The 56,145-nt window shown below is 60.1% G+C and carries 51 protein-coding genes, 2 tRNA genes, 1 other RNA gene and 2 pseudogenes (1 of these 56 only partly in view); 30 read left to right on the forward strand and 26 right to left on the reverse strand.

The genetic code is table 11. From position 1 onward, the window contains the following. Positions 1 to 378 precede the first annotated feature (378 nt). The 4 genes and pseudogenes from ACLD9W_RS02620 to ACLD9W_RS02635 form a co-directional block, all read right to left on the reverse strand. Positions 379 to 1,011: an NAD(P)-dependent oxidoreductase gene (locus tag ACLD9W_RS02620; protein WP_410840567.1), complete on the reverse strand. Its 633-nt coding sequence runs from the start codon at positions 1,009 to 1,011 to the stop codon at positions 379 to 381. Position 1,012: 1 nt separating this feature from the next. Further along, the gene (hutW, locus tag ACLD9W_RS02625) at positions 1,013 to 2,842 is read right to left on the reverse strand and encodes a heme anaerobic degradation radical SAM methyltransferase ChuW/HutW (RefSeq protein ID WP_410840568.1); all 1,830 of its coding nucleotides are present in this window, start codon (positions 2,840 to 2,842) and stop codon (positions 1,013 to 1,015) included. A gap of 216 nt (positions 2,843 to 3,058) precedes the next feature. Then, positions 3,059 to 3,857 (reverse strand): annotated as a pseudogene (gene ygiD / locus ACLD9W_RS02630) (4,5-DOPA dioxygenase extradiol). A 219-nt stretch (positions 3,858 to 4,076) separates the two neighbouring features. Continuing rightward, positions 4,077 to 5,666, reverse strand: coding sequence for a YdgA family protein (locus ACLD9W_RS02635; protein WP_410840569.1), 1,590 nt, complete (start codon positions 5,664 to 5,666; stop codon positions 4,077 to 4,079). Between the two features lie 148 nt (positions 5,667 to 5,814). On the opposite strand from ACLD9W_RS02635, the gene ACLD9W_RS02640 reads away from it, so the two are divergent. The 4 genes from ACLD9W_RS02640 (at position 5,815) to purE (ending at position 8,229) form a co-directional block, all read left to right on the forward strand. Then, entirely contained in the window at positions 5,815 to 6,003 is a 189-nt protein-coding gene (locus ACLD9W_RS02640) for a DUF3460 family protein (protein ID WP_410840570.1), read from the forward strand. Between the two features lie 9 nt (positions 6,004 to 6,012). Beyond that, positions 6,013 to 6,699 (forward strand): class I SAM-dependent methyltransferase, encoded by a 687-nt coding sequence (locus tag ACLD9W_RS02645; RefSeq protein ID WP_410840571.1) that lies wholly within the window; start codon positions 6,013 to 6,015, stop codon positions 6,697 to 6,699. 18 nt (positions 6,700 to 6,717) lie between these two features. Next, on the forward strand, positions 6,718 to 7,365 hold the full coding sequence (locus ACLD9W_RS02650) for a hypothetical protein (RefSeq protein ID WP_410840572.1): 648 nt from the start codon (positions 6,718 to 6,720) through the stop codon (positions 7,363 to 7,365). 375 nt (positions 7,366 to 7,740) lie between these two features. Further along, positions 7,741 to 8,229, forward strand: a complete 489-nt coding sequence (gene purE, locus ACLD9W_RS02655) for a 5-(carboxyamino)imidazole ribonucleotide mutase (RefSeq protein ID WP_410840573.1) — start codon at positions 7,741 to 7,743, stop codon at positions 8,227 to 8,229. Positions 8,230 to 8,428: 199 nt separating this feature from the next. Here the strand turns inward: purE and ACLD9W_RS02660 are convergent, their stop codons facing one another. The 3 genes from ACLD9W_RS02660 to ACLD9W_RS02670 form a co-directional block, all read right to left on the reverse strand. Next, positions 8,429 to 8,623: a YbdD/YjiX family protein gene (locus ACLD9W_RS02660; protein ID WP_410840574.1), complete on the reverse strand. Its 195-nt coding sequence runs from the start codon at positions 8,621 to 8,623 to the stop codon at positions 8,429 to 8,431. Continuing rightward, positions 8,613 to 10,697, reverse strand: a complete 2,085-nt coding sequence (locus tag ACLD9W_RS02665; protein ID WP_410840575.1) for a carbon starvation CstA family protein — start codon at positions 10,695 to 10,697, stop codon at positions 8,613 to 8,615. The genes ACLD9W_RS02660 and ACLD9W_RS02665 overlap by 11 nt, the downstream gene beginning before the upstream one ends. Before the next feature lie 351 nt (positions 10,698 to 11,048). Beyond that, on the reverse strand, positions 11,049 to 14,327 hold the full coding sequence (locus tag ACLD9W_RS02670) for a TonB-dependent receptor domain-containing protein (protein WP_410840576.1): 3,279 nt from the start codon (positions 14,325 to 14,327) through the stop codon (positions 11,049 to 11,051). Between the two features lie 548 nt (positions 14,328 to 14,875). Here ACLD9W_RS02670 and ACLD9W_RS02675 point away from each other — a divergent pair. Both ACLD9W_RS02675 and ACLD9W_RS02680 read left to right on the forward strand, forming a co-directional pair. Continuing rightward, positions 14,876 to 15,799, forward strand: a complete 924-nt coding sequence (locus tag ACLD9W_RS02675) for a Slam-dependent surface lipoprotein (protein WP_410840577.1) — start codon at positions 14,876 to 14,878, stop codon at positions 15,797 to 15,799. Positions 15,800 to 15,893: 94 nt separating this feature from the next. Beyond that, positions 15,894 to 17,357, forward strand: a complete 1,464-nt coding sequence (locus ACLD9W_RS02680) for a surface lipoprotein assembly modifier (RefSeq protein WP_410840578.1) — start codon at positions 15,894 to 15,896, stop codon at positions 17,355 to 17,357. Positions 17,358 to 17,576: 219 nt separating this feature from the next. Here the strand turns inward: ACLD9W_RS02680 and ffs are convergent. Next, positions 17,577 to 17,673, reverse strand: an RNA gene (gene ffs, locus ACLD9W_RS02685) — signal recognition particle sRNA small type. 389 nt (positions 17,674 to 18,062) lie between these two features. Between ffs and ACLD9W_RS02690 the strand changes: the two genes are divergently transcribed. The 14 genes and pseudogenes from ACLD9W_RS02690 to ACLD9W_RS02755 all read left to right on the forward strand — a co-directional run bounded on the left by ACLD9W_RS02690 (position 18,063) and on the right by ACLD9W_RS02755 (position 30,640). Continuing rightward, the gene (locus ACLD9W_RS02690; RefSeq protein WP_410840579.1) at positions 18,063 to 21,905 is read left to right on the forward strand and encodes a DUF3683 domain-containing protein; all 3,843 of its coding nucleotides are present in this window, start codon (positions 18,063 to 18,065) and stop codon (positions 21,903 to 21,905) included. A 337-nt stretch (positions 21,906 to 22,242) separates the two neighbouring features. Next, a complete protein-coding gene (locus tag ACLD9W_RS02695) occupies positions 22,243 to 22,773 on the forward strand; it encodes a membrane integrity-associated transporter subunit PqiC (protein WP_410840580.1) in 531 nt (176 codons plus the stop codon). Positions 22,774 to 22,832: 59 nt separating this feature from the next. Beyond that, entirely contained in the window at positions 22,833 to 23,123 is a 291-nt protein-coding gene (locus ACLD9W_RS02700; protein WP_009426645.1) for a hypothetical protein, read from the forward strand. 6 nt (positions 23,124 to 23,129) lie between these two features. Further along, positions 23,130 to 23,351: pseudogene (gene trpD, locus ACLD9W_RS02705) on the forward strand (anthranilate phosphoribosyltransferase); the annotation flags it as partial. A gap of 191 nt (positions 23,352 to 23,542) precedes the next feature. Beyond that, positions 23,543 to 24,274 carry an SDR family oxidoreductase gene (locus ACLD9W_RS02710; RefSeq protein WP_410840581.1) on the forward strand — a complete coding sequence of 244 codons (732 nt, stop codon included), beginning with the start codon at positions 23,543 to 23,545 and terminating at the stop codon, positions 24,272 to 24,274. A 300-nt stretch (positions 24,275 to 24,574) separates the two neighbouring features. Continuing rightward, positions 24,575 to 25,066: a hypothetical protein gene (locus ACLD9W_RS02715; RefSeq protein WP_410840582.1), complete on the forward strand. Its 492-nt coding sequence runs from the start codon at positions 24,575 to 24,577 to the stop codon at positions 25,064 to 25,066. A gap of 117 nt (positions 25,067 to 25,183) precedes the next feature. Next, positions 25,184 to 25,483, forward strand: a complete 300-nt coding sequence (locus ACLD9W_RS02720; protein ID WP_410840583.1) for a hypothetical protein — start codon at positions 25,184 to 25,186, stop codon at positions 25,481 to 25,483. A gap of 59 nt (positions 25,484 to 25,542) precedes the next feature. Further along, positions 25,543 to 26,052, forward strand: coding sequence for a C40 family peptidase (locus ACLD9W_RS02725; protein WP_410840584.1), 510 nt, complete (start codon positions 25,543 to 25,545; stop codon positions 26,050 to 26,052). A gap of 95 nt (positions 26,053 to 26,147) precedes the next feature. After that, positions 26,148 to 27,416: an RsmB/NOP family class I SAM-dependent RNA methyltransferase gene (locus tag ACLD9W_RS02730; protein WP_410840585.1), complete on the forward strand. Its 1,269-nt coding sequence runs from the start codon at positions 26,148 to 26,150 to the stop codon at positions 27,414 to 27,416. 23 nt (positions 27,417 to 27,439) lie between these two features. Next, entirely contained in the window at positions 27,440 to 28,090 is a 651-nt protein-coding gene (locus ACLD9W_RS02735) for a CDP-alcohol phosphatidyltransferase family protein (RefSeq protein WP_410840586.1), read from the forward strand. Beyond that, on the forward strand, positions 28,087 to 28,743 hold the full coding sequence (locus ACLD9W_RS02740) for a lysophospholipid acyltransferase family protein (RefSeq protein ID WP_410840587.1): 657 nt from the start codon (positions 28,087 to 28,089) through the stop codon (positions 28,741 to 28,743). The genes ACLD9W_RS02735 and ACLD9W_RS02740 overlap by 4 nt, the downstream gene beginning before the upstream one ends. Positions 28,744 to 28,846: 103 nt before the next feature. Beyond that, entirely contained in the window at positions 28,847 to 29,710 is an 864-nt protein-coding gene (locus ACLD9W_RS02745; RefSeq protein WP_410840588.1) for a hypothetical protein, read from the forward strand. A 105-nt stretch (positions 29,711 to 29,815) separates the two neighbouring features. Then, entirely contained in the window at positions 29,816 to 30,133 is a 318-nt protein-coding gene (locus ACLD9W_RS02750; RefSeq protein WP_009426638.1) for a YbjQ family protein, read from the forward strand. A gap of 9 nt (positions 30,134 to 30,142) precedes the next feature. Further along, positions 30,143 to 30,640, forward strand: coding sequence for a heavy metal-binding domain-containing protein (locus ACLD9W_RS02755; RefSeq protein ID WP_410840589.1), 498 nt, complete (start codon positions 30,143 to 30,145; stop codon positions 30,638 to 30,640). 90 nt (positions 30,641 to 30,730) lie between these two features. Here ACLD9W_RS02755 and ACLD9W_RS02760 read toward each other — a convergent pair whose 3' ends face one another. The 4 genes from ACLD9W_RS02760 to dsbD form a co-directional block, all read right to left on the reverse strand. Then, positions 30,731 to 31,357 (reverse strand): NAD(P)H-hydrate epimerase, encoded by a 627-nt coding sequence (locus tag ACLD9W_RS02760; RefSeq protein WP_410840590.1) that lies wholly within the window; start codon positions 31,355 to 31,357, stop codon positions 30,731 to 30,733. 67 nt (positions 31,358 to 31,424) lie between these two features. Further along, a complete protein-coding gene (locus ACLD9W_RS02765) occupies positions 31,425 to 31,772 on the reverse strand; it encodes a type II toxin-antitoxin system PemK/MazF family toxin (protein WP_410840591.1) in 348 nt (115 codons plus the stop codon). Beyond that, complete coding sequence (locus ACLD9W_RS02770) at positions 31,772 to 32,014, reverse strand: AbrB/MazE/SpoVT family DNA-binding domain-containing protein (protein WP_410840592.1); 243 nt, start codon at positions 32,012 to 32,014, stop codon at positions 31,772 to 31,774. Before ACLD9W_RS02770 ends, ACLD9W_RS02765 begins: the two co-directional genes overlap by 1 nt. 119 nt (positions 32,015 to 32,133) lie before the next feature. After that, on the reverse strand, positions 32,134 to 33,927 hold the full coding sequence (gene dsbD / locus ACLD9W_RS02775) for a protein-disulfide reductase DsbD (RefSeq protein WP_410840593.1): 1,794 nt from the start codon (positions 33,925 to 33,927) through the stop codon (positions 32,134 to 32,136). Positions 33,928 to 34,221: 294 nt separating this feature from the next. On the opposite strand from dsbD, the gene ACLD9W_RS02780 reads away from it, so the two are divergent. Both ACLD9W_RS02780 and dnaG read left to right on the forward strand, forming a co-directional pair. Continuing rightward, complete coding sequence (locus tag ACLD9W_RS02780) at positions 34,222 to 35,292, forward strand: serine endopeptidase (protein ID WP_410840594.1); 1,071 nt, start codon at positions 34,222 to 34,224, stop codon at positions 35,290 to 35,292. 156 nt (positions 35,293 to 35,448) lie between these two features. Further along, entirely contained in the window at positions 35,449 to 37,215 is a 1,767-nt protein-coding gene (dnaG, locus tag ACLD9W_RS02785; protein ID WP_410840595.1) for a DNA primase, read from the forward strand. 137 nt (positions 37,216 to 37,352) lie between these two features. Here the strand turns inward: dnaG and ACLD9W_RS02790 are convergent, their stop codons facing one another. Next, positions 37,353 to 38,567 carry a uracil-xanthine permease family protein gene (locus ACLD9W_RS02790; protein ID WP_410840596.1) on the reverse strand — a complete coding sequence of 405 codons (1,215 nt, stop codon included), beginning with the start codon at positions 38,565 to 38,567 and terminating at the stop codon, positions 37,353 to 37,355. Positions 38,568 to 38,770: 203 nt separating this feature from the next. Here ACLD9W_RS02790 and ACLD9W_RS02795 point away from each other — a divergent pair, with 203 nt between their 5' ends. Next, the gene (locus ACLD9W_RS02795) at positions 38,771 to 39,061 is read left to right on the forward strand and encodes a hypothetical protein (RefSeq protein ID WP_410840597.1); all 291 of its coding nucleotides are present in this window, start codon (positions 38,771 to 38,773) and stop codon (positions 39,059 to 39,061) included. A gap of 278 nt (positions 39,062 to 39,339) precedes the next feature. Here the strand turns inward: ACLD9W_RS02795 and ACLD9W_RS02800 are convergent, their stop codons facing one another. Further along, a complete protein-coding gene (locus ACLD9W_RS02800) occupies positions 39,340 to 39,786 on the reverse strand; it encodes a four-helix bundle copper-binding protein (protein ID WP_410840598.1) in 447 nt (148 codons plus the stop codon). Positions 39,787 to 39,989: 203 nt separating this feature from the next. On the opposite strand from ACLD9W_RS02800, the gene ACLD9W_RS02805 reads away from it, so the two are divergent. Then, a complete protein-coding gene (locus tag ACLD9W_RS02805; protein WP_410840599.1) occupies positions 39,990 to 41,783 on the forward strand; it encodes a Na/Pi cotransporter family protein in 1,794 nt (597 codons plus the stop codon). Positions 41,784 to 41,949: 166 nt separating this feature from the next. Beyond that, positions 41,950 to 42,198, forward strand: coding sequence for a CsbD family protein (locus ACLD9W_RS02810; RefSeq protein WP_410840600.1), 249 nt, complete (start codon positions 41,950 to 41,952; stop codon positions 42,196 to 42,198). Positions 42,199 to 42,549: 351 nt separating this feature from the next. Here the strand turns inward: ACLD9W_RS02810 and ACLD9W_RS02815 are convergent, their stop codons facing one another. From ACLD9W_RS02815 to ACLD9W_RS02835, 5 genes are all read right to left on the reverse strand, one after another. After that, positions 42,550 to 43,026, reverse strand: a complete 477-nt coding sequence (locus ACLD9W_RS02815) for a prokaryotic membrane lipolipid attachment site family protein (RefSeq protein ID WP_410840601.1) — start codon at positions 43,024 to 43,026, stop codon at positions 42,550 to 42,552. A 168-nt stretch (positions 43,027 to 43,194) separates the two neighbouring features. After that, positions 43,195 to 44,127 carry a cysteine synthase A gene (gene cysK / locus ACLD9W_RS02820; protein ID WP_410840602.1) on the reverse strand — a complete coding sequence of 311 codons (933 nt, stop codon included), beginning with the start codon at positions 44,125 to 44,127 and terminating at the stop codon, positions 43,195 to 43,197. Positions 44,128 to 44,250: 123 nt separating this feature from the next. Then, positions 44,251 to 44,841, reverse strand: a complete 591-nt coding sequence (locus ACLD9W_RS02825) for a hypothetical protein (protein ID WP_410840603.1) — start codon at positions 44,839 to 44,841, stop codon at positions 44,251 to 44,253. Positions 44,842 to 44,852: 11 nt separating this feature from the next. Further along, complete coding sequence (gene dapF, locus ACLD9W_RS02830) at positions 44,853 to 45,704, reverse strand: diaminopimelate epimerase (protein WP_410840604.1); 852 nt, start codon at positions 45,702 to 45,704, stop codon at positions 44,853 to 44,855. Positions 45,705 to 45,829: 125 nt separating this feature from the next. Then, a complete protein-coding gene (locus ACLD9W_RS02835; RefSeq protein ID WP_410840605.1) occupies positions 45,830 to 46,060 on the reverse strand; it encodes a YdcH family protein in 231 nt (76 codons plus the stop codon). A 234-nt stretch (positions 46,061 to 46,294) separates the two neighbouring features. On the opposite strand from ACLD9W_RS02835, the gene rfbD reads away from it, so the two are divergent. The 5 genes from rfbD to purN all read left to right on the forward strand — a co-directional run bounded on the left by rfbD (position 46,295) and on the right by purN (position 49,914). Then, positions 46,295 to 47,161 (forward strand): dTDP-4-dehydrorhamnose reductase, encoded by an 867-nt coding sequence (gene rfbD / locus ACLD9W_RS02840; protein ID WP_410840606.1) that lies wholly within the window; start codon positions 46,295 to 46,297, stop codon positions 47,159 to 47,161. A gap of 102 nt (positions 47,162 to 47,263) precedes the next feature. After that, a complete protein-coding gene (locus ACLD9W_RS02845) occupies positions 47,264 to 48,607 on the forward strand; it encodes a deoxyguanosinetriphosphate triphosphohydrolase (RefSeq protein WP_410840653.1) in 1,344 nt (447 codons plus the stop codon). Between the two features lie 168 nt (positions 48,608 to 48,775). Beyond that, positions 48,776 to 48,852, forward strand: a tRNA-Arg gene (locus ACLD9W_RS02850). 16 nt (positions 48,853 to 48,868) lie between these two features. Next, a tRNA-Glu gene (locus ACLD9W_RS02855) sits at positions 48,869 to 48,943 on the forward strand. A 344-nt stretch (positions 48,944 to 49,287) separates the two neighbouring features. Continuing rightward, positions 49,288 to 49,914, forward strand: a complete 627-nt coding sequence (gene purN, locus ACLD9W_RS02860; protein ID WP_410840607.1) for a phosphoribosylglycinamide formyltransferase — start codon at positions 49,288 to 49,290, stop codon at positions 49,912 to 49,914. 333 nt (positions 49,915 to 50,247) lie between these two features. On the opposite strand, the gene rplS is transcribed toward purN, so the two are convergent. From rplS to aroB, 7 genes are all read right to left on the reverse strand, one after another. Continuing rightward, positions 50,248 to 50,619 carry a 50S ribosomal protein L19 gene (rplS, locus tag ACLD9W_RS02865; protein ID WP_009425574.1) on the reverse strand — a complete coding sequence of 124 codons (372 nt, stop codon included), beginning with the start codon at positions 50,617 to 50,619 and terminating at the stop codon, positions 50,248 to 50,250. Positions 50,620 to 50,632: 13 nt separating this feature from the next. Further along, positions 50,633 to 51,385 carry a tRNA (guanosine(37)-N1)-methyltransferase TrmD gene (gene trmD / locus ACLD9W_RS02870; RefSeq protein ID WP_410840608.1) on the reverse strand — a complete coding sequence of 251 codons (753 nt, stop codon included), beginning with the start codon at positions 51,383 to 51,385 and terminating at the stop codon, positions 50,633 to 50,635. After that, positions 51,382 to 51,894 (reverse strand): ribosome maturation factor RimM, encoded by a 513-nt coding sequence (gene rimM, locus ACLD9W_RS02875; RefSeq protein WP_410840609.1) that lies wholly within the window; start codon positions 51,892 to 51,894, stop codon positions 51,382 to 51,384. The genes trmD and rimM overlap by 4 nt, the downstream gene beginning before the upstream one ends. A gap of 3 nt (positions 51,895 to 51,897) precedes the next feature. Next, positions 51,898 to 52,146 (reverse strand): 30S ribosomal protein S16, encoded by a 249-nt coding sequence (gene rpsP / locus ACLD9W_RS02880; protein ID WP_009425577.1) that lies wholly within the window; start codon positions 52,144 to 52,146, stop codon positions 51,898 to 51,900. Positions 52,147 to 52,226: 80 nt separating this feature from the next. Further along, positions 52,227 to 54,446 (reverse strand): GNAT family N-acetyltransferase, encoded by a 2,220-nt coding sequence (locus ACLD9W_RS02885; protein ID WP_410840610.1) that lies wholly within the window; start codon positions 54,444 to 54,446, stop codon positions 52,227 to 52,229. Between the two features lie 386 nt (positions 54,447 to 54,832). Continuing rightward, complete coding sequence (locus ACLD9W_RS02890; protein WP_410840611.1) at positions 54,833 to 55,276, reverse strand: SMI1/KNR4 family protein; 444 nt, start codon at positions 55,274 to 55,276, stop codon at positions 54,833 to 54,835. A 295-nt stretch (positions 55,277 to 55,571) separates the two neighbouring features. Then, positions 55,572 to 56,145: the 3' portion of a 3-dehydroquinate synthase gene (aroB, locus tag ACLD9W_RS02895; protein ID WP_410840612.1), read on the reverse strand. It continues 506 nt past the right edge of the window; the window shows 574 of its 1,080 coding nt (coding positions 507–1,080); its start codon lies beyond the right edge, outside the window — the gene reads right to left on this strand; it ends in the stop codon at positions 55,572 to 55,574.

Consider the following 56,145-nt stretch of genomic DNA (forward strand, 5'->3'; position numbering starts at 1 on the left):
CGCAAAAAGGGCATTTTTTGTGTTCAAAGGTTTTGACTCCGCTTAAAGTCTTGTAGCATAAGGCTTGCGGGGGTTTTGGGCAGTAAATTTGTTACTTACGCCGTATTACTCATACTGTCTGCGGCTTGCTGCCTTGTATCTTTTTTATTTTGGATCACTATACATTATGCAAGCTGTGCTCGCTGAAAGTCCGCATCAGGGTTTCAGACGGCCTTCAGTCGGGAACGGTATTGTTAGTTAAGGGTTCGGATTATCGGGCAGATTTTACGTTATGGAAACTGTCGGTAACGGGATTTGGCAGCAGGACGGGTGGCGGAAAGAGGCCGTCTGAAAAGCAGGTTTTCTGTTTTCAGACGGCCTTTTTTATGCCGCTGCGGTTTAAGCGGTGACGGAATAGACGGTTTCAGACGGCCACGGTTCTGCGGCGATGATGGAGGCGATGGCGGCGGCGAGGCCGTTTCTGTCCATGTAGTCGCGCGGGATTTCTGTGAGACCGGTGTGCAGGGTGTGGCTGCCGCCTTTGTCGTCGCCGAGGCCGCAGGGGCGGAGGATGACCCATTGCAGGGAGCTTTGGCGCAGGTGGTTTTCGGCTTCGGTTTTGGCGCGGACGGCTTCACCGAGGGCTTGTTTGAACATGTCACTCATGCCTTCGTATTGTTCGCCGCAGCCCATGCTGGTGACGAGCAGCAGGCGCGCCTGCGGGGCTTGGGCGGCAAGAGCGTCGATGATGTTGATGTTGCCTGTGGCGTCGCTGCGTACGCCCGCGCTGTTTTTGCCGCCGACGAAGCTGACGACGGTTGTCGGGCGGCTTTGGCGGACGGCGTCGGTGCAGGCTTGCAGGTCGAGGACGTCGGCGGTAAGGGTTTGCACTTTGTGTTCGGCGTAAAACGGGTCGTCTGCCTGTTCGCTGCTGCGCAAAACGGCGGTGAGGCCGTCTGAAAAGCCGTTTTGGCGCAAGTGGGCGATGAGGGCGCGGCCGCTTTTGCCGTTGGCGCCGAAGATGGTGATCATGTTATGCCTCCCCGACGCCGAAGAGGGCGCGCATGGCTTGGATTTGGCGTTCTATGAGTTCGCCGTTTTCGTCGCGGCCGACGTAGATTTTGAACATGGCGCCGCCTGCGCGGTTGATGAAGTTGAGGGAGACGGTGCGTTTGCCCATGAAGGGGCGTTCGACGAGGTAGATGGCGGCGCAGTTTTCGTAGTAGATGTGGCCGTGGATGCCGCCGGGTTCGGGGGCTTCTTTGAAGTTGTAGAAGCCGCGGCCGACGCTTCCGTCGGGCAGTTTGCCGGTGACTTCGGCGATGACGTCGGGGGTGTGGGCGATGAAGGTGACGGCTTCGTTCCAGGCGGCTATGGCCTGCATGATTTCGACGAAGCGGCCGCCGTCGGTTTGGTGCACGGTGCCGGCGGGCAGGCAGTTGATGATTTCCTCAAAAGTGCATTGGTGTTTGGCGGCCAGCATTTCGAGGATTTGGCCGGGGTTTTCGGCCAGGGTGTCGCGCAGGACGGTTTTTTGTTCTTCGGACAGGGGTTGCATGGATTGCTCCTTTTCTTCGGTTGCGGGAAGTGCAAGCATGAGCTTGCGGGTGAGGGTGGGCGACCAGTAGCGGCCGCTGGTGTTTAATTCGATGAGGCCGTCTGAATCGGGCGGGTTGGTGAGCCCCATTTCTTGCCATTGGCGCAGCAGGGCGGCGGCGCGGGGGTGGGCGGCGAACAGGCGGCTGTCGATGCGGCCGAGTTCGATGTCGTGCTGCAGGCGGCCGAGGAGGTATTTGTTGTCGCTGTGGCGGCTCATGTGGCTGATGTTTTTTTGCCCTGCGGGGGTGGCGAGGTAGTTTTCGAGATCGCTTTGCACCTGGTAGCTGTAGCCGCCGCCGTTGCCGCCCGCGCCCGAGCCGAAGGCGAGGCAGGGGATGTTGGATTTGACGAGGCTGTTGTACAGGTTGCGCTCGCCGCGCCCGGGGTAGGCGAAGTGGTTGTTGCTGATTTGTTCCCAGCCCTGATCTGCCATGTAGGCGACAGTGTGGGCGTATTGCACGGCCTGGGTGTCGAAACCGGCGGGGGCGGGAAACGCGCCCTTTTCTATCATGCGGTTGATGGGCAGGAAGGGGTAGCAGTTGAAGGCGTAGGTGTCGAGTCCGGCCAGCGGCAGGGCGGCGGCGGTGCGCAGGTCGTTTTGCCAGATTTCTTCGGTTTGGCCGGGCAGGCCGAAGATGAGGTCGGCCACCAATACGGTTTTCAGACGGCCTAAGCGTTCGAGATAGGCTGCCGCTTCTTCGCCGCTGTGTTTGCGGCCGAGGCGGCGGCGGATGTGGGTGTTGAAGGTTTGCACGCCGATGGAGATGCGGGTGACGCCGGCATCGATGGCGGCCTGCGCTTTGTCGAGGTCGAAATGGCTCATGCGGCCTTCGAGGGTGAATTCGCAGTCGTCGGCCAGCGGCAGGTATCGGTAACAGGCGCGGATAAGGCGGACGAGATCGTCGGTGAGCAGGGCGGTGGGCGTGCCGCCGCCGAAATAAACGGCACGGATTTTGCCGCCGCCTTGGCGGATTTCGGCTTCTTGGGCAAGCTCTTCAATGACTTTGTCGGTGTAGCGTTTGCTTTGGTCGTCTTTCCAGGCGTTGCGGTAGAAGCCGCAGAAAACGCAGTGGTTGGCGCAGAAGGGGATGTGCAAATAGGCCAGCGCGTCTTCGTGCAACACGGTTTGCGCCTGCTCGCGCCAAAGCTGCTGCCATTGGCCGTTCGGCACGGGCAGGCCGCCCCAAATCGGCATCAGGGCTTGGCGTTCGGGAAAGGCGTCGGGCACGGCTTGGTCGGATCGGATTTTTATTACTTGATTCATATTATCATGATATATAATCTAATAGTAACCATTATTGTATAAAATGATATTATGAATTTTGATTTATATCAATTTTTGTAAGCGTTTGCCGAAAAGACGCAAACCGCACTTTGCCTAAACACCGATTCATTCATAACTAATTATTTTATAAAATATAATACAAATTAGAGGCGGATGCTTAACCCATATGCTTTTTTTCAGACGGCCTTTGGCACATCAGCCCACTTTCACCGAAGTCATGCTTAAAGAGCCACCAACCAGCGTGTCGTTGAACAGCTCCACCGGTTCGCCCTCATCGCGCAATGCCGCAATATACAAGAGCGGCAGATAATGCTCGGGCGTGGGTACGGACAACGCGGCGGCATCGCCGAGACGCAGATAATTGGTCAGCGTATCGTTATCCCCCTGTACCAGAGCTTGGTTGATGCGGTAGGCAAACTCAAACGCCCACGCGTAGCCCGTGCCGATTTGGTCGGCGTGTTCGCGGCTCATCAGGCGCAGGTTGTGGACGATGTTGCCGCTGCCTGCCACCAACACGCCTTCGTCACGCAGCGGCCGCAATTTGCGCGCCAGTTCGAAATGCTGCCGCGCGTCGAGCCGGCTGTCGATGCTCAGTTGGACAACCGGAATGCCGGCATCGGGATACAGGTGCTTCATCACCGTCCACATCCCGTGATCAAAACCACGATCAGGGTTGCCGCGCACGCCTTCGTCCGACAGCAGCCCGCGCACGCGCGCCGCCAATTCGCGGCTGCCCCCGGGCGGGATAATCCACCTGATACAGATCGCGCGGAAAACCGTAAAAGTCGTATATCAGCTCCGGTTGCGCCGCCTCAGTCACTTCCTGCGACGCGCCGTACCAGTGCGCCGACACCATCAGCACGGCTTCGGGCTTGGCAAAGGTCTGCGCGATACGGGCAAAGCCTTGGTTAAAGGGATTACTTCGGTCGAGTACGTTTATAGGGTTGCCGTGGCCGAGAAACAGGGCGGGCATTTTGTCGGGTTTGCTGTTCATGATGCTTTCTTTATGTGTGTGCAAAGGCACGGATTGTAGGAGCGCGGCAGCGGCGGATAAAGACGGCTTTTGCAGAGGCTGCGTTAACCGGATGTTGACGATGCGTATTCGAAGGCCGTCTGAAAACACAAAAAGCGTTTTCAGACGGCCTTTTTGCCCGATTGCGGCAACAAAAAAGCAGGCTGCGCGGCCTGCTTTCCCGATGCCGGTATCGGCTGCTTATCCGCCGGACGCGGAGGGCTCGGATTCGGTCTGCGCTTCGGCATCGGCGCCGTCGGCCAAATCGTCGAACTCCGGTTCGGCTTCAAACACTTTGCCGTTGAGTTTCATGCGGCCTTGGGCGATGTCGATGTGGGTGGCGATGTTGCCGCTGTCGTCGAGCGTGAGGAATCCTTGTCCCGCCATGTTGCGTACGGTGCTCTGCACCATCAGGCGCAGAGTTTCGTCGATGTCGTCGACGGCTGCCGTGCCTTCCGCTTCGTCTTCGGGGTTGACGGTAAACAGGCTGCGCGCCTGGCTGACGGCCATGTTTTCCAAAAGCGGCTCGGGCACGTTGAAACGGAATTCGGCCTGCGTTTTTTTCAGCATGGCGGCAAAGTCGTCCAAATCGCCGCGCGTGAGGCCGTTGAAGGCGATTTGGCCGTCGGCGTGGATTTTGCCCTGCGGCAGGGCGAAGTCGAAGGTGCGGATTTTGATAACGGGGTTTCCTGTGAAGAGGCCGGAGGCTTCATTACGGGCGGTGTGCAGCAGGGCGGTGCGGATGTCGTCTTCGCTCATGTTTCTCGAGGCGATTTCGGCCAGCTTGCGTTTGACGGCCAGCAGCGAGGCGGCTTCGAGATGTTCGGCGGCAACGTTGATGTCGAGCGGGCCGTAGGTGTCGTTGCCGTAGGCGAGTTTGTCGAAGCGGAAGCGGCCTTCGCTGCTTGCCCAGCCGCCCTCTTCGTTCATGGTGGTGTCGAAGCGCAGGTTTTCTACGGTAATTTTGGACGGGGGGACGGTGCCGGTGGGGTTGATGAAAGCACCGATCTGCAAATCGGTAACGAGATTGACCAGCTCGTTGAGCTTGATGTTGTAGTCCAAGCCTTCCTGCCATTGCAAGGCTAGGCGGTTGAGTTTGAAACTGCTGCTGCCGACGGCGAGTTTGCTCGGGCTGTCGTAGGTGTCGCTGCCGATGTGCAGATTTTCCAGCACGATGTCGCCTTTGTCGGCCAGTTTGACGTGCAGGCCGGGGGCGGTGTAGCCGCTTTTGTAGCTCTGCCAGCCCGAGGTGTAGTCGGTCTGCCCTTCCAAGCCTTTCCAATTGAGGGCGATGCCGGAGAGTTCGTCGTAATCGAAAGCGGGGATGCTGAGGTTCAGACGGCCTGAGCCGCCAAAACCGATGGTGTTGGTTAAGGAAACGGGGGTTTTGTCGCCGAAAAAGCGTTTCAGCACTTTTTCCGATTCGGCGCGGTAGCGAAATTCGCTTTCCACTTTGGCGGCGGCAAAACCACCCGCAAACGGGCCGTGCTGAATACGGTTGACGACGGTAACCGGCTCGGAAAGCACGGTTTTCAGGTTGTCGGGCAGATAGGCGGCGGCATTGTTGAGCAGCGTCGGTTTGAGGCGCACCTGCATCGTTTCGGTGGAGGAAAACCAGCCGCGCTCGTATATGCGCGATTCAACGGTGACAAAACTGCTTTCCTGCAACAGACGGTATTGCCCGTCCAGCACCGTTTCCGCCTGTTTGCCGAAATAATAGGGCAGCCCGCCGACCACTGCGGCCGCCGCCGCGGCAAGCCCCGCCAAACCCGCAACCAGTTTTTTCTTCATCGTGACGCAATGCCTGAAATTTAAAGGCAGCAAGCATAGCACCATTTGCCCGCTTTGTCTTTTCAGACGGCCTTTCGCACTGGGAAAAAGCCCTTCGTCAGCCGCCGCTTTCCGCTATAATGCCGCCCTTTCCAACAGGAGAAAAACCATGTACGACTACCAATCCGACGCCACCAAATTCCTCAACGAATACATAGAAAAACACCCCGAAGAAGCCGAACGCCGTCTGAAAAACCGCAGCCTCTTATGGGATGTCGAACTCAATCCCGAGGAAGAAAAAGACTTTGCCGCCGCCAAAGTGGCGAAAAAACCCTACACCTATTATTCCTACGACTAATCCCGCCGCATGAGCATCCGCGCCACTGCCGCCACACCCGGGCTTCTCGCCTACCTGCGCGGCATCAACCCCGCCGAACACCCCGCCCTCGCCCGCTTGCGCGAACGCACCGCGCAACACCGTATGGGCAAAATGGCCGTCGCTCCCGAGCAGGCGGCCGTTTTGGCTTGGCTCGTTCGGCTCACAGACGCGGAAAACTATCTGGAAATCGGCGTTTTCACCGGTTACAGCAGCACCGCCGTCGCCCTCGCCCTGCCCGAACACGGCCGCGTCACCGCCTGCGACATCAACGCCGCCTACACCGAATACGCGCGAGAGGCTTGGCAGGAAGCGGGCGTAGCACACAAAATCAGCCTGCACCTGCAACCGGCAATCTTCACCCTCGACGAACTCCTCGCCGCCGGACGCGCCGACAGCTACGATCTTGCCTTTATCGACGCCGACAAAGCCCCCACCCCGCATTACTACGAACGCTGCCTGCGCCTCGTGCGCCCCGGCGGCATCATCGCCATCGACAACCTCCTGCTCGGCGGCCGCGTTATCGAACAGGCGCGGGAAGACGACCCGCCCGCCCTGCCCGTTATCCGCGCCTTCAACGCCGCCCTGCCGCACGATACCCGCATCGAACCCCTCACCCTGCCCCTAGGCGACGGCCTTACCCTGCTGCGCAAACGCCCGCACCCCGAGGCCGTCTGAAAAAACGCCGCACGACATATGAAACTCCCCTTCCCTGCCGCCATCCTCCTGCTTACCGCCTGCGCCGCCGCGCCCCAAAATGGCAATACGCCCGCTGCCGAAACCGTATCCGCAGAAACCGCCGTCCCCTACCCTGCACCCGACCTGCAAAGCCAGATCGACAGCCTCGGCACGGAAATCGCCCGCCTCAACGGCCAAATCGAAGCCCTGCAAACACGCATCAAACGGCTCGAACACCCCAACCGCCGTGCCGCGCCCATCCGCACCGCCGAAACCGCGCCGTCCGCCGCCGCACTTCCTGCGCCCGACCCGCTTGCCACCGCCCGCAAACAATACCGCAGCGGCAACTACGCCGCCGCCGCCCGCCTGCTGCAAGCGTCCGAAAGCGGCGGCAGCGGCAGCCCCGCCGACCGCCAGGGCATGCACCTGCTGCTGCAAAGCCACCAAAAACTCGGCAACTGCCAGTCGGTTATCAACATCGGCAACCGCTACGTCTCGCGTTTCCGCAACAGCCCCGAAGCCGCTGACACCCTGTTTGCCGTCGGCCAATGCCAATGGAACATCCAGCAGCGCGACGTCGCCCGCGACACCTGGCGCAAACTGATGCGCCTCTACCCCGCCAGTGCTGCCGCCAAAAAAGCTGCACAGCACGCCGACAAATACTGAAACCTCATTTTTCGCAAACCTCTGCGCCAAGCCACCCTTCAATAATCCGCTTGCCAAAGGCCGTCTGAAAACGTATCCCGCCGCTTCGCAGCGGTATCGCGCAGACATACGTAGCCGCCGATGTCCCGTCAGTCTGCGTCAGGCTTTGCCATCCGCAAACTACCGAATGCCCGCAGCACATACCCGGCGCCGATGCTTGGAGGCCGTCTGAAAACTCATTTTTGCCGCGACGCACACGGTTTCCGATACGCAGACACAGCACAGGCAACACGACCCGTCAGAACACAGGCGCAACACATCCCCTTTTCAGAAACTTCAACGAGGCGAAAGCCCCGTCCGCAAACCGTTTCCCAACCCCAACAGAAAGGCAAAAACATGGCCAAAATCGGCATCATCATGGGCAGCAACAGCGACTGGCCCGTCATGGAACACGCCGCCCGCGTGCTGCGGGAGTTCGGCATCGATTATGAAGCACGCGTCGTCTCCGCCCACCGCACGCCCGACCTGATGTTCGAATATGCCCAAACCGCCCGCGAACGCGGCATCCAGGCCATCATCGCAGGCGCGGGCGGCGCGGCGCACCTGCCCGGCATGGTGGCCGCGAAAACCACCGTGCCCGTGCTCGGCGTGCCCGTGCCGAGCAAATACCTGCGCGGCGAAGACTCGCTGCTTTCCATCGTGCAGATGCCCAAGGGCATCCCCGTTGCCACCTTCGCCATCGGCGAAGCGGGAGCGGCCAACGCGGCGCTGTTTGCCGTTTCCCTACTCGCCAACCATAATCCCGCGCTGGCGGAAAAACTCGCGCAATTCCGCGAAACGCAAAAGCAGGCGGTGTTGGCAATGGAGCTGCCTGCGGCCGGTTAGGCCGTCTGAAAGCGCAGCTTTAACAGAGTCAAAACGCATCGATTTATCGGAACAAGAGGCCGTCTGAATGTTTTCAGACGGCCTCTTTCCTTGCTTTCGGCTTGATGCGTGCGCCACACATTCCGCTGCTGAAAAGGCCGTCTGAAAACCTTGCAAACAGGTTTTCAGACGGCCTTTTGCCTTACTCAAGCCAAACGGTTTAGCAGCAGCGTCCGCCGTTGGCGCCGCAGCGGCGTTTGCGGCAGTAGTCTTGGAACTGCAGCTCGGTCATCACGGGGGCGTGGGGATTGTGCCTGCGCTGTTGGGCAACGTAGTTTTCATAATCCGGCACGCCCGCCATCAGGCTGGCGGTGAGCTTGGCGGTTTTCCAAATCTTGGCGAGTTTATGCCTCACTTTGCGCCTCCTGCGGCTGCGTGCCGTCGCGGTACACCGCCGGGATTTCTTTGGCGGTCGGCCAGCCGACTTTGCGCGCTTTCATGGCGGTGCGCACGCCGTACACGGCCACAACGACGACCACAGACAGGAACAGGGCGGTGAGGCCGGAGTTGACGTAGTCGTTCAAAATCACCTGCGACATTTCGCCCAAGTCTTTGGCCGGGGCGAGCACTTCGCCGTTGTCCAAGGCCGTCTGATATTTGGCGGCGTGGGCAAGGAAGCTGACGCGCGGGCTTTCGTCAAAGAGTTTTTGCAAACCGGCCCAGCAGGTGACAAACAATACGCCAAACGCAGGCACGAGCGTTACCCAGACATAGCGGTCGCGTTTCATCTTCACGAGCACGACGGTACACATAATCAGCGCCACACCCGCCAGCATTTGGTTGGCAATGCCAAACAGCGGCCAGAGCGAGTTGATGCCGCCCAGCGGGTCGGTTACGCCGGTGTAGAGGAAGTAGCCCCACAGCGCCACAGCGATAAAGGTGGCGACGAGGTTGGCCGGAATGGAATCGGTGTTGCCGAAGGGTTTGAAGAAAATGCTGCCCAAGTCTTGAATCATAAAACGGGCAACACGCGTGCCGGCATCGACGGCGGTGAGGATAAACAGCGCTTCAAACAACAGCGCGAAGTGATACCAGAAGGCCATCATGGCTTCGCCGGGAATCAGACGGCTCATGATGTGCGCCATGCCCACGGCCAAGGTGGGCGCGCCGCCTGCGCGGGAGAGAATGGTGTTTTCGCCCACTTCTTTGGCGGTGTGCAGCAGCGTGGCGGCATCAACGGGGAAGTGGAGCTGGTTGGTAATCACCTGCGCGGCATTGGCGGCATCGGTGCCGATGAGCGCGGCGGGGCTGTTCATAGCGAAATACACGCCCGGGTCAAGCGAGGCGGCGGCGGCCAAAGCCATAATCGCCACAAAGCTCTCCATCAGCATGCCGCCGTAACCGATCATGCGCACATGGGTTTCGTTTTCCAACATTTTCGGGGTTGTGCCCGAAGAAATCAGCGCGTGGAAGCCAGAAACCGCGCCGCAGGCGATGGTAATGAACAAGAACGGGAACAGATGGCCGGAGAACACGGGGCCGGAGCCGTCGATAAAGTGCGTTACCGCAGGCATTTGCAGTGCGGGGTTCACAATCACAATGCCGATCGCCAGCGCGGCAATCGTGCCGATTTTCAGGAAAGTGGACAGATAATCGCGCGGCGTGAGCAACAGCCATACGGGCAATACGGAGGCCACAAAACCGTAAATCATGATTGCCCAAGTGAGCTGGATGCCGTCGAGGTCGAAAATATGGCCGAAGGAGCTGTGCGCCACGTCTTCGCCGTAAATTACCGCCAGCATCAGCAAAATAAAGCCGACGATGGAAATCTCGCCGATTTTGCCCGGGCGGATGTAGCGGGTGTAAATGCCCATAAACAGCGCAATCGGCATGGTCGCGGCAATGGTAAATGTACCCCACGGGCTGTGTACCAGCGCTTTCACCACAATCAGCGCGAGCACGGCCATGATGATCACCATAATCATCAAAATGCCGATGGAAGCAATCACGCCGGGCACAGTGCCCAATTCCTGTTTCACAATGTCGCCCAGCGACTTACCGTCGCGGCGCATCGACACAAACAGCACCATCATGTCCTGCACTGCACCGGCAAACACCACGCCGAAGATAATCCACAGCGTGCCGGGCAGGTAGCCCATCTGCGCGGCCAAAACGGGGCCGACCAGCGGGCCTGCGCCCGCAATCGCGGCAAAATGGTGGCCAAACAACACGCCCTTGTGCGTCGGCACATAGTCCAAACCGTCGTTGTGCCGCTCGGCGGGCGTGAGGCGGTTGGGGTCGAGCTGCATCACACGGTTGGCGATGTAGAGGCTGTAAAAACGGTAGGCGATGCAGTACACCGACACGGCGGCCGTAACCATCCATATCGCGCTGACCTGCTCGCCCCTGCTGAGGGCAAGCGTGGTAAACGAGGCCAAGCCGACCAAGACCACGATGCCCCAAATCAGAAAGGTTTTTAGCGATTTCATGGTTCTATCCTTAAAAATCAACGGTTAACTAAACAGGGCCCGAATGTTTGCACCGGCAAAATACAGCAAAGGCCGACGCTCTATGGCATAAAACATAATGATGAAAGTGTGCAAGCCCGCCCGAAAGCTTAACACAAAGCAGCAAAACACGCGGCGGATTTAACACGGCCGCGCCATACTCGGCGCAGCGAAGAGGCCGTTCCCGCCAGCACCCCTTCGGGGCATAACCGCGGGAATGACGTTTCTGAAAGCCAAGTCCCAACGAAGTTAAAAACGGATTGAAACCCTACTTAGAACAAGCAGAGGCCGTCTGAAAACATGGAATAGGCTTTTCAGACGGCCTCTTCGTTCCTAAAATTTCCCCGTAAAACCAATGGTTACAGCCCGTCCCGGAGCGGGGATGGGGACGTTGGACATCGGGTCGAGGTAGTAGCGGTTGGTGAGATTGGTGATGCCGAAGTTCAGGCCGAAGTTTTTGCCAATTTGGTATTTGCCGTACATGTCGAACACCAGTGCGGCGCGCCAGTGGTAGGGGCGGCCGGTGGCTTCGAGAATGCGCGCCAAGCCCTGTTCGGCCAGCTGGTCCTGCTGTTTGGTGCTGACGGTGCTGTGGTAGATGCCGCGCATGCCCAGTTCCAAACGGTTGTTCAGGCGGCGGGTGCCGATATCGAGATTAATCGAGTATTTCGGCTGCATGGTCTGGTAGAAACGGGTGGCGCCGAAGCCGCCGTCTATGCATTCGGGGATGCGGTTGTTGTAGACGTCGTAGTTCCACGCCGTCGTTTTGTCGCAGACGCGCTGGCGCAGGCGGTAGTTCGCGCCGAAGGCGGCAAACCATCTGCCGCTGTCGAGGCGGCTTTGCAGCTCGATGCCCGCGCTTTGCTTTTTGTCGTATTGGGTGAGGTTTTTGTTTTCGGTGATGTCGATGGCGTTTTTGATGGTGTTGTTGTAGTAGGTCAGGCGCACGTCGCCCGCTTTGAGCCGCTTGGCATAGGGGGCGAAGTTGAAGGAATAGCCGATTTCCCAGTTGGTACTGCGCTCGGGTTTGAGGTGAAACTCGGTAGAGTGGGGATACAGCAGGTTGACATTGGTGGTGGTGGCTTCGTAAATGCTGGGGAAGCGGGTGGCGCGGGCGAAACGGGCAAACAGGCGGCCGTTGTCGGTGAGATCGTAGCTGACGGCCAGCATCGGCGACCAGGAGTGGGCGGTCAGGCGTTGCGGCGTCGGCCAGATTTCTTCTTCGGTTTGCGGTTTTTTGTAAACATCGGACAGGTTTCTTGCCAGATCCGCCTGATTTTTTCTTTCCAGATAGTTGTATTGTCCTCTGGTTGCCATTCCGTTTAGATATTTCCAATAGTTGCCGGCCAGTCCCTGCGGATTTTCCGCCCTTTCGTCAAACTGGCCCTTGCGGAATAGCGGGCCCTGGTATTGGCCGTTGACATAGGGCGTGTAGACATATTTCAGGCGGTAAACCGCGCCGTCGTAGCGGCCTATCAAATCTTGCCCGTTGCGGTCGGTGATTTTGATAGGCTCTTGTATATTTCCGCTTTTATTGGTTACATCGTCATAGTCGTAGCCGTATTTGTTTCTAAATCTGTCGCGCAGCTCCTGAACCTTGTACGGATCATGGGTTTCATCCCATGTCCGCAAAATCCGCCGTATATCGTCAGCCTCTTCTTTATTGCTTATCAGCTCGTAATAGGGTGCTTCTGCGCCGACGACATAACCGGTGGAAAGCTTTCCTCCTTGCATATCGGAAGAATAAAACGGATCTTTCTTCTCACGCCGCGCTTTGGCCAAGGCATCATCAAACGCCCAGAATTTTTCATAGCGCACGCCCGCCTGAATGTTCAGACGGCCGGTCGGCTGCCAGTCGAAGGCCAGACCCGCTCCCCATTCGTGGCGGCGTCCCGCCCGCGGGCCCGCAATGGCGGTAGCGGTGCTGACCGCGCCGATAATATCGAAGAAATCTTTGTCGTTATGGGAGATCTGTGTTTTTTCGTCGAGTTTTTCGTATTGGATATTGCCCGACAAAGTCATGCTTAATTTGTCGCTGAGGCGGAAACGGTTGCTGATGTCGGCGCCGAAACGAGTGGCATAAGTACGCTGCTCAGCACCGGATTTGACGCGGTATGCACCGGGAACGGGAGGAGGATCTTTCGGCTCTTCCTTCGGTATGTCGTTGCAGGTCATGCCCTGTTCTGTCAGTCGTTGGGGGGTTTTATGGCGAATGAAACATTGCACCCAGTTATCGTAATTGGTATCCCCATAGGTAACGCCCAATTCGGGGCCGCCGCTCTGGTGGCGGCTGCTGTCGGTACGGATACGCCAAACATTGGCCTGCAAGTCTATCCAGCGGCTGTTTTCCGGCTGCCATTCGTAGCCCAGTTTGTAGCTTTTGCTTTGGATATGGGAATCCAGACCTTGAATAGGATAATAGCGCGGTTGTTGGCCAACAAAATTATATTCATCGCTGAATCCAAGCACCAATGCATTATAAAAAGGGTTGTTTTCGCCGAAGCGGACGCGGGTGCGCATATGGCTGAGGCTGATTTTCTGATTGTGCGGCAGATACCAGTTGTTTTTCAGCAGCAGGGTTTTGCTCTCGACATTGCTGTTAAATACCTCTTCGCCCGGGCGGTAGAGCTTGGCCATATTGGGAATCATGGTGGCGGAAGTGTTGCCGAAATCGGGATGGTCGGAATCGTAAACGGGATTGTAGAGATAGCCTCCCGCACTGCGTTTGCCGGAAAAATAATTGCCCTTGCTGCGGTCGCTGTAAGCAATAAGGCCGTCTGAAAGACGGCTTTTGAAGGCGGCAGCTACCAGTCCCGATTTGTCTCCCTTGAAATTGGACAGTTTGTGGCTCCGGCTTCTCGGGGGTACATAATTATCAAATTCCAAAGCCTGATATATCTCCCCCGTTCCCGCTACCCGCCCGCTCGGACCATCGGCGATTGGCCGGTTTGGAATGGTTCGATAGTCTTCCACACCCAAATATTGCAGATTGTCCACGCGCGGTTTGGCGGTATTGTCGGAAAAGCTGCCTTTGATTTGAATCCCCCATTTGTCGCCTTCCGGCACGATATCGTCCGCTTCGATGGTAGAAATCGCTACCGAACCGCCAACGCCCGATTTGACGCCGCGCGTCATGGCCGGGCTTTTTTCCACAGCAATGCTGCGGAACAGGGCGGGATCGACGTAGTTGCGGTCGGCAATGCCGTAGTTGTTCATCCACACGTCTACGGTCTGTTCCGTGCCGTCGATAGTGACGGGGATGCGGCCTTTGCCCGATATGCCGCGTATGCTCGGCGTAATTGCGCTGCCCGCATTGCGGGTGTTCATGTTGTAGACGCCGTTCAAGCCTTTGAGGACATCACCTGCGGCGTCGGTTTGGTAGCGTTCGAGATATTCTTTGCCGAGATAGGCATTGGAGACATTTTTGCTGTATTGCTGCGCTTCGCCTTTTTCATCACGGGTAAGGCGTTTGGCGCGGACGGTTACAGAATCGAGGGCGTTGCTTTCGGACGTATTTTCAGCAGACGTACTGTCGGCCGCCCAGACTTCGGGCATGCAGAACAGCAGGCCGAGGCAGGCGGCGAGGGTGTTTAAACGGCGGTTGGTTTTCATCTTTCGCTCCTTATGGTTTGCGTTTTAAAAAACAGGCGGAGCGGTTTGTGTTTTTTTTTTGGGGATTTGTAGAAATAAAAAAGCCACTCTGTGTCGGCTTGGCGGCAGATTGTACGGCATTTGCAAAGATTTGATAAGGCGGCATCATAGCCTTTACATATAGGCCGTCTGAAAACGCCTTCCGTAAAGAAGCAGTTTTACCACCAACCTATCCACCCAATATTCTAAATCAATTAATGATGAATTTTATATAATATTTTTCAATGATTTAATCTTTACACAATTTCTACCATTAACCGCTTGCAATATGGAATAATCGGAATTATCATCCGCAACCGTTCAGACAGGCAGCCCGAAGGCTCTTAGCAAAAAACAAGCGGATTTCACAAATCCGCCCGATAAAACTACATAAATAAGGCCGTCTGAAAGACCGTAGCCAAGTCGCAGATACCACGCCAAGCAAGTTTTGCGCACCGCGCAAATTCAGCCGCAAGCCTGTCGGCAAAACGGCTTGACCTTCCCACCGTTAATTTGCAAAGGAAATCCTTATGAATATCCAAGTAAAAGTATTGGCCGCAACCTTGGCCTTAACCGTATCCGCTTTTGCCTCCGCAGTAGCCGGCGAATCTTCAGATCCAAATTCGGTTTCTACCAAATATGCATCAACTGCCCTTCCGTTCGGTGCTGGTAAAGCTGCCCTGCAAATCAATAACAGCTCCATCCGTATTAATATCGGCGATGGTCCGGTTAAACATATCAATAAAAAATACGGCGGCAAAGCCATCAACGGTAATAACTTTACCGCTAGCGTAGACGGTTTAGCACATGAAAAATACCTGACCATTAAGGATGTCAACCCTGTTCTCGGTTTCTTTAACAATGATACCTTGGGTCGTGTTTGGTATGAAAAACGTGCCCAAAATGTTGATGTTTATTCGGTGCGCCAGCTTGCCGATCCCAGACTGCCCATTGCACCAAAATTCGGCGGCTTGGTTATCGGCCAGGTGAAAAACCTGTCTGACGGCAGCGGCGTGTACTTCGGCGAATGGGCGCCGCGTAAAAATAACACCATCGTCAAGGAAGATCCTCTCGGCTTGAAAGATCCCAACCACACCGTTTGGTTTGCAGGCGATAATCCGACCGGCAGAACCCAAGGCTTGGCCAATGTAACCTATGATGTGGTCGGCATCAACCAACACGTTCCGGGTCAGAACGACTTCTATCGCGGCAAAGTAACCGCCAAGTTTGGTACGACTCCGACAGGCAGCATGAGCGGTGCGATTGTTCGCGGTAATGACAGGCTGAGCTTTGACAAAGCTGTGATTACCAACAGTACCGGCAAATTCGAAGATACTGCCCAAGGCATGAAAGGCCAGTTCTTCGGCAGGGGCGCGGAAGCGATGGCAGGTATCGCCGAACGCGGCACAGCCGACCGCAAAGACGACATCGCCTTCGGCGGCCGCAAACAGTAAGAAGGCCGTCTGAAAAGAAACTCCAAAATCATGATGGGTTTGAACAGGGGAAACCGGACTCCGTGTCCGGTTTCCCCTGTTATTGGGAGACACTATGAAAAAACACATTCTGCCGCTTATCCTGCTTGTCCTGCCCGCCGCCGCGCTGGCCGACGAAGACGACACCCGTATGCTGCTCGACGGCGCGCAGCAGCAAATGCGCCGCCAGCAGGACGGCGTGGCGTTTTCAGACGGCCTATCCGAGAGCGGCAGCATCGAAATCGACGGCGAAACCTATATCGTACCCAATACCGCCAACGATTTGGAGCTGGGCATTTATTACGCGATAGACGGCCGCCAATGGGGCAAGGTGCGCGAATTTGCCGCCGCCTACCGCCGTCTGCCCGAACACAAAACCCATCTGGCGCTGATGGCCGAAGGCTTGGCCGAACGCGCCGAGGGCAGAGTCGATGCCGCTTTGGAAAAAATGAAAGCCGCACACGCGGCCGCGCCCGACGATGTGCGCGTCGGCCTCGAGCTGGCGCGGCTCTACGGCGAAGACAACCAAAACCGCGAATCGCAGGCGCAGTTTAAAGAAGTATTGAAAGGAGAGATGCCGTCTGAAACCCGCGCGGCCGTGCAAAGCTATCTCGACATACTCGACCAGCGCCGCCGCTGGCACGGCAGCATCAGCATCGGCGGCGGCTACAACAACAATATCAACCAGGGCAACGGCAAACGCGAATGCGTCGGCTCGTTTATGGGACAGTGTTTCAGCTACCGCACCCTGCCCTCGCCCGTCGGCTCGGCGTTTTGGCAATACAGCGCCGTCGCCTCGAAAAAAATCCCCCTGCGCGGCCATCACAGCCTGCTGCTGCGCCCGCTCTCCTACGGTACAAAATACCGCCGCGACGACACCCAATCCGAGCCGCCCGAGCCGTACAGCGAAAACACCGCCGCCCTTTACGCGGGCTACGAACACAACACCGCCGACAGCGATTTCACGTTTACCCCCTATTTCGAACACTACTTTCGCGGCGGCCGCAGCCGCTACCGCGCATGGGGCGCGGAAGCCGCGTGGGAAAAAAACCTCACGGCCAAATGGTCGCTCAACGTCCGCGCCGAAGCCAAGCGGGTGAAATACCTCGAACAGGAGCGGCAGTATTACAGCGACTACACCCTCTACACCGGCGGCGCGGGGCTGGGCTACACCTTTTCAGACGGCCTCGGCCTCTACGGCGGCATCGACCTCGCCCGCCGCAAATACCCCTACGCCGCCTCGCGCAGCAAGGAATACACCGCCCGCATCGGCGGCTACAAAATGTTTAAAAACGGCGTTTATTTCAACGCCGCCGCCCTCTACCGTCTCAGCCGCTACGATGCCGGCAGCTACCTCACCGCCGGCGAACCGCGCCGCGACCGCCAAACCATCCTCACCGCCGCCCTCGGCGCATCCAAACTTTCCTTCAAAGACATCTATCCCGAATTGCGCGTCAAACGCACCGTCGGCCGCAGCAATGCCGATCTCTTTGCCTACAAGCAAAACGAAATCGCCCTGGCTTTGAAATACCGGTTTTAAGCGTTCGGGCAATAATAGAGGCCGTCTGAAAGTGCTGCTCCGCGTTTTTCAGACGGCCTTTCAAGTGTTTCTGTTTGAGCGAAGAGGCCGTCTGAAAACGTGAAATGCGGCTTTTCAGAAACGTCATTCCCGCCTACGCAGGAACGGCCTCTCCGCTCCGAATCATTACGGAAAACCAAGCAAAAAGCCGCAGGCAAAACCTGCGGCTTTTTCAAATAGGGCGGCGAGCCCGACCCCCGGCACTGGCTCGTCGGAGTGGGCTGCTGGCTTCCGCCCCTGACCCGTTGTTCCAAGTTGCCATGCGGGGAGACCCGCCATAAGAAGCGGCGCATTATAACCGTGCCGCCGCGAAACACCAAGCGGATTTTTGCCGCATGCCTTGCGCGGGCGGATTGTCTACATTCCAACTTGAAACGGCGTTAAATTTACATTACATTGCAACAACACAACAAAACCTGAGGCCGTCTGAAAACGGAGTCTTCCCCGCTTTCAGACGGCCTAGGGTCTGTTGATAATCAGCCTTGCGGCGGTGTTTTTGATAAAAAATACCCGCCTGCCGCGTCAAAAATGCTCGCAAGGTGTCCAACCTTGCTGCGCTTTTTTCCTTGTATTCGGGCATTTTTTACTCAAAAAACCGTCTCGCAAGCTGAGTATCAACAGACCCAACAATAAAAACACCAAACACCAAAACACGGAACACAAACCATGACCACCGCCCTCCCCGCCGCAGCCCCCGCGCGTATGCGCGAAATCCCCTACAACTACACTTCCTACACCGACCGCGAAATCGTGATCCGCCTGCTGGGCAATGAGGCCTGGCAGACGCTGGAAGACTTGCGTTCGCAGCGCAAAACCGGCCGCTCGGCGCGGATGCTGTTTGAAGTGTTGGGCGATATTTGGGTGGTGGAGCGCAACCCGTATCTGGTCGATGATTTGCTGGCGCATCCCAAGCGCCGCGCGGCTTTGGTGGGCGAGATGCGCCACCGCTTGGGCGAAATCCACAAGCGGCGCGACGACAATCCGCAGGTTGCCATGCTCGTAGCGGCGGCCGAAGCGGCGGTCAAGCGTTTTGATGAAAGTTTTGACGACACCCGCGCCAAGCGCGAGCGCATCTTGCAGCGGCTCTCGAAAATCACCAAGCCGCACAATATTATGTTTGACGGGCTGGCGCGGGTGACGCACGTAACCGACGCTACCGACTGGCGCGTGGAATATCCCTTTGTGGTGGTCAACCCCGACACCGAAGCCGAAGTCGCGCCGCTGGTTCGCGCCTTAATCGAGCTGGATTTGGTGATTATTCCGCGCGGCGGCGGCACGGGTTACACCGGTGGAGCGGTGCCGCTGGATGCCAACAGCGCGGTCATCAACACCGAAAAACTCGATTTGCACGGCGGCGTGCAGTATGTGCCGCTGGCCGGTTTGGAGGGCAAGCACCCGATTATCCATTGCGGCGCGGGCGTGGTTACGCGGCGGGTGGAAGAAACCGCGCATCAGGCCGGGCTGGTGTTTGCCGTTGACCCGACTTCGGCCGATGCATCCTGCGTGGGCGGCAATGTGGCGATGAACGCGGGCGGCAAAAAGGCCGTATTGTGGGGCACCGCGCTGGATAATCTGGCCTACTGGCAGATGGTCAACCCGCAGGGCGAATGGCTGCGTATCGAGCGCGTGCGCCACAATTTCGGCAAAATCCACGACGAAGAAACGGCGGTGTTTGACGTGCACACGCTGGATTCAGACGGCCTTAAAGTGGTGAAAACCGAGCGGCTGGAAATCCCCGGCCACAAATTCCGCAAAGTCGGTTTGGGCAAAGACGTTACCGATAAATTCCTCAGCGGCCTGCCGGGCGTACAGAAAGAAGGCACCGACGGCATCATCACCAGCGTGGCCTTTGTGCTGCACACCATGCCCAAGCACACGCGCACGGTGTGCATGGAATTTTTCGGCACGGTGGCCAAAGCCACGCCGTCGATTGTCGAAATCCGCGATTACCTGCTGGGGCACGAGAGCGTGCGGCTGGCCGGTTTGGAGCATTTGGACTGGCGTTATGTCCGCGCCGTCGGCTACGCCACCAAAGCGGCGGGGCGCGGGCGGCCGAAAATGGTGTTGCTGGCCGATATTGTGTCCGACGACGAAGCCGCCGTATCCGCTGCCGCCGAGCGCATTTGCGAACTGGCACGCCAGCGCGAAGGCGAAGGCTTTATCGCCGTTACCCCCGAAGCGCGCAAAACCTTCTGGCTCGACCGCAGCCGCACCGCCGCCATCGCCAAACACACCAACGCCTTTAAAATCAATGAAGACGTAGTGATTCCATTGGAGCGGCTGGGCGAGTATTCAGACGGCATCGAGCGCATCAACATCGAATTGTCTATTCAAAACAAGCTTAAACTGTGCGACGCGCTCATCCGATATCTTTCAGGCAGCCTGCCGGTGGACAAAATGGACACCGACCTGCCCAGCGCCGAATTGTTGGGCGACCGCGCCCGCCACGCCCTTGCCCATGTCGAAGCCGTACGGCAACGCTGGCAATGGCTGCTCGATCATCTCGATTCGCCCTTGTCCGAGTATAAAACCCGCTTCGGCGACGCGGTTCAGGCTGCTTCGGAAGCACGCGACGACGAAAGCTGCTTTATCGCATTCCGCGATTTCAGGCTGCGTGTGTCGGTAAAAACCGATGTGATGAAGCCCTTGGCCGATATTTTCAGCGGCAAGGCCGATGCCAAAATCAACGCCGCGCTGGGCAAAATCCACAGCAAAACCGTGCGCGGCCGCGTGTTTGTCGCCCTGCACATGCACGCGGGCGACGGCAACGTCCACACCAATATCCCCGTCAATTCAGACGACTACGAAATGCTGCAAACCGCCCACCGCGCGGTCGAGCGCATCATGCGCATCGCCCGCCGTCTGAACGGCGTGATTTCCGGCGAACACGGCATCGGCATCACCAAGCTTGAATTTCTTACCGACGAAGAAATGCAGCCCTTTTGGGACTACAAAGCGCGCGTCGATCCAGAAGGCCGCTTCAACCGCCACAAACTGATGAAAGGCTCCGACCTGCGCCGCGCCTACACGCCGTCGTTTGAACTCTTGGGCGCGGAATCGCTGATTATGGAAAAATCCGAACTCGGCACCATCGCCGAATCGGTGAAAGACTGCCTGCGCTGCGGCAAATGCAAACCGGTCTGCTCCACCCACGTCCCCCGCGCCAACCTGCTCTACAGCCCGCGCAACAAAATTCTCGGCGTGGGTTTGCTCACTGAAGCCTTTTTATACGAAGAGCAGACGCGGCGCGGCATCTCGGTGAAACACTTTGAAGAACTCGGCGACATCGCCGACCACTGCACCGTCTGCCACCGCTGCGTCAAACCCTGCCCGGTCAACATCGATTTCGGCGACGTAACCGTGGCCGTGCGCAATTACTTATCTGATGCCGGCCACAAACGCACCACGCCCGTGGCCGCCGTCGGCCAAGCCCTGCTCAACGCCACCAGCCCCCGTGCCATCAAAGCCCTGCGCACCGCCATGGTACGCACCGGCTTCCCCGCCCAACACTTCGCCTACAAAGTCGGCAAACTGCTGCCCTTGGGTACGAAAAAACAAAAAGCCGAACCCAAAGCCACCGTCGGCAAAGCGCCGCTTAAAGAACAAGTTATCCACTTTATCAACCGCCCGCTGCCCAAAAGCGTACCCGCCAAAACCCCGCGCGCCATGCTCGGTATCGAAGACGACAAAAGCATCCCCATCATCCGCAATCCGCAAAGCGCAGAAGACGCCGAAGCCGTGTTCTACTTCCCCGGCTGCGGCTCGGAGCGGCTGTTCAGCCAAATCGGCCTCGCCGTGCAGGCCATGCTCTGGCACGTCGGCGTGCAAACCGTTTTGCCGCCGGGCTATATGTGCTGCGGCTATCCGCAGGAAGCAAGCGGCGACCGCCAGCTCGCCGACAAAATGAGCACCGACAACCGCGTCGCCTTCCACCGCATGGCCAACACCCTGAATTATCTCGACATCAAAACCGTTGTCGTCAGTTGCGGCACCTGCTACGACCAGCTCGAAAAATACCGTTTTGAAGACATCTTCCCCGGCTGCCGCATCATCGACATCCACGAATACCTGCTCGAAAAAGGCGTAAAACTCAACGGCGTGCAAGGCCAGCAATACCTCTACCACGACCCCTGCCACACCCCGATCAAAACCATGAACGCCACCCAAATGGCCAGCGAGCTCATCGGCCAAAAAGTCGTATTGAGCGACCGCTGCTGCGGCGAGAGCGGCATGTTCGCCGTCAAACGCCCCGACATCGCCACCCAGGTCAAATTCCGCAAACAGGAAGAAATCGAAAAAAACCTGAAACAACTGCCGCAGGGCGAACCGGTAAAAATGCTCACCACCTGCCCCGCCTGCCTGCAGGGCCTAAGCCGCTACGCCGACGACAACAATATGCCCGCCGACTACATCGTCATCGAAATGGCGCGGCACATCTTGGGCGAAAACTGGCTCGATGAGTTTGTGAAAAAAGCCAACGCCGGCGGGGTGGAGAAGATTAGGTTGTAGGGGTAAAGGCCGTCTGAAAACGCCGATTCCATCACGCACCTCGCTCCCTTCCCTGCGCTTCAAGCGCGGGGGAGGGTTGGGAAGGGGGTGGCAGTTTGCAAAACTGCTTTTATGCCGCAGCCCGGCAGAAGCAACCAGAGCGGCACAAGCCCGCAAATGGAAACGGGCAAGGTTGCAACTGTTTCAAACAACAGCAAAGGCCGTCTGAAAACAGAGTTTCAACGAAGCGCAAATCCCGTTTGAAGGTTTTCAGACGGCCTCAAAGCCCCGCAACATCTTCCTGCCACCGCACGCCTTTCCTATATAATGCCGCCTCTTTTTCCGACCGAGCGCACACATGAAAAAATACCTTTTTGCATCGGCCGCCGCCCTGCTGCTGGCCGCCTGCTCCTCCGCCCCGCCCGCCTATTACACCCTGCCTGACAGCCGCTTCGAGATGCCGCAGCACACGGCGGGCAAAACGGAAACCGCTGTGCGCGTGGAGCTGGCCGATCCACTCGGCAGCGGCGGCCCCGCCTACCAGTCCGACGCCCTGCGCCTCGAACCGGCACGCAGCCATCTGTGGGCGCAGCCGCTGGAGAAGGCCGCCGCCGCCCGTTTCGCCAACGAGTTCAACCGCATCAGCGATGCGCGGCGCTATTTCGTGCCCGCCCACCAAAGCAGCGCGGCGCAGCGCGTCACAGTGTATGTCGAAGCCTTCCAGGGCAGCTACCTCGGCCACACCGTAGTCGAAGGCTATGTTCGCTCGCCCGAAGGCAGCCGCCGCTTCCGTGCCGAAACGCCGCAGCAGGGCAACGGCTACGCCGCCATGATCGAATCCCTGTCACAAGGCATCTCCGCCGCCGCCGCGCAGGCATACGGCCGCTAACCCCCCGCTTTCAGACGGTCTGTAAGTCCGTCTGAAACGTCTTTTCCCATCCAAACCTTATGTCCAAACCGCAAAAATCCGCCCTGCCCCTGCGTGCGGCCGTCGTCGTTGTTCTGCCGCTGCTCACCATCGGCTGGTTTCTCCTCTTCCCCGCACAAACACACACCCGCTTCCTGATCAACGGCATTATCCTGGCCTGCGAATGTACCTTTCTATTCAAATACGTGCTGTTCGCCGTCATCGGCAGCCGCTTGAAAGGCGATATGAAAGCGGCGCGGCAAAACACCCTCCTTTTCCTACCCTTGGCGCTGTTTGCTCTTTATATCTGCCATTATTTCGGCGCATTCTGAAATTTTGTAGCCGACAGCTGGGAATCGCTGTCCATGATGAACGCCGTGCTGGCAGGCGAAACAGGCACGGCTCGGGATATCGTGCTGCTCAACGCCGCTGCCGCGCTATATGCCGACAATGTCGCCTCCTCCTTGTCGGAAGGCATGGCTGCGGCGAGGGAGGCCATAGACAGCGGCCGCGCCAAAGCGAAACAGGAAGAATTCATCGCCGCTACTTTAAAAGGGTGACCGATACGACGTTTTGTTTCGATACTGGGCGTATGGTGAGATGAAATCCTGCGGTCGTACTGGATTGGCTCCCGCTAAACTTGGCCTGGTACAGAACTTTGTGAGTATCGCTACAAGACCCAAGCTGCAAGGCTCTGAACCAAAGGCAGCCTGAAAAACAGGCTCTTCCATCACGCTTAACGGAGAACCACATGAACCTGACCGACAAAAAAATCCTTCTTACCGGCGGCAGCAGCGGCATCGGTGCCGCCCTGGCAGAAGCCCTGCACCGTCGCGGCGCACACGTGCTGACCTGCGCCCGCCACCTGCCGGAACCGCTGCCAGACGGCATTACCTTCCGCCGCTGCGATTTATCCCTGCCTGCCGAACGCGACGCACTGGCCGCATGGGTGCGCGACGAACATCCCGATACCGCCGTTTTAATCAACAACGCCGCCGTGCAGCGCACGCTTGATTTTGTCGGCGGCGAACACGCAGCCCTGCTGCAAAACCTCGCACAGGAGCTGGCGGTCAACCTTGAAGCCCCCGTTGCCCTGACCGCCGCGCTGCTGCCCGTGCTGGCAAGCCAGCCGCAGGCCGCCGTGGTCAACATCACCACCGGTCTTGCCCTCGCGCCGAAAAAAAGCGCCCCTGTTTACTGCGCTGCCAAGGCAGGACTGCACAACTTCACCCGCGCCCTGCGCTACCAAACGGAAGCCGCCGCGCCACACATCCGCGTACAGGAAATCGTGCCACCCCTGGTTGACACCCGCATGACCGCCGGACGCGGCAGCGGCAAGCTCAGTCCCGAAGCGGTCGCTGATGCAGTCGTCCGCGCCATTGAAAGCGGTCGCGCCGAAACATGCATCGGCAAAATATGCCTGCTCAAATGGCTGCTGCGCCTCGCCCCATCCGCCGCCTACCGCATTTTGCGCAACGAATAACCCCGTTCATTCGCACGGCAGCCTGAAAACGGATTTCCCTCCTTTCAGGTTGACAATCCCCGCTGCCTGTTTTAAAGTCCGCGCCATTATTCCGCATCTGCCCCCAAGGGAAAACACCATGCTTATCCGTTCAACCGTTTATTTCTGTTGGTATCGCACCTCAGTGCGGTATCTTTTTGCGTCTGCGTAAAACGAATAAGCAACAGCAAAAAAGCCGCCAGTCACATCCGAACAGGCGGCTTTCTTGTATCCGAACCCTTTTACAGGCCGTCTGAAACCCAAAACTTTCAGGAGCCTGATATGCAAACCGTAAGACAAACCCGCCCCGCCGCTGCAACCGAAATCCTGTACCGCTGCTGCCTGCTCTCCGATGAGGCGCTCGGCGCAGCCCTCCCGCCGCAAAGCGGCCACGCCGCCGCCGAAGCCCTGCTGCCGCAAATCCGCGCCGCCGCCATGCTGATTGCCGCCGAGCGCCACGATTTTTCCGGCCGCAGCCCGCAAACCTTCGCCGACGAAGCCGACTGGTTTGCCGCCCGCATCTTGGTTTTGCGCGTGCGCGCCTTCCACATCGGCATCGGCCGCCGCTCTGTCCTCGCAGCCGCTAACCGCCGCGCCGCCGCCTTCGCCGAACGCCGTGGCCTGCCCTTTGTTCCCGCAACGGCGGTTTTGAGCCTGCAGCGGCACGGCAGCGGCATCACCGTTGCCGACTGCGCCCTGCCCTGCGGCGGCAGCAACCTCGGCCCGATAGAAAACGCCCGCCGTATCGCCGCGCAGCTGCCCGACTTCTCTTAGGGGCTGTTAACATTCAGCCTTGCGGCGGCGTTTTTGGCAAAAAACCGTCCCGCAAGCCGAATGTCAACAGCCCCCAGGCCGTCTGAAACGGCACAAACACACACAGAAAGCCCCTCCATGCAGCAACTGCTCCGCGACAAAATCCGCAATGCCGACTACATCCGCATCATCGAAACGCACAGCGCGCCGTTCAGCCCCGCCGAAACCGCCCTCTTGGCCGAAATCCTCGGCCGCTTCGATTTCGACGTAGTGCAGGAACAGGCGCTGGCGCAGGCCGTGATGCAACAGGCGCGTTTCGACCCCAACGCCCTGCATATTGAAGAATACGACGACGAAGACGTCACCGGTATCTGCCCCCACTGCCTCAACCCGCCCGTGCCGCCGCTGCGCGACTATCTGATGTGGCGCGAAAAATAAACGCCCCGCAGCCGCAAACAGCACAAAGGCCGTCTGAAACCGTTTTTGGAAACCCATCCGTGAAACCCGCCATCCGCCTCCTTCTCTGCGCCGCCCTGCTGCAACTGGCAGCCTGCGGCGGCATCAGAAAACCCGCCGCCACCGCGCACAAAAGCAAACCCGCCCGCACCATCCGCATCACCCACATCGGCCGTACCGCAGGCGGACAGGAGCTGATGCTGCACAGCATGGATCTGGTCGGCACGCCCTACCGTTGGGGCGGCAGCAGCGACAGCGGTTTCGATTGCAGCGGCATGGTGCAGTATGTTTACAAAAACGCCATCGACGTCAGCCTGCCGCGCAGCTCGCGCGACATGGCCGCCGCCAGCCGCACCATCCGCACGCAGGATCTGCGAACGGGCGATCTGGTGTTTTTCAACACCTCCGGCCGTGGCATCTCCCACGTCGGCCTGTATATCGGCAACGGCCAATTCCTCCACGCCCCGCGCTCCGGCAGCAGCGTGCAGACCGAAAGCCTGAACACGCCCTATTACGCCAAACGCTTTGTCAAAGCAGGAACGTTCTTCTGAACATACCGCCCGAACGCAAAAGGCCGTCTGAAACCGTTTTTCAGACGGCCTTTTGCTATAATCCGCGCCTTTCATTCCCTGCCGCCGCAACCGCCATGAACCCCGCACAATTCAAACACGCCGCCGCGCTCTCGGCCGAAGTCCTCACCTTCCGCCAGCCCGCCGACGCCGCCGTTTCCGCCTACTTCCGCTCCCACAAAAAACTCGGCCGCCAAGACCGAGGCGAAATCGCCGAAACCGTCTTCGCCGCCATCCGCCACTACCAAAAAATCGCCGCCGCCATCCGCCGCCCGCACGCGCAGCCGGAAAAAGCCGTCCTCGCCGCCCTCGTTCTCGGGCGCGGCTTCAACGTCAGCCAACTGGAAAACCTCGCCGGTGCGGAAGAAAAAGCCTTTCTTGCCGCCCTCAAAGCCCGCAAAACCGAGTTTTCAGACGGCCTCAACACCGCCGCCGAACTGCCGCAGTGGCTGACCGACACCCTGCGCGGCAGCGGCTTTGCCGACGAAGACATCCTCACCTTCGGCCGCAGCGCCGCCCGCCCCGCCCCGCTCGATCTGCGCGTCAACACCCTCAAAGCCCGCCGCGACAAAGTGCTCGCCGCCCTGCAAGAAGAAGGCCTGAAAGCCGAAGCCGCACCCTATTCCCCCTGGTGCATCCGCCTGCACGACAAAGCCGCCCTGCACGGCCACCCCCTCTTTCTCGACGGCACACTCGAAGTACAGGACGAAGGCAGCCAGCTCCTCGCCCTGCTCCTCGGCGCGAAACGCGGCGAAATCGTCGTCGACTTTTGCGCCGGCGCAGGCGGCAAAACCCTCGCCATCGGCGCGATGACGGCCAACAAAGGCCGCATCTACGCCTTCGACGTTGCCGAAAAACGCCTCGCCAACCTCAAACCGCGCATGACCCGCGCCGGCCTCACCAACATCCACCCCGAGCGCATCGGCAGCGAACACGACCCGCGCATAAGCCGTCTGAAAGGCAAAGCCGACCGCATTTTGGTCGACGCCCCCTGCTCCGGCCTCGGCACCCTGCGCCGCAACCCCGACCTCAAATACCGCCAGTCGCCCAACACCATAGCCAAACTCGTGTCACAGCAGCACAGCATCCTCGCCGCCGCCGCCGAACTCACCGCCCCCGGCGGCCGCCTCGTCTACGCCACATGCAGCATCCTGCCCGAAGAAAACGAGCGGCAGGCCGAACGCTTTTTGGCCGAACATCCCGACTTCGAGCCGCTCGACTGCGCTGAACTGCTTGCCGCCCAAAAAATCCCCCTCGACACCGGCCGCTACCTGCAACTCAACACCGCCGCCCACCACACCGACGGCTTCTTCGCCGCCGCCTTCCAACGCAAAGAGGCCGTCTGAAAACCCGCCCGAGAAAGCCCGCCATGACCGAAAACCGCCGCCCCATCTCCGCCCGCAGCTTCAAACCGATACGCAAACTGGCCGCAGCTATCGCCCGCAACGGCCAAATCACCCCCAACCAAATCTCCTGCCTGAGCAGCGCCGCCGCAGGCGCAGGCGCATTCTTCCTCCTCCTGCCCGGCCAAACCCCCGTCGCCCTCGCCGCCTGCGCCCTCTTCGTCCAACTGCGCCTGCTGTGCAACCTCATCGACGGCATGGTCGCCGTCGAAGGCGGCAAAAAAACGGCGGCGGGCGAACTCTACAACGAACTGCCCGACCGCCTCTCCGACAGCCTCCTCCTCGTCGCCCTCGGCTACGCCTGCGGCGCAGGCTGGCTCGGCTGGCTTGCCGCCCTCCTTGCCGCCTTCACCGCCTACATCCGCGTCTTCGGCGGCAGCACCGGCCTGGCGCAGAGCTTCCGCGGCCCGATGGCCAAACAGCACCGCATGGCCGTCTTAACTGCCGCCTGCCTCCTCGCCATCGCCGAACAACTCAGCCTGCACAGCACCCACAGCCTCACCGCCGCCCTCGTCCTCATCACCATAGGCAGCGCCGCCACCTGCGTCCTGCGCACCCGCGACATCGCCCGCGCCCTCGAAGAGCGTACCGCCAAAACCGACGGAGCGCAGACATGAAAACCCTCCTGAAAAAACAGCTCGCCTGGCTCACCGACCAGGCACTCTGCCTTGCCGTTTCCTTCCTCACCGGCGTCAAACCGCAAAGCAGCCGTCTGCCCGCCTTTGCGCCGCAGCGCAAAATCTACTACGCCAACCACGGCAGCCACGGCGACTTCATGCTGGTGTGGATTTCCCTGCCCCGCCGCTGGCGCGCCGCCGCCCGCCCCGTCGCCGGATCGGACTACTGGCTCACAAGCCGTCTGAAACGCTTCATCATCCGCAACGTCTTCAACGCCCTGCTCATCCCGCGCCACAGCGGCCGCCCGCAGGACATCACCGAGCAAATGGCCGCCGCCCTCGACGCAGGCGACTCCCTCATCCTCTTCCCCGAAGGCACGCGCAACACCGACGACCAAACCCGCCTGCTCCCCTTCAAATCCGGCATCTACCACCTCGCCCGCGCCCGCCCCGACACCGAACTCGTCCCCATCTGGATAGACAACATCAGCCGCGTCCTGCCCAAAGGCAAAATCCTCCCCGTGCCCCTGCTGTGCGAAGTGCACATCGGCCAACCCCTGCGCCTGCACGACGACGAAGACAAAGAAAGCTTTCTTGCCCGCAGCCGCGAAGCCCTCCTCGCCCTCGCCCCCGCCGACACCAAGGCCGTCTGAAAAAGCAGGAAACCCTTTTCAGACGGCCTCCGACAGGCAGAAGGCCGTCTGAAACCATCCCGCCGCCTGCCTTTCAGACGGCCTCCAAACAAAGGATTACCCCGTGCCGATACCCTGCGGAACTTTTCCCGAAGCCGAAAAAACCGTCATCCTCATCAGCAAAAACAGCGGCGGAGAAACCCATTTCGCACAACGCGCCTGCCTGATGACTCTCTTCGGCATCCTCACCCACTACCTGCGCATCGCCCCCGAACGCGCCGAACGGCTTATCCGCGTCTCGCCCGCCTACCGCCGCATCATGGCCGCCGCCACCCCCGCCGACCCGGCTGCCCTGCCCAAGCGGCACAGAGCCGCCCGCCACCCCCTTTCCCTGCACCCCGATGCCGAAATCGCCGCCCTCACCGCCTTCGGCAGCGAATACCGCCTCGCCATGCAAACCGTTTACGGCGAAGACTACGCCGCACAAGGCTACACCGCCGACCTGCCCGACGACTACGCCCAATGGTCGGCCTACTACGACAAAAACGCCATCCGCCCCATCACCGACGGCATCCGCCCGCCCGAACAAAGCCACGGCGCGTTTGCCGACGAAAAAAACGGCATCGAAATCACCGACCCCGACACCGGTGCAACAGAAACCTTCAACAAACGCGACTATCTGATGCTGATGTTCGGCATCATGACCCACTACCTGCGCCTCACCCCCGAATGCGCCGAACAGCGCATCCGCCAATCGCATTTCTACCGCCACGTCCTGTCCGACCAACAACTGCACGCCCCGTACGGCTTGGACTACGTCATGCACGAAACCGTTTATCATTGGGCAATGGAAGCCGCATACGGCGGCGAAGACGGCCTCTATTGGACAAGAGGCTACGACAGCAGCGAACCCGACGACTACACCCAATGGGAACAACACTACTTCCAAACCGTTATCACCCCGCAAACAGGCAGCGCCTTCCTTTGAGCCGTCTGAAACCGCCGCCTGCCGCCGGTTTCTCCTATAATACGAACCCTTTTCAGACGGCCTCCGACCCGTTTTGTTGCCAATCCCAAAGAAAGAGACCCGACCATGCTCATCACCAATATCGAAACCGTTCCCGGCCGCACCATCGTCCGCCACCTCGGCCTCGTGCAAGGCTCGACCGTCCGCGCCAAACACGTCGGCCGCGACATCATGGCCGGGCTGAAAAACATCGTCGGCGGCGAACTCAAAGGCTACACCGAGCTGCTCAACGAAGCGCGCGAAGAGGCCATAGCCCGCATGAGCGAACAGGCGCGGCAGATGGGGGCGAACGCCGTCGTCAACGTCCGCTTTTCCACCGCCTCCGTCGCCGCTGGTGCCGCCGAAATCTTCGCCTACGGCACCGCCGTCGTCATCGAAGACTAGGAGGCCGCCGTGAACCAGCCCGACAACAGCACCCTCTCCCTCGTCTTCGCCTTCTGGCCGATATGGCTGTCCTTAATCCTCATCGCCGTCGGTTTCTTCACCGGCCGCCGCAACGAGAAAAAACACCTCGCCGACCTCGCGCGCCGCGAAGCAGAGTTGCGCCACATCGCCCTAATCGCCGCCAAACACCCACCGCAGGATTTCACCGGTGGCCGCTTGGTCTGCGGCAGCGTCGTCCTCACCTCCGACAGCTTCCGCAACCTCGTCGCCCTGCTGCACAACCTTATCGGCGGCCGCATCGGCGTGTACGAAAGCCTGCTCGAGCGCGCCCGCCGCGAAGCCCTGCTGCGCCTGAAAGAAAAAGCCGCCGCCCTCGGCGCGGACACCGTCTGCAACGTCAAAATCGACACCGTAACCATTTCCCCGCCGACACAGCAGAACAAAGGCGGTCTGGTCGGCACGGTGGAAATCCTCGCCTACGGCACGGCGGGCAACAGCGCCCACTGAACCGGTGCGACAAAAAGGCCGTCTGAAAACCTGTTTGCAAGGTTTTCAGACGGCCTTTGTTATCCGTCGGTAAAACGCAGACGGCGCTTTTCAGTCGATGCCGATGTCCAGACACACGGTTTCGCCGCAATACGCCCTGCCCGCTTCGGTCAAATGCGCGGGTTTGTACGCGGCAAAGGCGTAGGTGATGTCGGCGCGGAAGGTGTCCGCATCAGCCTCGCTGCTATCGCAGCTTAAGCCGGTGGGGATGTCGAGGGCGGCCTTGAGGCCGTCTGAACGGTTCAGCAGGCGGCAGGCGGCGGCAATGTTTGCGGGCAGCGCACCGGCAAAGCCCGTGCCGAAAATGCCGTCGATAATCAGCGTGTAACCGCTTTTCAGACGGCCTTCGAGTTCGTCAGCGGCGATAAATTCAATATTGGCCAAACCCTGCAAACGGCGGCGGTTGAGTTCGGCCAATTCCGACAAACCGCTGCCAGCCACAAAAACAATGTCCGCGCACCAGCCCGCCGCCTGCAACACCCGCGCGATGACGAGGCCGTCGCCGCCGTTGTTGCCCTTGCCGCACACAACCAGCGCCCTGCCCGCTTCGGGCAGCCGCCGCAACAAATCCGCCGCAGCCGCTTGCCCCGCGTTTTCCATCAGCCCTTCAAACGTCGCGCCCTTGTCCACGGCAGCCTGCTCGCGCTGGCGCATTTGTTGCGATGTGTAAATTTTCATGGGGTTCTCCTTTGTGAAGCCGCTAAGGCAAAAGGCCGTCTGAAAATCCCTCGCGGCTTTCCGACGGTTAATCGAACAAAACTGCGCCGATACGCGCCAATACGTCGTCCAATACATAATCCGGCACGGTTTCTTTGAATGCGGCACAGCGGATTTTCCAGTCCAGCGATTTGAGTTGGTGGCAATGGATGTTTCCCTGCGTATCCGTTCCCGTGCCCATCAGGGTGGAAACCATGCCGCTACTTCTGGCCTGCATCGCGCCGCCCTGCGAAATCGGGCAGGCAAACACCAATCCGGTGGCGCGGTTGAACGCTTTGGGCGATAAGGCCAAGGCGTAATGGTCGCCTTTCATTTCGCTGCCGGCAGCAGGGTCAAACGCCAAATGGAAAATGTCGCCACGGTCGGGAATGTACATCACAACACCTCTTCACCGACATCGGGCATCGCTTCCCAGCCCTCTGCGCGCGGCGGCTCCTGCTGCATTTCGGCCAGCAAATCAGCCAATTGGTAACGCGGGCGGCTCACGGCTCTGACAATCAATTCGTTGTCGCGGATTTCGGTTTCCAAACTGTCGCCGATTTTCATGCCAAGCTGTTTCAGCATTTCGGCAGGCAGGCGCACGGCCGCGCTGTTGCCCCATTTTTGCAATCTCAACACGATGATGCTCCTTTTCAAACAGGTAGATACATTGTAGAAACATCTTAACCGGCCGTCAATCGAAAAGGCCGTCTGAAAACCCGGTTGGGGATTTTCAGACGGCCTTCTGTATCACAGGCCTACTGCGCGTGTTTGCGATACCAGGCGACAAACTCGTCGGGCTTGGCAAAGCCCAACAGCGCCTCGCTGCGGCTGCCGTCGGCCTTGACGACGAACACGCCCGGCGGGCCGAACAGGCCGTATTCTTTCAGCAGCGCCTGATGGCCGGGGTTGTTGGCGGTGACGTCGGCCTGGAAGAAACGCTCCATCGGCACGGCGGCGCGCACCTGCTCGGTGTTGAGCGTGTGCGCTTCCATTTCCTTGCACGACACGCACCAGTCGGCATAAAAATCGAGAATGACGGGCGTGGACGGGTCGGCAGCCAGCGCGTCGGCCAGCGCGGCTTTCAGCTCGTCCGCATCGGCGTATTTGTGATGGAGGCCGTCTGCAACGGCGGCAGGATGCAGGGTTAAAAAGGCGTGCAGGGCGGTGCTTTCGCCGCGCCAGCTTTGCAGGCCGAACCATGCGCCGCCCGCCAGCAGGAGGGCGGACAAAACGGCGGCAAAGGTTTTCAGACGGCCGTTCATGCCGCCCAGCTTCGCCAGCATCAGCAGTGCGGGCGCGAGCAGCAGCGCGGTGTACAGCGCGGCTGCGGCGGCATAGGGCAGGAAGGACGAGGCAAGGTAAACGGCAACGGCCAGCAGGATAAAGCCGAAGGCGTATTTGACGCCGTTCATCCAGTCGCCCGCCTTGGGCAGGACGTGGCCGCCGAAGGTGCCGATGATTACCAGCGGCACGCCCGTGCCCAGCGCGAGGGCGTAAAGGGCGAGGCCGCCGAGCACCGCATCGCCCGTCTGGCCGATATAGCCCAGCGCAAAGGCCAGCGGCGGCGCGACGCAGGGGCCGACAATCAGGGCGGAGAGCATGCCCATGCCGAACACGCCGGCGATTTTGCCGCCCGAAAGCTTGTTGCTCTGGTTTTGGAAATAGCTCTGCACGGCATTGGGCAGTTGGATGTTGAAGAGGCCGAACATGGAAAGCGCCAACACCACCATCAGCGCGGCGGCAGCGAGGACGACAGCGGGCTGTTGCAGCCACACGGTCAGCAGCGCGCCCGTCGTGCCCGCAATCACGCCGACCAGCGTGTAGGTCAGCGCCAAGCCCTGCGTGTACACCAGCGTCAGCGCGAGGGCGCGCCCTTTGGAGGCGTTTTTGTCGCCGACGACGATGCTGGACACGATGGGAATCAGCGGATACATGCAGGCGGTGAAGCTCAGGCCGAGACCCGCGAGAAAAAACGCCAACAGATTGGCGTTCAAAGTGTCCCACGAAAGTTTGAAGCGGCTGCTGTCGGGCGTTTTGGCGGGGGCGGACTGTCCCTCCGTCTGCGTTACGGCCGCAGGCGCGGTGAAGCGGGCGGACGGTTTTTCCGCTGCGGGCGCGTTCACCTGATACAGCCCCGCTCCTTTGATGTCGAACGAGGTTTCCGTCGGCGGATAGCACACGCCCGCGTCGGCGCAGCCCTGATACATCACGGTCAGCTTATAGCCGTCCTGCGGTTTGGCGGTGTAGGCGTAGGAAACGGCGGCCTGATGGTAGTAAACCGTCTGTTTGCCGAAAAATTCGTCTTCCTTCTCCTTGCCCGGCGAATAAACGGGCGCGGCAAAGGCCGTTTGCGGCTCGGCGGCGATAGTGATTTTGTCGCGGTAGAGATAGTAGCCGTCGGCGATTTTGAAGCCGATTTCCACACCCTTGTCCGTGGCCTGCACCCGCGGCACAAAGGCTTCCTCAGGCGGCAGCAGCTGCGACGGATCGACGGCAAACGCACTGCCGAGCGAAAACAGGGCGGCAAAAAAGAAAAGCAGTTTTTTCATAAGATATGGCTTTCGGTGAAACGGAAACGGCGGGCGGTTTATAGACATTTCCCGCCACGCTGTCAAACGCTGCGGCAGAAAAGTTTGCGCACGCGCAGAAGCCGGGCATTATCCGCCGCGGTTTGCGTGCCAACCCGCATAAAAACCGCATTTTCAGGTGGAAACGGCACACGGCGGCGCGGCGCGGCAAACGTTTCAGACGGCCTTTCGCCAACGCTTTTGCGCCAAGCCCTTTGAGGCCGTCTGAAAGCGCGGCTATACTGCCGCCCTCCCCGTCCCACAAAGGAAAACACCATGAACAGCAAATCCGCGGGCAGCCGCCTGCCCGAAAAATGGTTCCGCCGCGGCCTGTGGCTGATTGCCCTGATTTTCGCCTCCTTCCTCATCGGCCTGGGCGGCAAAATCATCGGCGATTTGCCGATGACCGTCGAAAGCCGCACGCTGGAAAACTACGCGGATGACATCGGCGCCCGTCCCCTGCGCGAGGAAAAAGGCCGGCTGGCGGCGGAAAACAGCAAACTCGCCGACGCGCGCGACCAAGCCTTCCTTGCGCTGGAAAAACAGCAGGCGCAAACCGCCGCCGAGCAGCAAAGCCTCGACAACTGGCTGGCCACCCGCTCGGCCACCGAACAATCCGAACAAAACCCCGAAGTGCTCGAACGCACGCGCAAAATCGACGGCCTCAAAGCCAAAGAACAGAAACTGCAACAACAATACGACGCCCTGCGCCGCCAACTGCTCGACAACGAACAACAGTCCGCGCGCAACGAAGGCCGTCTGAACGAATTGGAAACGCAGGCGCAGAAAACCAAAGACGCCGACGACCGCCGCACCGAGCTCACCGTTTTCCTCTACCGCCTCGCCCTCACCCTGCCCCTGCTTTTGGCCGCCGGCTGGCTGTTTGCCAAAAAACGCCAATCGCGCTGGTGGCCGTTTGTCTGGGGCTTCATCTACTTCGCCCTTTTCGCCTTCTTCGTCGAACTCGTCCCCTACCTGCCCAGCTACGGCGGCTACGTGCGCTACGCCGTCGGCATCCTCGCCACCGTCCTGATCGGCCGCTACGCCATCACCGCCATGAGCCGCTACCTTGAACGCAAACGCACCGAAGAAGCCCAACCCGCACCCGAACGCAGCCGCAGCCTCGACTATGACCTTGCCCAACAGCGCATCGCCAAAAGCATCTGCCCCGGCTGCGAGCGCACGCTGGATTTCCAACACCCCGAAATGGATTTCTGCCCGCATTGCGGCATCGACATCTTCGACCGCTGCAAACAATGCGAAACCCGCAAAAGCGTCTTCAACCGCTACTGCTTCCACTGCGGCGCCCCCGCCGCCGGAACGGATGCGGACGAAGAGAAACCGTAAGGCCGTCCGAACGCAAAACGGCAGGCCGTCTGAAAGCGCAGTTTCGGCGCAGCCAAAACGGGGAGGCGTGTTAAAATCCGCGGCCTTGTTTTTCAGACGGCCTACTTTTTTGCGCGCCCGAAGGCCGTCTGAATCTTCTCCCTTCCCCGCCACACTATGATTCCATCCGACTTTATCGACGAGCTTTTGGCCAAGGTCGACATCGTCGACATCATCGACGAACAGGTGCCGCTGAAAAAAGGCGGTGCCAACTACATGGCCTGTTGCCCGTTTCACAAAGAAAAAACGCCGTCGTTTTCCGTGAGCCCCAGCAAACAGTTTTACCACTGTTTCAGCTGCGGCGCGCACGGCTCGGCCATCGGCTTCATCATGGAGCATCAGGGGCTGTCGTTTCCCGAAGCGGTGCAGTATCTGGCCGACCGCGCGGGCATGGTCGTGCCGCGCGTGCGCGGGCAGAACGACAATCCCGAAATCCGCGCTGAGCGCAAAAAAAAGCAGCAGACGCTGGAAGAAACCACCGCCGCCGCCGCCGATTTTTACGCCCAGCAGCTCAAGCTCCATCCGGCCGCGCAACAATATCTCGACACGCGCGGCCTGAGTGCGGAAATCATCGCCCGCTACGGCTTGGGCTACGCACCCGACGGTTGGACGCCGCTCGCACAAGTGTTCCAGCCCTACCCCAACAGCCCGCTGGTGGAAAGCGGCATGGTTATCCACAATGAAGAGCAAGGCCGCCATTACGACCGCTTCCGCCACCGCATCATGTTCCCCATCCGCGACACGCGCGGCCAAGTCATCGGCTTTGGCGGCCGCGTGCTCGACGACTCCAAACCCAAATATCTCAACTCGCCCGACACGCCGCTGTTTGACAAAGGCAAAAACCTCTACGGCCTCTACGAAGGCCGCGCCGCCGTCAAAGAAGCGGGGCGGATTTTGGTGGTCGAAGGCTATATGGACGTGGTTGCGCTCGCGCAGTTCGGCATCGGCTACGGCGTGGCCGCACTCGGTACGGCCACCACCGCCGAACACGTCAAAATCCTGATGCGTCAGGCCGACAGCATTTATTTCTGCTTCGACGGCGACGCGGCCGGACGCAAAGCTGCATGGCGCGCGCTCGAAAACGCCCTGCCCCAGCTCAAAGACGGCAAAGCGCTGCATTTTCTCTTCCTGCCCGAAGAACACGACCCCGACAGCTACATCCGCGCCTACGGCAAAGCGCAGTTTGAAGACGCGCTGGTACACCAAAGCAAGCCCCTGTCCGAATACTTCTGGCACGCGCTTTCAGACGGCCTCAACCTCAACACCCAAGAGGGCAAAGCCGAATTGGTGAAAACCGCCTCACCGCTTCTGGCACAGATTAGCGCACCCGCACTCGCGTTTTTATTAAAACAAAAACTCAGCGAACTGGTCGGCATCGACCCCGCCAACCTCGCCCACCTGCTCGGCCAGGAAGCGCCCAAGCGGCACGTCAAAGCCCAAAGCTACAAGCTGCCGCCCATCCCCGCCCGCCGCCCGCAGATGCTCACGCTGACCCAGCAGCTTATCCGCAGCCTGATGGCCAACCCCGCCTGGGTCGTCCATGTCCGCCTGCCCGAATATTTCGTCCTCGACGGCGACGCCGCCTGCCTCGCCAACATCGCCGACTTCATCCGCAGCAGCCCCGCCCTACCCGCCCACGCGCAGATTTGGGAACACCTGCGCGGCAGCACCGGCGAACAGATCCTGCGCGGCATCTACCGCAACGGCGGCGCCGACGGAGACGGCGCGGGCAAAGAAGACGAAGCCGCCTTCGCCGAAGGCATGGACAAACTCGCCAAAGCCTTCAAAACCACCCAAATCGACACCCTCAAACGCAAAGCCACCGCCGAAGGGCTAGATGCGGCGGAAAAACAACTGCTGCTGAAACTGCTGGCCGAGCGGTGAGGCCGTCTGAAAACGCAGCTTTTGCATCGCTGCGCAATACATACGGTTTCGGGGTTGTGCAGAAACCGTGCAGACAAAAAAGGCCGTCTGAAAACCCTGTTTCGGGTTTTTCAGACGGCCTTTTTATACCGAATCGCTTATTCCTGATCCGCCCTGTCGGGCAGCACCAGATTCAGCACAATCGCCAGCACCGCGCACAGGCCGACACCCGCGAAGCTGACGCTGCCGACTTTGAACACCATGCCGCCGACGCCCGTGGTCAGCACCGAGCTGGCGATCACCAGGTTTTTCGGTTTCATCAAATCCACCTGCGCGTCAATCAGCGTTTTCAGGCCGAGCGAGGCGATGGTGCCGAACAGCAGGATCATCACGCCACCCATCACCGGCAGCGGAATCGAGGCGAGGAATGCGTTGAATTTGCCGAAAAAGGCCATGCAGATGGCGAACAATGCCGCCCAGGTCATGATGGAGGGGTTGCTGTTTTTTGTCAGCATCACCGCGCCGGTCACTTCGCCGTAGGTGGTGACGGGCGGGCCGCCGATCAGGCCGGCCACGCACACGCCCAGGCCGTCGCCCGCCAGCGTTTTGTGCAGGCCGGGATCGGCGGCGTAGTCCTGCCCCGTTACTTTGCCGATGGCCATGATGCCGCCGATGTGTTCGATGGCGGGGGCAACGGCCACGGGCAGCATAAACAGCGCGGCCTGCCAGTTCACTTCGGGGCGGTGGAACTCGGGCACGGTAAACCAGTCGGCCTGCGCGATGGCGGCGGTATCGACGATGCCCAGCGCCCAGGCCGCGAGATAGCCCGCCGCCACGCCGATCAGAATCGGGATCAGCTTCATCATTTTGCTGCCGAACACGGCAACGACAACGGTCACGGCAAAGGTAAAGCCCGACAGCAGAAGCGACTGCACATAATCGTATTTCTGCTCGCCGCCCGCCTGTCCCATCGCCATCTGGCTGGCCACCGCCGCCACCGACAGGCCGATCACCATAATCACCGGGCCGATAACGACGGGCGGCAGCAACTTGTTCACCGCGTCCAGCCCGCGCCATTTAATCAGCGCGGCAAACACGAAATACATAAAACCGGCGGCAAACAGGCCGAACATCGTGCTGCCCATGCCCCATTCCTGCATCGCGTAGATAATCGGCGCGATAAAGGCGAAGGACGAACCGAGGAAAATCGGCACTTTGCGCCGCGTGCACAGTTGGAACAGCAGCGTGCCGATGCCCGCGCCGAGCAAGGCCATGGAAGGATTGAGGCCGGTGAGCAGCGGCACGAGTACCATCGCGCCGAAGGCGACGAAGAGAATCTGCGCCCCCGCCACCGCCTGTTTCAGATATTGCATGATTACACTTTCTTTACACAAAACGGGCGGATTATAACGGTTTGCCGTGTGCTTTGCTAAGCGGCTTTACAGAGCGCAAAAGCCGTTTCCCCTACGCGGGAATGATGCTTCCGAAAGCCGCGCACCCGTTATTCCTTTACTGAAACTTCGCTTTCAGACGGCCGCCGCTATACAATCGCCTCCCCCGTTTTGGAGCACAGCCCATGCCCCGACCGTTTTGGCCGTCTGAAAACGCCGCCCTGTTTCCCGACGGCTCGGCGGCGCTGTTTGCCGACCTCAACCGCTTCCGCCACCAGGCCGCCGCCCTGCCCGCCCTCGGCCTCTCCTCGCTGCCCGTCGTGTCGCTGCTTTTCGTGCGTACCATTGAACGTACCTTCGGCCAAATCTGGCACACGGCGCGGCGGCGGCCGCTGTTGAAGCAGTGGGCGGCCTATTGCGGCGTGCTCGTGCTGCTGCCCTTGGGCATCGGCGCGGCGCGGCAAGAGGCCGTCTGAAAGCGTGGTTTCGGCATCGGCCGACCGGCGGGCAGAACCCACAGAAAGGCCGTCTGAAAAAAGGCCGTCTGAAACCCCTATGCGGACTTTCAGACGGCCTGTTTGTATTTGCAAAGCCGCCCGATGCCGCGCGGGAATGGCGTTTCCGAACGCTCGGTTTCGGCGCGGCCGCAAACATTTGGCAAAACCCGCAGAAAGGCCGTCTGAAAAAAAGGCCGTCTGAAACCTGTGTTCGGGGTTTCAGACGGCCTTTCTGCCTGTTTGCATTCAAACGCGCATCAGGCGGCGATTTTTTCGCACTCTTTAATGCAGGCGGTGCAGGATTCGTAGCAAGCTTTGCATTCGGCGTGGTGTGCGGCGTGTTCTTTGCAGGCGGCGGCGCACTGTTTGCAGGCTTCGATGCACACTTTGGCCAGCGCGGGGGTCAGGCGCGACTGTTGGGCGGCAAGGTTTTGCAGTGTGCCGCACAGTGCCAACATTTGGTTGGCGGCGACGGAGCAGTTTTTCATGCTGGTGTCGCCCTGGTTGAGCAGGCTGATGCAGTGGGCGAGGCACACTTGTCCGGCGGCGACGCAGTGGCCTGCGGCCAGGCGCGCGGCTTCGTAGGGATTGGCGGCGGCGGGCGCGGCGTGGTGGTGGGCGTGGTGGTCGTGGGCTTTGGCAAGCGACGCGGCGGCGGCAAGGGAGACTGCGGCGGTGCTGCCGATAAATTGACGACGGTTCATGAGCACTATCCTTTTTGATGGTAAAGTTAAAAGAAAACGGCCTTGCGTTAAGAAATGTTGGCCGGATGCGATATTAACATGTTGCCGCGCCGCACGGCAAACCGCCGCCACGCATTCGGAAACATCATTCCCGCGCAGGCGGGAGCAGCCTTTCGGTTAGAATGCCGTTTATGCCGTAACGAAAACGAAAAAGGAGAAAACGGATGGTCAACCCGGTGCAGAAATATTTTCTCTTCGCCGCGCTGCTGCTGGCGCTGGCGGCGAGCTTTGTTTACAGCCCGCCCTGGCTGCGCCTGTGTTACGGGCTGGCGCTGTTTCTCTTCGGCATGCAAAACATCGAAGAAGGGCTGCGCAACGCGGCGGGCGGGCGCCTGGAAGGCTGGATGCACAAATCTACGGCCACGCCGCTCAAAGGCGTGGTTTTCGGCACAGGCGCGACGCTGGTTTTGCAGTCGAGCACGCTGGTGGCGCTGTTGGCGATGGCGTTTTTAAGCTCGGGCATGATTACGCTCTCCGGCGGCATCGCCATCATCCTCGGCACCAACCTCGGCGCGACGGGCGGCGTGTGGCTGCTGGCGCTGGCGGGGCAGAACCTCAGCCTGTCACCCGCCGCGCTGCCGATGCTGGTGTTCGGCATCCTTTCGGGCTTTTTCGGCGGCCGCAGCCGCGCCCTCGGCCGCGTGCTGGTGGGCGTGGCGCTGATTTTCCTCGGCGTGGACGAAATCAAAGACGGCTTTCAAGCTTTCGGCGCGGACATCGATTTTTCCGGCACGCAGATAGGCGGCATGGGCGAAACCCTGCTCTTTTTTGCCGTCGGCTTTCTGCTCACCGTCGTCTTGCAGTCGTCGCACGCCACGCTGCTGCTGGCGCTGGCGGCCTTGTCGGGCGGACAGCTCACGCTGATGCAGGGCTTTGCCGTGGCCGTCGGCTCGTGCGTCGGCACCAGCGTGTCCACCGCGCTGGTCGGTATGCTCGGCAGCGACCGCAGCGGGCGGCGGCTGGCCGTGGCACACGTTTTGTTCAACGTCGTGACCGCCGCCCTGTCGCTAGCCGTATGGTGGCCGCTGACACAGGCCGTTATCCTCATCGGGCAATGGCTGGGCATGGGGGCGCTGCTGCAACTGGCGCTCTTCCACACCCTGTTCAACGTCTTGGGCATCGCCGTGTTCTGGAAATTCCAAGAGCGCCTCGCCCGCGAACTCACCCGCCGCCTGCCCGATACGGCCGACGCCGACAGCCTGCCCGAAGACACGGCCGCGCTCGAGCCGCAGTATCTCAACGCCAATATGCTGCTCTCGCCCGACACCGCGCTGGCGGCGCTGGGCAAGGAAGTACGCCACCTCGACAAAGCGGGCGTCGAAACCGTCTGCCACGCCCTCTTCCTGCCGCCCGCGCTGCTCTATGACGAAACGGCCGACGACCGCAGCCTGCCCGACCCCGCGCCGCCGCTCGATACCGACGTTCCCCGCCTGTATGCGTGGCAGATCAAGCCGCTGTTCAGCAGCATCCTCGAATTTGCCGGCAAACTCGATCCCTCTGATGAAACGCAGCAAAGGCAGCTTGCCGCCAAACAGACCGCCGCCTGGCAGATCGTCGAAACGGTGAAAGAGAGCCAGCACCTGCAAAAAAACATGCAGCAGTATTTGTCCGACAGCGCCTCGCCCGCTAACCGCGACTACCTGCGCCTGCGCCGCCACGTTTTCAAAACCCTGCTGCTGTTCCGCCGCGCCGACAGCGCCAATACAGAAGAAACCCGCGCCGAACTGGAGCGCCAGCTCGACGCCCACATCGAAACGCTCGAAACCCTGCGCGGCCGCGCGATGGTGAAACTGCGCAACAAAGAACTGAACGGCTGGCAGGCTTCCTCGCTGCTCAACGACATCACCTACGCCCGCCGCATCGGCCGCGCCCTGGCCGAAATCCTCGCCTCGCGCAACCCGCTGCTGGAAAAGACGGCGCAGGCAGACGAAGGCTTTGCGGCGCAGGAGGCCGTCTGAAAACGGCCTGCCGTTTTCCGTCCGACAAATGCCTGCACCGAAACTCAAACAGGCTGCAGACACCGGCCGGGGCGTTCAGACGACCTTTCGGCTGCCGCAGCCGGATATTTTTTCCCCAAGCCCTTACACTGCGGCTTCCGATTAACCGCAAAAAAAGGAAAGCGATATGAACGGCAAACTCGACGAAATCACCGGCAAACTGAAAGAAGCCGCAGGCGAAATGCTGGGCGACGGCAAACTGAAAGCCGAAGGCCTGCTGCAACAGGGCGCGGGCAAGGCAAAAGAGGCTGCCGCCGAACTGGAAGGCAACGCCGCCGAAATGCTGCAAAAAGGCAAAGACGAAGCAGGGCGATTGGCCGACGAAGCCAAGGCCAAAGCGGAAAGCCTGATTGACGACATCAAAAGCAAATTCTAAGCCGCGTTGACGATCTGCCTTGCGGCAGTGTTTTTGGTAAAAATCTGCTTCACAAGCTGAATGCCAACAGCCCCCGATTCGTCTGAAAAAGGCCGTCTGAAAACCCTGTTTCGGGTTTTTCAGACGGCCTTTTGTTTATCCGTTCGGTTTTCCGAAAAAACCAAACCATGCGCGCCGCTTAGCAAACATGGCTCTCATGAAACAAGATGTGCCGCAACTCAGTTTGGGTTTTGCGGGAAGCGTACGGCAAATAAGAGGCCGTCTGAAAACGCCGCTTCAACGATGCGGAAACCAAAAAGAAAAAGGCCGTCCGAACGGTTTTCAGACGGCCTCTTTGCGGCGGTTAAACGTTTATTTCAGCGGCTGCAAGCCCATCAGTTCCATCAGGAAGTTGGCGAAGGCGGGGTTAGCCGGTTTGTTCTGCATATGCGGCCAGCGGGTCTGCCAGCCTTTGAGGGCGTTGCCGATATACTGCTTGGACTGGGCGCTGCTGATGGCGCCGCGCTGGCTGTCTACGGCGGAGCGCAGGTAGACGTCGTAAATGCTGTCGTCGACGGGGTTGTTGCCGACCAGGCGGATGCGGAAGCGGTTGAGCTGCTGCGCGGCCTGCACTTTGGTGATTTTGCCCTGCCCTACCTGGTCGCTCAGGCGGGTGGCTTCGTCACGGATTTTCGCCACGTCCGCCCAGTGGCTCGGGGCGAGGCGGTAGGCGCCCGGCTGGGGGCGGACGGCTTCGGGTTTTCTGCCCGCGCCGATGCCGGGGACGGAAACGGTTTCGCAGGCAGACAGTGCGGCGCAGGCCAGCAGGAGGGGAAGGTATTTTTTCATGGCGGGCGCAAACTCCTTTTTTGATGGTTTTCCGGCGGTTCGGACTGCGGCGTCAGGCCGGTTGAGGGCGGCGAAAATACCATAACCGGGCTGCTCTTTACAAGTTTTATCAAACAAACGCGGGCAGCCGGAAACAACCGGCTGCCCGTGTGTCGTATGAAAATCCGCCTATACCAAATCGGCAAATAGCGGTGTGGAAAGGTAGCGTTCACCGTAGGAGGGAATCAGCACCACAATCAGCTTGCCGCGGTTTTCTTCTTTGGCGGCCAATTGTAGGGCGCTCCAAATGGCGGCGCCGGAGGAGATGCCGACGAGGATGCCTTCTTTTTCGGCAGAGGCGCGGGCGGTAGCGAAAGCGTCTTCGCCGGTAACGCGGATGATTTCGTCGTAGATGCCGGTGTTGAGGATGCTGGGGATAAAGCCTGCGCCCAAGCCCTGAATCGGGTGCGGGCCTTTTTCGCCGCCGCTCAGCACGGGCGAGGCATCGGGCTCGACGGCAACGATTTTCACACCGGGTTTGCGCGCTTTGAGCACTTCGCCCACGCCGGTAACGGTGCCACCCGTGCCGACGCCGGCAACGAAGATGTCGACTTGTCCGTCGGTATCGCGCCAGATTTCTTCGGCGGTGGTTTGGCGGTGGATTTCGACGTTGGCGGGATTGTCGAACTGGCGGGGCATGAAGTAGGTGTCGGGATGCTCGTCTACCAGCGCTTTGGCGCGGGCAATGGCACCGCCCATGCCTTCGGCGGCGGGCGTCAGAATCAGTTCCGCACCGAAGGCGCGCAACAGCATGCGGCGCTCTTTGCTCATGCTCTCGGGCATGGTGATGGCCAGTTTGTAGCCGCGTGCGGCGCAGACCATGGCCAGGCCGATGCCAGTGTTGCCGCTGGTGGCTTCGACGATGATGGTGTTTTTGTTGATTTTGCCTTCTTTTTCCGCCGCTTCGATCATGGCTTCGGCAATGCGGTCTTTAACGCTGCTGCCGGGGTTGAAGAATTCGAGTTTGGCGACAACGCGGCCGGGCAGGCCTTCGCCCAGGCGGTTCAGTTCGACCAGCGGGGTGTTGCCGATCAGGTCGGTAATGTTTTTTGCGATATTCATAGTGTTTTTCCTTGATGAAGGGACGGTTGGACGTGAACGGCGGGCATCTTAAAAGAAGGCCGTCTGAAAACAAAATAACTTCCCCGCACGGCGCGGCAAACTAAAAGTTATAAGGACTGCGCCTCAGCGCCAACGCATCATCGACACCGCGTAAACCGCCTGCGCCAGCATCACCACCAGCATGCCGCCCTGTATCTGGCGGATGCCGAACACCGACGGCGCGCGCGCGGCGATGCGGTTGTGCAGGGAAAAGAGCGCCATCAACAGCAACTGCATGCCCAGCCAGTAAACGGGTTGCAGCAGGATAAGGTCGGCTAAAAACGGCAGGGCGCGCGGCGTCATTCCTTCGGGATAGCGCAGCCACACCAGTCCGGTCACCAGCGCGTGTCCCAAGCCCATTGCCACGGCGGCGGCGGCAAAGCGCACCGGCAGCGCCCGGTTGCCGGCCGTATAATAAGACGCCTCATCCGTGCGGCGGGCGTTGGCGGCCAAGAACAGCAGGCAGGCGGGCACGATATACAGCTGCGGCGCATACAGCACCACCGTGCTGAACGGCGCCAGCATACGCGGCAGCAGCCACATTCCGGCAAAGCCCGCCGCCAGCCAGCAGAACACGGCGGCCAGCAGCCAGCCGATACGGCGGCTCTGCCAGACGGCGGCGGCAAAAAGCGCGGCATAGGCCGCGGCACAGCACAAATCGGGACGGATATTCATCGGCCGCTTTCTCAATAAACCAGTTCGCCGTCAAACACCGTTTGCGCCGGTCCGGTCATCATCACATCTCCGCTGCCGTCCCACGAAACCGACAGCCTGCCGCCCGGCAGCGCCACTTCCACCGGAGCGCCCGCGTCCAAAAGTCCCAAACGCACGCCCTGCACCACCGCCGCGCACGCGCCCGTGCCGCAGGCCTGCGTTTCGCCCACGCCGCGCTCGAACACGCGCAGGCGGATATGGCGGTTGTCGAGCACCTGCATAAAGCCGATATTGGCTTTTTCGGGAAACTGCGGATGCAGCTCCAAAGCCGCGCCGATGCGGCCGACGGGGGCGGAAGCCGTATCGGCCGTCTGTAAAACCGCATGCGGGTTGCCCATGTTCACCACGCCGAAACGCACCGTTTCGCCGCCGATCTGCGCGGCGTATTCCAAAGCATCGTCCGCTTCGCCTTCCTGCGGCAGAAAGGGGATTTCAGACGGCCTCAGACGCGGTTTGCCCATATTCACCGTGACTAAACCGTTGTCTTCCAGCTTCGGTACGATAATGCCCTTCGCCGTTTCCACGCGGATTTCCCGTTTGCCTGTCAGGCCGCGGTCGGCGACGAAACGGGCGAAGCAGCGCGCGCCGTTGCCGCACTGCTCCACTTCGCCGCCGTCGGCATTGAAAATGCGGTAGCGGAAATCGGCATCGGGCGACGAGGGTTTTTCCACCAGCAGAAGCTGGTCGAAACCGATGCCCGTGTGCCTGTCCGCCCACGCGGCAATCGGCGCGGCGGCGGGATCGAAGGGCTGCGAAATGCCGTCGATCACGATAAAGTCGTTGCCCAAGCCGTGCATTTTGGTGAATTTCAAAGGGGCGGTCATATTCGGTTGTCCTGTGGCGCTGCGGTTTACAAAAAGCGGCAAGTGTAGCACAAAAGGCCGTCTGAAAACGGCTGCCGCCGGGCGGCGGAGCGTTTTCAGACGGCCTGATATGACAAAACTGCGGCTTATTTGCCTTCGGCTTCGGCTTTTTTCAGCAGATCGAACAGCTGGTCTTTCAGCGCCAGTTTTTTGATTTTCAGCGCGTCGATTTCGTCCTGCGCCGACACGCTGGCGACGGGGTCGTTTTCCAAACCGGAGATTTTGTCATCCAGCTCGTTGTGCTCGTCGAACAGGCGGGCAAAATGGGTGTCTTCCTGTTTCAGTTTGGAAATCAGATCACGGTATTCGGGAAACATAGCTCGTCCTCTTAATTAATTGATGGTTAACGGGGGAACAACCCGTTTTGCGGGTTCGGTCGGATTATATAACAAACCTTCCGCGCGCCGCAGACAAATTTTAACGCAGCTTGACATACCGCAAGACGCCCGCACGGCATTTTTTCAGACGGCCTTTTGTCTTTCAAACCCGCCGCCGACAGGGTAAACTGCGCAACCGCTTTACCTTCGACATTCCACCGCAAAGGAACAACCATGCGCATCCTGCTTACCGGTTCGAAAGGCCAGCTCGGCCGATACGTCCGCAGCCGCCTGCCCGAAGATTGGGAACTGATCGCCACCGACTCGAAAACCCTCGACATCACCGACCGCGACGCCGTGCTCAGCATGGCGGAAAACTTCCAGCCCGACGCCGTCGTCAATACCGCCGCCTATACCGGCGCGGCCAAAGCCGAAGACAACGCCGCACGCGTGTTTGCCGTCAACGCCGCAGGCACGCGCAACTTGGCACAGGCCGCCTACGCCGTGGGCGCCAAATTCGTCCACATTTCCACCGACTACGTTTTCGGCGGCAACAGCCGCATCCCCTACACCGAAGCCGACCCGCCCAACCCGAAATGCCTCTATGCCCAATCCAAGCTGGCGGGCGAACTTTTGGCACTGGCATCCGAACCGGACACCGTCGTCGTCCGCAGCTCGTGGATCTACAGCGGCAGCGGCCGCAACTTTGTCACCGATCTGCTCGACCGCGCGGCCGCAGGCGGCGAAATCGCACTGGCCGACGACAACGCCGGCTGCCCCACCTTCGCAGGCGATCTGGCCGACACCGTTATCGGCCTGCTGCAACTGCCGCGCTTCCCGCAAGGGCTGCTGCACTACTGCGGCAGCCAGGCGTTCAGCGACTACACCTTCGCCCAAACCGTTTTGCAAACCGCCGCCGAACGCAACCCCGCATTCGTCATGCCCACACTTGTTCCCACTCCCTCGTCTGTGCTGCACAAAGAGCGCAACGCCCCGCTCTATTCCGTGCTCAACTGCGACAAAGCCCGCAGCCTCGGCTTCATCCCCGGCAGCTGGCACAAACACGCCGCCACCGTTTTGGAACAGCACTTCGGCGCATAAACCCGAACCGGACGCCACCCAAAGGCCGTCTGAAAAGCCTCGGCGGCTTTTCAGACGGCCTCAAACCATATCAAAAACAAGGAGAACCCGTACATGACACAGATGAACTGGCCGCAGCTTCTGAGCACCCAACGCTTCCGCCCCAAAGACGGCGAAATCGTCCCCACCGTCACCCCCTCCACCCAAGAAGGCGCCGACGCCCTGCGTACCGACTTCCACATCGACTACGACCGCGTCGTCTTCTCCGGCGCCTTCCGCCGCCTCGGACGCAAAACCCAAGTCCACCCCTTCGCCGAACACGACCTCACCCACAACCGCCTCACCCACAGCGTCGAAGTCGCCAGCGTCGGCCGCAGCATCGGCAACCGCGTCGGCGTCATGATGAAGGCCGGCGGCTTTCTCCCCGCAAACAACACCCCCGGCGACATCGGCGCCATCGTTCAAGTCGCCTGCCTAGCCCACGACCTCGGCAACCCGCCCTTCGGCCACACCGGCGAAGACGCCCTGCGCGACTGGTTCCGCAACCCGCAACACGCCGCCTACCTGCAAAACCTCAGTCCCGCCGAACGCAACGACGTGCAAACCTACGAAGGCAACGCCCACAGCCTGCGCATCCTCGCCAGCCTCGAAATGTACCCCGACAAAGGCGGCATGCGCCTTACCGCCGCCACCATCGGTGCGCTGCTCAAATACCCTTGGACCACGCAGCACCCCAACGGCACAAAAAAATTCAACATCTACCAAACCGAGCTGCCCTACATCCGCCGCGTCGCCGACACCCTCGGCCTCGTCAGCCACGGCCGCGACCACTGGGCGCGCCACCCCCTCTCCTACCTCATGGAAGCCGCCGACGACATCTGCTACGCCCTGCTCGACCTTGAAGACGCAGTGGATTTGGAATTGCTCACCGACACCGAAGTCGAAACCGTCCTCTCTGGCCTCACCTTCATCGAACCCACCTTCCACGCCCAATCCGGCCGCCAACGCTGCGCCATGCTGCGCGGCATCGCCATCGGCCGCGCCATCGACGACGTCGCCCAAACCTTCATCACCCACCAGGGCGACCTGCTCGACGGCAGCTTCAAAGGCCGCGACCTCCTCGCCCTGTGCAGCCCCGAAGTGCAGGACACCCTCGAAAACGCCAAAGAACTCGCCCGCACCCGCATCTTCCGCCACCAAAGCAAACTGATGACCGAAATCGCCTCCTTCCCCTGTCTCGGCTCCATCCTCGGCCTGCTCGTCCCCGCCGCCTGCCAATACCTCACCGAAGGCCGCGCCGGCACCCGCCAGAGCCTCGCCCTCGAACTGCTCAAAAACGCCCACCCCCTCACCCCCGATGACAGCCTCTACACCGCCTACATGAAAATCCTCGACTTCGTCGGCGGCATGACCGACAACGCCGCCGCCAAAATGGCGCGCGAACTCTCCGGCATCGGCATGATTTAGCCCTGTCCGAAGTTTTCAGACGGCCTCAAAGCCGCTGCAACCGCAAACAACACAGACCGTCTGAAAAATAATTTCCAGTATTTTGAACAAACTGCCGCAAACCCGGTTTTCCCCGACAAAAAACGCTGGACAGCACCAACCGGCCTCCCTATAATCCGCGTCTTTCTCGCACCCGTAGCTCAGTTGGATAGAGTATCTGGCTACGAACCAGAGGGTCGGGCGTTCGAATCGCTCCGGGTGCGCCAAACAACTCAAATCACCGCGCCCATCGTCTAGCGGTTAGGACATCGCCCTTTCACGGCGGTAACCGGGGTTCGATTCCCCGTGGGCGTGCCAGCATTTCTAACCCTCCGTTTGATAACGGAGGGTTCTCCTTTATATCGGGTTTTCGTTTTTACATGAATGAAACAAGCCGTCTGCCCTACTCCCTGATAATTTATAACTTCACTGAAACCCCGACTTTCAGACGGCCTCAAAGTCCTGCTCCAAAGCGAACCCATAGCAAACCGGGTAAGCGTTATATCCGCACCGCTTTGCGGCAAATATCCGTATGTAACAGACAAAGGACATACGGCATCCGCTCCCCTCAAGAAGGCCGTCTGAAAACCACAGCCCGCCTCCCCTTTCAGACAGCCTTTCGGCTACAATCCCGCCCCGTTTCTCCGTTAAGAAAACCCATTATGAAAAACATCGTCATTCTGATTTCCGGACGCGGCAGCAATATGCAGGCCGTTGTCGAAGCCGCTATTCCCGACGTCCGCATCCGCGCCGTCCTCAGCAACAACGAAAACGCCGCCGGACTGGCCTGGGCAGCGGAACGCGACATCGCCACTGCCGCCCTCAACCACAAAAACTACCCCGACCGCGCCGCTTTCGACGCCGCAATGGCCGCCGAAATCGACCGCTACGAGCCCGACCTTGTCGTTCTCGCCGGTTTTATGCGCATCCTGACGCCCGAGTTCTGCCGCCGCTACGAAGGCCGTCTGATCAACATCCACCCTTCCCTGCTGCCCGCCTTCCCCGGCCTGCACACCCACCGCCGCGCCCTCGATGCGGGCTGCCGCCTCGCCGGCTGTACCATCCATTTTGTCACCGCCGAACTCGACTGCGGCCCCGTTATCGCGCAAGGCGCCGTGCCCGTTTTCGACAGTGATACCGCCGACACGCTCGCACAGCGCGTCCTCGCCGTAGAACACAAACTGCTGCCGCAGGCCGTCGCCGACTTCGCCGCAGGCCGTCTGAACATATCCGGCAACCGCGTCAGCAGCATCCGTACTGCCGATGCGGACGCATTTTTGTCCAACTGACCGTCTTTTCTATCCAACGCAGCAAAAGGCCGTCTGAAAACGGCTGCAGCTTTCAGACGGCCTTTTTGTGCGCAAAACGGTACGGGGATTCCGATCCGTGCCGAAAGCGATCAAGACTTTCTGCTCCAATACGGTCAGGCCGGTTCTCGACGTCTGTCCTTTTACTGCCGACACCAAGTGCGCATACCCTACCGTCACCGTCGAATTCCTGCCGACAGCGTTGCGGATGAAATTCAAACAGACAAAATATCTGCGTGTCCGTTTGGCAGACAAAGTAAAACCGCCGTCCCGGCAGGACGGCGGTTTTGTACATCACAAGCTGCTTGGCAGAAATCAGCCCTGCGCTTTGCGGGCAGGCAGTTTTTCTTTGATGCGGGCAGCTTTGCCGGTCAGGCCGCGCAGGTAGTACAGCTTGGCGCGGCGCACGTCGCCGCGGCGTTTGACTTCGATTTTTTCAACATTGGGAGAGTAAAGCTGGAAGGTACGCTCGACGCCTTCGCCGCTGGAGATTTTGCGGACGATGAAGTTGCTGTTCAGGCCGCGGTTGCGGCGGGAGATAACGACACCTTCGTAAGCCTGCAGACGGCTGCGGTTACCCTCCACTACGCGTACGGATACGACGACAGTGTCGCCCGGGGCGAATTCAGGGATGGTTTTGTTCAGGCGGGCGATTTCTTCCTGCTCGAGTTGCTGGATCAGATTCATGGTTTTTCCTAAATTATGATTGGATGTCCCGTTGCTCCTGCTTGATTTTCTGCAAGAGGCGGGCTTCCTGTGGGATCAAACTGCGCCGTGCCAGCAAATCCGGCCGACGCGCCAAAGTGCGTCGCAGCGATTGCTCCAACCGCCACTCGGCTATCAGGCCGTGGTTGCCCGAACGTAAGACTTCGGGAACAGCCATGCCCTGAAATTCTGTGGGTCTGGTGTAATGCGGGCAGTCCAAGAGGCCGTCTGAAAACGAATCCTGCTCGGCGGAGCGCACATCGCCCAATACGCCGGGCACCAGCCTCAATACCGCATCCATCAACATCATGGCGGGCAACTCGCCGCCGGAGACGACAAAGTCGCCGATACCGATTTCTTCATCGACACTGCTTTGCAGCAGCCGCTCGTCTATGCCTTCGTAACGGCCGCACAGCAGTATCAGGTCGGAAAGCTGCGCAAGTTCCGCCGCTTTTGCATGGGTCAGCGGCGCTCCCTGCGGGCTGAGATATATCACTCTACCGCGACCGCTTTGCGTCTGCGTTCGTGCGGCTTCGATGGCGTCATAGATTGGCGGCGCCATCATAATCATGCCCGGCCCGCCGCCAAACGGTCTGTCGTCGATATAGCCGAGTTTGTTGTCGGCAAATCGGCGGGGATTGACTGCTTCAAACCGCCAAAGCCCCTGTTGCAGCGCCCTTCCGGTCACGCCGTAGCCGGTAATGCTGTCGAACATTTCTGGAAACAGGGTGATCGCTTGGATTTTCATTGGTAATCCGCAGCCCAATCGGCGGTGATGGTGCGGTTTTCGCGGCTGACATCATCAATAAAGTGATCGACGAAAGGAATCAGCTGCCTTCCTTTATCGCCATCGATAATCAAAATATCGTGCGCACCGGTTTCCATCAGCCCGGATACTGTGCCGAGCGCTTCGCCGCTGCGGCTGACAACCTCCATACCGACCAAATCCGCCCAATAATATTCGCCTTCTTCGGTCTGGGCGAAGTCGGCGCGGCTGATTTCGATGGTGTAGCCGCGCAGGGCGTGCGCGGCATCGCGGTCGTTTGTGCCGGAAAATTTGACTTGCAGTTCGCCGCCGTTCAGTTTTCCGGCCTCAACTTCGACCTGAACGGCATACGCATCTTTACGCAGACGCCACTGCGGGTAATCCAGCAGGCTGTCGGCGTATTCGGTGTCGGCCGAGACTTTTACCCAGCCCTTCACGCCGAACGCGCCTTTGATGTAGCCCATAGCCACCCATTGTGTTCCGTCCGCCATAAATTAAGCGGCTGCCTGTTGCTCTTTAACCAGTTTGGCAACGGAATCGCTCATTTGTGCGCCCTGGCCGACCCAGTGGTTCAGGCGCTCGCTGTTCAGGCGGACGCGTTCCTGTTTTTCGTTGGCAACAGGGTTGTAGAAGCCGACGCGTTCGATGAAACGGCCGTCGCGGCGGTTGCGGCTGTCGGTAACGACAACGCTGTAAAAGGGACGTTTTTTCGAGCCGCCGCGGGCCAAACGGATAACTACCATGTTTGTTTTCCTTAAAAATGAAATTCGGAGAAGTACAAAGGCGCGGATTTTAGGGCATTTGGCCGACTGCGTGCAAGCGTTTATTGCCGCAGCAGGCGTTTTTTCGGACGTTTGTCTTTTTGCAGCGGCAGCTTGGCCGTTATCAGACGCGCGTCCTCGGGATGGGGGGCGGTTTTGAAGCCGAGCTTTTCCGCCAGACGGATCATGGCGGCGTTGTCGGCGAGGATTTCGGCGCAGATGGCGCGGTAGCCCTGCTGCCCGGCCTGACGCACCAGCAGGCGCAGCAGGTGGGCAGCCAGCCCCTGCCCTTTCATGTCGGCGGCCACGGCGATGCCGAACTCGCAGGCTTCGGGGTGGCGCAGGCAGGCGTATTGCGCCCAACCGGCCATCTCGCCGTTGCCGCGCCACGCGCCGAGGGCGGCTTCGCGTGCGTAGTCGGGGCGGCTGTATTGGGCAAGCTGGGCGGGCGAAAGTTCTTTTATCGGGCTCATGAAACGGGTTTGCCGGTCGGCTTCGTCCATATTGCGGACGAAGTGTTGCAGGGCTTCGGCGTCTTCGGGCTGTATCGGGCGGATGTGGAGTATGCCGCCGTCGGCAGCGGTGAAGAAATGGCCGTCTGAAAACGGAGCGGCGGCAAACAGGGGGACGGGCTGTGCGGTCTGTCCGCCGTCGTCGTTTGCGGTAACGGACAGCGAGGCGGTGTGCAGGACGGCGGCGGCGCTGTCTGCATATATGTGCAGCGATTGCAGCTGCGGGAAACCGTAGGCGGCGGCATTGAGGGAAAACAGCAGCTGCTCGAGGGCGGGACGCAGTTTGGCATTGGCGAAAAAGCGGCTCAGGCGGCGGGCATGGCGGGTATCGAAGGGCGGCAGCAGCAGCATATTGCCGCTGCGGCACGCGGCAGACAGGACGGCACCGGTATGCGGCAGCACGGAATAGCTCAGGAGGCCGTCTGAAAAACCCTCTTGCCGCGCGGGCGGCAGGTGCAGGGCGGCGGCAAGTTCGTCCGGCTGTGCCAGCAGCAGCGCAGCCTGGCGCAAATCGGGCGGCGAGGGTGTCTGCTGCGGCGGTTTGGCGGCGGTCTGCCGCTCTTTGCGGATGCGCTGCCACGCGCTTTGCGCCGCCAGCGTGCGTACCGCCTGCTCGGGTGTATCAAAGATCAACAGGCTGTCTGAAAGCCCTGCCGCCGCGCTGCCTGCGGCCAGATAAAGCGGCGTTTCGCTCTGTTTTTGCAATTGGGCAAGCTGCGGCACGGCGTCGGGGCGTTCGGCGGCTGACACCAGCAGGGCGCGGCAGTCTTGCCCGCCCAGCGCGGCGGCGGCCAAATCGCGGATTTCCAGAGGGTTGGCGTGGCGGCCGTAGGCGGGCAGGACGTGCGTCTGCACACCGGCAGCGCGCGCCATATCGGCCAACCAGCCCGTTTCGCCGCCGCCGAGGATGTGGACGATTGCCGCGTGGCGCAGGCGCGGCAGACAGGCGGCACGCACGGCGGCGCGCAATTCGTCGGGCGTGCGCGTCGGCAGTGCGCCGCAGCGTCCGCACAATGCGTGCAGCAGCGCGGTTTCCTGTTCGGACAGGCTTTGCGCGGCGTGGAGAATGACCTGTTTGTCCTGCGCCGCCAGCCGCAGCGTGCTGTAAAACGCGGCACTCTGTCCGGGCAGGTATTGGACGACCAGCACATGGCTGCCCGCGTCTTCGCGGAAACGGTTCAGCCACGGGTCGGGCGGTGCGGCGGGCGTTAAACCGACGGTAAAGGAAAAGCCGACGTTCAGGCCGCCAAGCCAGTGGAACACGTCGCGGCAGAAGCCGTTTTGCCGCCCGATCAGCGCCACGCGTCCCGCTGTGGGGAAGCTGCCGCCGCCGTCGGCATACAGGCCGTTTTGCGGCAGGTTGAAACCGTCTTCGCCGCACAATAAAAGCTGCGTCGGCGCATCTTCGCCGCCCGCCGCTTTCAGCAGTTTGGCGTATTCGTCTGCGCCGCCGTCTTCGCCGTCGACCGTCAGCACCAGCACGCAGGGCACGCACGCCGCCGCACAGGCCGCCACCGCGCCCGCCCTGCCCTGCGCGTTGACGGCAACCACGGCCGCGTCGGGCGTTTCGCCAATCTGCGCCACTGCCGCATAAGCCGCCAGCCCTGCCACGGTTTTGCGCCGCAGGTTGACAGGCGTGAGCCGACCGTCGAACGGCCGGTGCAGCAGGGCGGCGAACACGCGCCCGCCGAGGGTTTCCATGCGCTGGCTGGCGCCGACAACGGCGATGTGGCGGGCATCGAAAAGCGGGGTCAGGGGAAGGGGCAGCATGGGTTTTCTCCTGTGCGGCGGTTTCAGACGGCCTTTTTAAATAAAGGGCGGGAGGCCGCCCCATCTTCGCGGGGATGATGTTTCTGAAAAAACGGTTGGTCTGTTTTAACTTCGTTGAAGCTGCGCTTTCAGACGGCCTTTTATTTTGAATGCTTGAACCGTTTGTCAGCATGGTTTGCAGCAAACCAAAACCGCGTGCGTTGCTGCGCAACACATCCTACGGGGAGGAACGGTTTCCGCGTTGCGCCGCGTGTTTGCTGCGGCACGCACTCTGCGGCGGAGGCCGTCTGAAAACCAAGGCGGCTCGTTTTCAGACGGCCTGATTGATGGTTGCCGGTAGTTTTTGGTTCTTCAAACTTCGCGGGGATGACGTTTCCGAAAGGGTATCAGCTGCCGTTTTGTTCTTCTTCGGCGAGGCAGTAGGCGAAAAACGCGGCGAAGTCCGGCCAGCTTTCCAAATCGGCGACGGCGGCTTGATCGCGGATAAAGGTATCAAACTCGACGGACAGTATCCACGACACTTCGGATGTGCGCGTATCGAGGAAAACGGCGCTTTCGGCGGATTCGGCGAGGAAAATATAGTGCTGCGGCAGGCCGCTGCTGCGGCGCAGGCGGAGGGTTTCGCCGACGATATCGGGTTGGCAGTCGGCCGTAAAAGAGAAAAACGCCGCGTCGCCTACGCTGCCGCCGCTGCAAAAGGCGGCGATGTCGGCAAAGTCGGCCGGCAGGCGCAGGGATAAGCCGCTTTCGATCGCGCGGATGTCGGCGGCGGTGCAGCCCGTATCGTCGGGGAACAGGTTGCGGTAACGGGTTTTCAGGTCGGCGGTCATGGTTTTCGGGGTTACTTTGTTCGGGATGCGGGTCGGGTAATCTTTTCGGCCGTCTGAAAAGCGGTTTGTCTGTTTTCAGACGGCCTTTTATATAGTGAGCCAAAATAAAAAAGATACAAGGCAGCAAGCCGCAGACAGTATGGGTAATACGGCAAGGCGCAGCAACGCCGTAGATTTTTTATTTTGGCTCACTATATTTCGGATGATCGAACCGTTTGCCAACATGGTTTGCAGCAAACCAAAACCGCGTGCGTTGCTGCGCAACACATCCTACAACAGGCCGTCTGAAAGGGGTTTACAGATAGGGCTCGAGGGTACGGCGGAGGATTTCCGTGTCTTCGACGGCGGTGATTTCGGCTTGGCCGAGGCGTTCGAGGCCGACGAAGCGCATGACGCCGCCGCTGACTTTTTTGTCGTGGCGCATGTGTGCCAGCCATTTTTCAAAGGGGAATTTCGGCGGCGCGTCGGGCAGGCGGGCGCGGCGGATAAGGGCGGCGGCGCGTTCGGTGTCAGCGGCTTTCAGACGGCCTGTCTGTTCGGACAGGCGGCAGGCGAGCACCATGCCGGCGGCGACGGCTTCGCCGTGCAGCCAGTTGCCATAGCCCATTTCGGCTTCGACGGCGTGGCCGAAGGTGTGGCCGAGGTTGAGATGGGCACGGATGCCGCGTTCGGTTTCGTCGGCGGCGACGATGTCGGCTTTCATTTTACAGCAGTGGTAAACGGTGTGGGCAAGGGCTGCGGGCTGCTGTGCCATCACGGCGTCGATGTTGTTTTCCAGCCAGTCGAGAAAATCCGCATCGCCCAACAGGGCGTATTTGATGACTTCGGCCATGCCTGCGGAAAATTCGCGCGGCGGCAGGGTGGCGAGG

It is taken from the genome of Neisseria sp. WLZKY-1 (assembly GCF_046546535.1).
GTDB lineage: Bacteria > Pseudomonadota > Gammaproteobacteria > Burkholderiales > Neisseriaceae > Neisseria.

What these genes read in the sequence shown, in the direction of transcription:
- ACLD9W_RS02635 (WP_410840569.1), bottom strand. Translation starts at nt 5,666, where the DNA reads ATGAAGAAAAAACTGGTTGCGGGTTTGGCGGGGCTTGCCGCGGCGGCG.
- ACLD9W_RS02735 (WP_410840586.1), top strand. Translation starts at nt 27,440, where the DNA reads ATGACCGAAAACCGCCGCCCCATCTCCGCCCGCAGCTTCAAACCGATA.
- ACLD9W_RS02670 (WP_410840576.1), bottom strand. Translation starts at nt 14,327, where the DNA reads ATGAAAACCAACCGCCGTTTAAACACCCTCGCCGCCTGCCTCGGCCTG.
- ACLD9W_RS02890 (WP_410840611.1), bottom strand. Translation starts at nt 55,276, where the DNA reads ATGACCGCCGACCTGAAAACCCGTTACCGCAACCTGTTCCCCGACGAT.
- hutW (WP_410840568.1), bottom strand. Translation starts at nt 2,842, where the DNA reads ATGAATCAAGTAATAAAAATCCGATCCGACCAAGCCGTGCCCGACGCC.
- purN (WP_410840607.1), top strand. Translation starts at nt 49,288, where the DNA reads ATGAAAAACATCGTCATTCTGATTTCCGGACGCGGCAGCAATATGCAG.
- trmD (WP_410840608.1), bottom strand. Translation starts at nt 51,385, where the DNA reads ATGAAAATCCAAGCGATCACCCTGTTTCCAGAAATGTTCGACAGCATT.
- ACLD9W_RS02885 (WP_410840610.1), bottom strand. Translation starts at nt 54,446, where the DNA reads ATGCTGCCCCTTCCCCTGACCCCGCTTTTCGATGCCCGCCACATCGCC.
- cysK (WP_410840602.1), bottom strand. Translation starts at nt 44,127, where the DNA reads ATGAATATCGCAAAAAACATTACCGACCTGATCGGCAACACCCCGCTG.
- ACLD9W_RS02720 (WP_410840583.1), top strand. Translation starts at nt 25,184, where the DNA reads ATGCAGCAACTGCTCCGCGACAAAATCCGCAATGCCGACTACATCCGC.
- ACLD9W_RS02700 (WP_009426645.1), top strand. Translation starts at nt 22,833, where the DNA reads ATGTCCAAACCGCAAAAATCCGCCCTGCCCCTGCGTGCGGCCGTCGTC.
- ACLD9W_RS02715 (WP_410840582.1), top strand. Translation starts at nt 24,575, where the DNA reads ATGCAAACCGTAAGACAAACCCGCCCCGCCGCTGCAACCGAAATCCTG.
- ACLD9W_RS02680 (WP_410840578.1), top strand. Translation starts at nt 15,894, where the DNA reads ATGAAAAAACACATTCTGCCGCTTATCCTGCTTGTCCTGCCCGCCGCC.
- ACLD9W_RS02760 (WP_410840590.1), bottom strand. Translation starts at nt 31,357, where the DNA reads ATGAAAATTTACACATCGCAACAAATGCGCCAGCGCGAGCAGGCTGCC.
- ACLD9W_RS02780 (WP_410840594.1), top strand. Translation starts at nt 34,222, where the DNA reads ATGAACAGCAAATCCGCGGGCAGCCGCCTGCCCGAAAAATGGTTCCGC.
- dsbD (WP_410840593.1), bottom strand. Translation starts at nt 33,927, where the DNA reads ATGAAAAAACTGCTTTTCTTTTTTGCCGCCCTGTTTTCGCTCGGCAGT.
- ACLD9W_RS02730 (WP_410840585.1), top strand. Translation starts at nt 26,148, where the DNA reads ATGAACCCCGCACAATTCAAACACGCCGCCGCGCTCTCGGCCGAAGTC.
- rpsP (WP_009425577.1), bottom strand. Translation starts at nt 52,146, where the DNA reads ATGGTAGTTATCCGTTTGGCCCGCGGCGGCTCGAAAAAACGTCCCTTT.
- ACLD9W_RS02620 (WP_410840567.1), bottom strand. Translation starts at nt 1,011, where the DNA reads ATGATCACCATCTTCGGCGCCAACGGCAAAAGCGGCCGCGCCCTCATC.
- ACLD9W_RS02740 (WP_410840587.1), top strand. Translation starts at nt 28,087, where the DNA reads ATGAAAACCCTCCTGAAAAAACAGCTCGCCTGGCTCACCGACCAGGCA.
- ACLD9W_RS02825 (WP_410840603.1), bottom strand. Translation starts at nt 44,841, where the DNA reads ATGAATATCCGTCCCGATTTGTGCTGTGCCGCGGCCTATGCCGCGCTT.
- dnaG (WP_410840595.1), top strand. Translation starts at nt 35,449, where the DNA reads ATGATTCCATCCGACTTTATCGACGAGCTTTTGGCCAAGGTCGACATC.
- rimM (WP_410840609.1), bottom strand. Translation starts at nt 51,894, where the DNA reads ATGGCGGACGGAACACAATGGGTGGCTATGGGCTACATCAAAGGCGCG.
- ACLD9W_RS02765 (WP_410840591.1), bottom strand. Translation starts at nt 31,772, where the DNA reads ATGTACATTCCCGACCGTGGCGACATTTTCCATTTGGCGTTTGACCCT.
- ACLD9W_RS02710 (WP_410840581.1), top strand. Translation starts at nt 23,543, where the DNA reads ATGAACCTGACCGACAAAAAAATCCTTCTTACCGGCGGCAGCAGCGGC.
- ACLD9W_RS02810 (WP_410840600.1), top strand. Translation starts at nt 41,950, where the DNA reads ATGAACGGCAAACTCGACGAAATCACCGGCAAACTGAAAGAAGCCGCA.
- ACLD9W_RS02750 (WP_009426638.1), top strand. Translation starts at nt 29,816, where the DNA reads ATGCTCATCACCAATATCGAAACCGTTCCCGGCCGCACCATCGTCCGC.
- ACLD9W_RS02805 (WP_410840599.1), top strand. Translation starts at nt 39,990, where the DNA reads ATGGTCAACCCGGTGCAGAAATATTTTCTCTTCGCCGCGCTGCTGCTG.
- dapF (WP_410840604.1), bottom strand. Translation starts at nt 45,704, where the DNA reads ATGACCGCCCCTTTGAAATTCACCAAAATGCACGGCTTGGGCAACGAC.
- purE (WP_410840573.1), top strand. Translation starts at nt 7,741, where the DNA reads ATGGCCAAAATCGGCATCATCATGGGCAGCAACAGCGACTGGCCCGTC.
- ACLD9W_RS02665 (WP_410840575.1), bottom strand. Translation starts at nt 10,697, where the DNA reads ATGAAATCGCTAAAAACCTTTCTGATTTGGGGCATCGTGGTCTTGGTC.
- ACLD9W_RS02640 (WP_410840570.1), top strand. Translation starts at nt 5,815, where the DNA reads ATGTACGACTACCAATCCGACGCCACCAAATTCCTCAACGAATACATA.
- ACLD9W_RS02690 (WP_410840579.1), top strand. Translation starts at nt 18,063, where the DNA reads ATGACCACCGCCCTCCCCGCCGCAGCCCCCGCGCGTATGCGCGAAATC.
- rfbD (WP_410840606.1), top strand. Translation starts at nt 46,295, where the DNA reads ATGCGCATCCTGCTTACCGGTTCGAAAGGCCAGCTCGGCCGATACGTC.
- ACLD9W_RS02790 (WP_410840596.1), bottom strand. Translation starts at nt 38,567, where the DNA reads ATGCAATATCTGAAACAGGCGGTGGCGGGGGCGCAGATTCTCTTCGTC.
- ACLD9W_RS02815 (WP_410840601.1), bottom strand. Translation starts at nt 43,026, where the DNA reads ATGAAAAAATACCTTCCCCTCCTGCTGGCCTGCGCCGCACTGTCTGCC.
- ACLD9W_RS02835 (WP_410840605.1), bottom strand. Translation starts at nt 46,060, where the DNA reads ATGTTTCCCGAATACCGTGATCTGATTTCCAAACTGAAACAGGAAGAC.
- ACLD9W_RS02695 (WP_410840580.1), top strand. Translation starts at nt 22,243, where the DNA reads ATGAAAAAATACCTTTTTGCATCGGCCGCCGCCCTGCTGCTGGCCGCC.
- ACLD9W_RS02675 (WP_410840577.1), top strand. Translation starts at nt 14,876, where the DNA reads ATGAATATCCAAGTAAAAGTATTGGCCGCAACCTTGGCCTTAACCGTA.
- ACLD9W_RS02645 (WP_410840571.1), top strand. Translation starts at nt 6,013, where the DNA reads ATGAGCATCCGCGCCACTGCCGCCACACCCGGGCTTCTCGCCTACCTG.
- ACLD9W_RS02800 (WP_410840598.1), bottom strand. Translation starts at nt 39,786, where the DNA reads ATGAACCGTCGTCAATTTATCGGCAGCACCGCCGCAGTCTCCCTTGCC.
- ACLD9W_RS02845 (WP_410840653.1), top strand. Translation starts at nt 47,264, where the DNA reads ATGAACTGGCCGCAGCTTCTGAGCACCCAACGCTTCCGCCCCAAAGAC.
- ACLD9W_RS02795 (WP_410840597.1), top strand. Translation starts at nt 38,771, where the DNA reads ATGCCCCGACCGTTTTGGCCGTCTGAAAACGCCGCCCTGTTTCCCGAC.
- ACLD9W_RS02650 (WP_410840572.1), top strand. Translation starts at nt 6,718, where the DNA reads ATGAAACTCCCCTTCCCTGCCGCCATCCTCCTGCTTACCGCCTGCGCC.
- rplS (WP_009425574.1), bottom strand. Translation starts at nt 50,619, where the DNA reads ATGAATCTGATCCAGCAACTCGAGCAGGAAGAAATCGCCCGCCTGAAC.